At 70.4% G+C, this 48883-nt stretch carries 44 protein-coding genes and 2 pseudogenes (1 of these 46 only partly in view); 30 read left to right on the top strand and 16 right to left on the bottom strand.

What is annotated here, in order from left to right:
• The 20 genes and pseudogenes from rho to GA0115233_RS12400 form a co-directional block, all read left to right on the top strand.
• A partial coding sequence (gene rho, locus GA0115233_RS12495) for a transcription termination factor Rho (RefSeq protein WP_093720258.1) occupies window positions 1–1490 on the top strand: 1490 nt, incomplete at its 5' end.
• A 125-nt stretch (window positions 1491–1615) separates the two neighbouring features.
• Window positions 1616–3378: pseudogene (locus GA0115233_RS12490) on the top strand (trypsin-like serine protease).
• A gap of 206 nt (window positions 3379–3584) precedes the next feature.
• Window positions 3585–4724, top strand: a complete 1140-nt coding sequence (locus GA0115233_RS12485; RefSeq protein WP_093720257.1) for an LCP family protein — start codon at window positions 3585–3587, stop codon at window positions 4722–4724.
• A gap of 138 nt (window positions 4725–4862) precedes the next feature.
• Complete coding sequence (gene rpmE / locus GA0115233_RS12480) at window positions 4863–5084, top strand: 50S ribosomal protein L31 (RefSeq protein ID WP_093720256.1); 222 nt, start codon at window positions 4863–4865, stop codon at window positions 5082–5084.
• A gap of 110 nt (window positions 5085–5194) precedes the next feature.
• The gene (gene prfA / locus GA0115233_RS12475) at window positions 5195–6262 is read left to right on the top strand and encodes a peptide chain release factor 1 (RefSeq protein ID WP_093720255.1); all 1068 of its coding nucleotides are present in this window, start codon (window positions 5195–5197) and stop codon (window positions 6260–6262) included.
• 75 nt (window positions 6263–6337) lie between these two features.
• Window positions 6338–7177: a peptide chain release factor N(5)-glutamine methyltransferase gene (prmC, locus tag GA0115233_RS12470; protein WP_093720254.1), complete on the top strand. Its 840-nt coding sequence runs from the start codon at window positions 6338–6340 to the stop codon at window positions 7175–7177.
• Between the two features lie 49 nt (window positions 7178–7226).
• Complete coding sequence (locus GA0115233_RS12465; RefSeq protein ID WP_093720253.1) at window positions 7227–7874, top strand: L-threonylcarbamoyladenylate synthase; 648 nt, start codon at window positions 7227–7229, stop codon at window positions 7872–7874.
• Window positions 7871–8551: an arsenate reductase/protein-tyrosine-phosphatase family protein gene (locus GA0115233_RS12460; protein WP_093720252.1), complete on the top strand. Its 681-nt coding sequence runs from the start codon at window positions 7871–7873 to the stop codon at window positions 8549–8551. The genes GA0115233_RS12465 and GA0115233_RS12460 overlap by 4 nt, the downstream gene beginning before the upstream one ends.
• A 66-nt stretch (window positions 8552–8617) precedes the next feature.
• Entirely contained in the window at window positions 8618–9856 is a 1239-nt protein-coding gene (gene glyA, locus GA0115233_RS12455) for a serine hydroxymethyltransferase (RefSeq protein ID WP_093720251.1), read from the top strand.
• Between the two features lie 129 nt (window positions 9857–9985).
• Window positions 9986–11305, top strand: a complete 1320-nt coding sequence (locus tag GA0115233_RS12450; protein WP_093720250.1) for an MraY family glycosyltransferase — start codon at window positions 9986–9988, stop codon at window positions 11303–11305.
• A 297-nt stretch (window positions 11306–11602) separates the two neighbouring features.
• Complete coding sequence (locus GA0115233_RS12445; protein ID WP_093720249.1) at window positions 11603–12040, top strand: hypothetical protein; 438 nt, start codon at window positions 11603–11605, stop codon at window positions 12038–12040.
• A 273-nt stretch (window positions 12041–12313) separates the two neighbouring features.
• Window positions 12314–13084 (top strand): F0F1 ATP synthase subunit A, encoded by a 771-nt coding sequence (gene atpB, locus GA0115233_RS12440; protein WP_093720248.1) that lies wholly within the window; start codon window positions 12314–12316, stop codon window positions 13082–13084.
• Between the two features lie 71 nt (window positions 13085–13155).
• Window positions 13156–13392, top strand: a complete 237-nt coding sequence (locus GA0115233_RS12435) for a hypothetical protein (protein WP_015657805.1) — start codon at window positions 13156–13158, stop codon at window positions 13390–13392.
• A 38-nt stretch (window positions 13393–13430) separates the two neighbouring features.
• Complete coding sequence (locus GA0115233_RS12430; protein WP_093720247.1) at window positions 13431–13982, top strand: F0F1 ATP synthase subunit B; 552 nt, start codon at window positions 13431–13433, stop codon at window positions 13980–13982.
• Complete coding sequence (locus GA0115233_RS12425) at window positions 13979–14794, top strand: F0F1 ATP synthase subunit delta (RefSeq protein WP_093720246.1); 816 nt, start codon at window positions 13979–13981, stop codon at window positions 14792–14794. Before GA0115233_RS12430 ends, GA0115233_RS12425 begins: the two co-directional genes overlap by 4 nt.
• A gap of 120 nt (window positions 14795–14914) precedes the next feature.
• Window positions 14915–16507 carry a F0F1 ATP synthase subunit alpha gene (gene atpA, locus GA0115233_RS12420; protein WP_093720245.1) on the top strand — a complete coding sequence of 531 codons (1593 nt, stop codon included), beginning with the start codon at window positions 14915–14917 and terminating at the stop codon, window positions 16505–16507.
• Between the two features lie 21 nt (window positions 16508–16528).
• Entirely contained in the window at window positions 16529–17446 is a 918-nt protein-coding gene (locus GA0115233_RS12415) for a F0F1 ATP synthase subunit gamma (RefSeq protein ID WP_093720244.1), read from the top strand.
• The gene (atpD, locus tag GA0115233_RS12410; protein ID WP_093720243.1) at window positions 17447–18883 is read left to right on the top strand and encodes a F0F1 ATP synthase subunit beta; all 1437 of its coding nucleotides are present in this window, start codon (window positions 17447–17449) and stop codon (window positions 18881–18883) included.
• Window positions 18884–18994: 111 nt separating this feature from the next.
• Window positions 18995–19369 (top strand): F0F1 ATP synthase subunit epsilon, encoded by a 375-nt coding sequence (locus GA0115233_RS12405; RefSeq protein ID WP_093720242.1) that lies wholly within the window; start codon window positions 18995–18997, stop codon window positions 19367–19369.
• Window positions 19370–19518: 149 nt separating this feature from the next.
• Entirely contained in the window at window positions 19519–19965 is a 447-nt protein-coding gene (locus tag GA0115233_RS12400; RefSeq protein WP_093720241.1) for a DUF2550 domain-containing protein, read from the top strand.
• 67 nt (window positions 19966–20032) lie between these two features.
• Here GA0115233_RS12400 and GA0115233_RS12395 read toward each other — a convergent pair whose 3' ends face one another.
• From GA0115233_RS12395 to GA0115233_RS12385, 3 genes are all read right to left on the bottom strand, one after another.
• Window positions 20033–21859: a glycoside hydrolase family 18 chitinase gene (locus GA0115233_RS12395; RefSeq protein ID WP_093720240.1), complete on the bottom strand. Its 1827-nt coding sequence runs from the start codon at window positions 21857–21859 to the stop codon at window positions 20033–20035.
• Between the two features lie 126 nt (window positions 21860–21985).
• Window positions 21986–22627 carry a response regulator gene (locus GA0115233_RS12390; RefSeq protein ID WP_093720239.1) on the bottom strand — a complete coding sequence of 214 codons (642 nt, stop codon included), beginning with the start codon at window positions 22625–22627 and terminating at the stop codon, window positions 21986–21988.
• On the bottom strand, window positions 22624–23817 hold the full coding sequence (locus GA0115233_RS12385) for a sensor histidine kinase (RefSeq protein ID WP_093720238.1): 1194 nt from the start codon (window positions 23815–23817) through the stop codon (window positions 22624–22626). Before GA0115233_RS12385 ends, GA0115233_RS12390 begins: the two co-directional genes overlap by 4 nt.
• Window positions 23818–23969: 152 nt before the next feature.
• Here GA0115233_RS12385 and GA0115233_RS12380 point away from each other — a divergent pair, with 152 nt between their 5' ends.
• Entirely contained in the window at window positions 23970–24593 is a 624-nt protein-coding gene (locus GA0115233_RS12380; protein WP_093720237.1) for a hypothetical protein, read from the top strand.
• Here the strand turns inward: GA0115233_RS12380 and GA0115233_RS12375 are convergent.
• Window positions 24510–25082, bottom strand: a complete 573-nt coding sequence (locus GA0115233_RS12375) for a cob(I)yrinic acid a,c-diamide adenosyltransferase (RefSeq protein WP_093720236.1) — start codon at window positions 25080–25082, stop codon at window positions 24510–24512. The genes GA0115233_RS12380 and GA0115233_RS12375 overlap by 84 nt on opposite strands.
• 213 nt (window positions 25083–25295) lie before the next feature.
• On the opposite strand from GA0115233_RS12375, the gene GA0115233_RS12370 reads away from it, so the two are divergent.
• From GA0115233_RS12370 to GA0115233_RS12360, 3 genes are all read left to right on the top strand, one after another.
• Window positions 25296–26144: a 3-hydroxyacyl-CoA dehydrogenase family protein gene (locus tag GA0115233_RS12370; protein WP_093720235.1), complete on the top strand. Its 849-nt coding sequence runs from the start codon at window positions 25296–25298 to the stop codon at window positions 26142–26144.
• A 158-nt stretch (window positions 26145–26302) separates the two neighbouring features.
• Entirely contained in the window at window positions 26303–26626 is a 324-nt protein-coding gene (locus GA0115233_RS12365) for an STAS domain-containing protein (protein ID WP_093720234.1), read from the top strand.
• Between the two features lie 253 nt (window positions 26627–26879).
• Window positions 26880–29402, top strand: a complete 2523-nt coding sequence (locus tag GA0115233_RS12360) for an AAA family ATPase (RefSeq protein ID WP_093720233.1) — start codon at window positions 26880–26882, stop codon at window positions 29400–29402.
• A gap of 94 nt (window positions 29403–29496) precedes the next feature.
• Here GA0115233_RS12360 and nucS read toward each other — a convergent pair whose 3' ends face one another.
• The gene (nucS, locus tag GA0115233_RS12355; RefSeq protein WP_093720232.1) at window positions 29497–30168 is read right to left on the bottom strand and encodes an endonuclease NucS; all 672 of its coding nucleotides are present in this window, start codon (window positions 30166–30168) and stop codon (window positions 29497–29499) included.
• 299 nt (window positions 30169–30467) lie between these two features.
• Here nucS and GA0115233_RS12350 point away from each other — a divergent pair, with 299 nt between their 5' ends.
• A complete protein-coding gene (locus tag GA0115233_RS12350; RefSeq protein WP_093720231.1) occupies window positions 30468–30860 on the top strand; it encodes an SCO5389 family protein in 393 nt (130 codons plus the stop codon).
• Window positions 30861–30944: 84 nt separating this feature from the next.
• Here GA0115233_RS12350 and GA0115233_RS12345 read toward each other — a convergent pair whose 3' ends face one another.
• Complete coding sequence (locus GA0115233_RS12345) at window positions 30945–31973, bottom strand: LLM class flavin-dependent oxidoreductase (RefSeq protein ID WP_093720230.1); 1029 nt, start codon at window positions 31971–31973, stop codon at window positions 30945–30947.
• A gap of 224 nt (window positions 31974–32197) precedes the next feature.
• On the opposite strand from GA0115233_RS12345, the gene GA0115233_RS12340 reads away from it, so the two are divergent.
• The gene (locus tag GA0115233_RS12340; RefSeq protein WP_093720229.1) at window positions 32198–32539 is read left to right on the top strand and encodes an ATP/GTP-binding protein; all 342 of its coding nucleotides are present in this window, start codon (window positions 32198–32200) and stop codon (window positions 32537–32539) included.
• A gap of 189 nt (window positions 32540–32728) precedes the next feature.
• Here GA0115233_RS12340 and GA0115233_RS12335 read toward each other — a convergent pair whose 3' ends face one another.
• The 7 genes and pseudogenes from GA0115233_RS12335 to mce all read right to left on the bottom strand — a co-directional run bounded on the left by GA0115233_RS12335 (window position 32729) and on the right by mce (window position 42404).
• Window positions 32729–33601 (bottom strand): ABC transporter permease subunit, encoded by an 873-nt coding sequence (locus GA0115233_RS12335; protein ID WP_093720228.1) that lies wholly within the window; start codon window positions 33599–33601, stop codon window positions 32729–32731.
• Window positions 33598–34836: an ABC transporter ATP-binding protein gene (locus tag GA0115233_RS12330; protein WP_093720227.1), complete on the bottom strand. Its 1239-nt coding sequence runs from the start codon at window positions 34834–34836 to the stop codon at window positions 33598–33600. The genes GA0115233_RS12335 and GA0115233_RS12330 overlap by 4 nt, the downstream gene beginning before the upstream one ends.
• A gap of 111 nt (window positions 34837–34947) precedes the next feature.
• Window positions 34948–35719 (bottom strand): annotated as a pseudogene (locus GA0115233_RS12325) (ABC transporter permease).
• Between the two features lie 3 nt (window positions 35720–35722).
• The gene (locus tag GA0115233_RS12320) at window positions 35723–36685 is read right to left on the bottom strand and encodes an ABC transporter ATP-binding protein (protein ID WP_093720226.1); all 963 of its coding nucleotides are present in this window, start codon (window positions 36683–36685) and stop codon (window positions 35723–35725) included.
• A gap of 99 nt (window positions 36686–36784) precedes the next feature.
• Complete coding sequence (locus GA0115233_RS12315) at window positions 36785–37720, bottom strand: cellulose-binding protein (RefSeq protein ID WP_093720225.1); 936 nt, start codon at window positions 37718–37720, stop codon at window positions 36785–36787.
• Window positions 37721–37903: 183 nt separating this feature from the next.
• Window positions 37904–41752 (bottom strand): polarized growth protein Scy, encoded by a 3849-nt coding sequence (scy, locus tag GA0115233_RS12310; RefSeq protein WP_093720224.1) that lies wholly within the window; start codon window positions 41750–41752, stop codon window positions 37904–37906.
• Between the two features lie 211 nt (window positions 41753–41963).
• Window positions 41964–42404, bottom strand: coding sequence for a methylmalonyl-CoA epimerase (gene mce / locus GA0115233_RS12305; RefSeq protein ID WP_086563263.1), 441 nt, complete (start codon window positions 42402–42404; stop codon window positions 41964–41966).
• A gap of 148 nt (window positions 42405–42552) precedes the next feature.
• Here mce and GA0115233_RS12300 point away from each other — a divergent pair, with 148 nt between their 5' ends.
• Both GA0115233_RS12300 and meaB read left to right on the top strand, forming a co-directional pair.
• Window positions 42553–43755, top strand: a complete 1203-nt coding sequence (locus GA0115233_RS12300; protein ID WP_093720223.1) for an acetyl-CoA C-acetyltransferase — start codon at window positions 42553–42555, stop codon at window positions 43753–43755.
• Between the two features lie 30 nt (window positions 43756–43785).
• Window positions 43786–44742 (top strand): methylmalonyl Co-A mutase-associated GTPase MeaB, encoded by a 957-nt coding sequence (gene meaB, locus GA0115233_RS12295; RefSeq protein WP_093720222.1) that lies wholly within the window; start codon window positions 43786–43788, stop codon window positions 44740–44742.
• A gap of 306 nt (window positions 44743–45048) precedes the next feature.
• On the opposite strand, the gene GA0115233_RS12290 is transcribed toward meaB, so the two are convergent.
• On the bottom strand, window positions 45049–45666 hold the full coding sequence (locus GA0115233_RS12290) for a PepSY domain-containing protein (RefSeq protein ID WP_093720221.1): 618 nt from the start codon (window positions 45664–45666) through the stop codon (window positions 45049–45051).
• A gap of 114 nt (window positions 45667–45780) precedes the next feature.
• On the opposite strand from GA0115233_RS12290, the gene GA0115233_RS12285 reads away from it, so the two are divergent.
• Window positions 45781–46443 carry a response regulator transcription factor gene (locus GA0115233_RS12285; protein ID WP_093720220.1) on the top strand — a complete coding sequence of 221 codons (663 nt, stop codon included), beginning with the start codon at window positions 45781–45783 and terminating at the stop codon, window positions 46441–46443.
• Window positions 46440–47870 (top strand): sensor histidine kinase, encoded by a 1431-nt coding sequence (locus GA0115233_RS12280; protein ID WP_093720219.1) that lies wholly within the window; start codon window positions 46440–46442, stop codon window positions 47868–47870. The genes GA0115233_RS12285 and GA0115233_RS12280 overlap by 4 nt, the downstream gene beginning before the upstream one ends.
• A 25-nt stretch (window positions 47871–47895) precedes the next feature.
• Here the strand turns inward: GA0115233_RS12280 and GA0115233_RS12275 are convergent, their stop codons facing one another.
• Together GA0115233_RS12275 and GA0115233_RS12270 are read right to left on the bottom strand one after the other, a co-directional pair.
• A complete protein-coding gene (locus tag GA0115233_RS12275; RefSeq protein ID WP_093720218.1) occupies window positions 47896–48372 on the bottom strand; it encodes a MarR family winged helix-turn-helix transcriptional regulator in 477 nt (158 codons plus the stop codon).
• A 95-nt stretch (window positions 48373–48467) separates the two neighbouring features.
• Window positions 48468–48883, bottom strand: partial view of an AIM24 family protein gene (locus GA0115233_RS12270; protein ID WP_093720217.1) — the 3' portion only. The gene runs 379 nt beyond the window's last position; only the last 416 of its 795 coding nucleotides appear in the window; its start codon lies off the right edge, out of view; its stop codon occupies window positions 48468–48470.

Genomic DNA, 48883 nt, shown 5'->3' with positions numbered 1-48883 from the left:
CGATCGTCGCCGAGGCCAGGACCGAGACGAAGACCGAGGCGCCCGCGCAGCAGCAGGGCGAGGCCAAGGGCGACGCCGGTGACGGCGAGGGCCGCCGCCGCGACCGGCGTGAGCGCGGCCGGGACCGCGACCGCGGTGACCGCGGCGACCGTCGCAAGGGCGACGACCAGCAGGGCGGCCAGCGCGGCCAGCAGCAGAACCAGCAGCAGGGCGGCGGCCGTCAGGACCGCGGCCAGCAGCAGGACGACGACGACTTCGAGGGCGGCCGCCGTGGCCGTCGCGGCCGCTACCGCGACCGCCGGGGCCGTCGTGGCCGCGACGACGTGCAGGAGCCGCAGATCGCCGAGGACGACGTCCTGATCCCGGTCGCGGGCATCCTGGACATCCTCGACAACTACGCCTTCATCCGGACCTCCGGCTACCTGCCGGGCCCGAACGACGTGTACGTCTCCCTCGCCCAGGTCCGCAAGAACGGCCTGCGCAAGGGCGACCACATCACCGGCGCCGTCCGCCAGCCGAAGGAAGGCGAGCGGCGCGAGAAGTTCAACGCGCTGGTGCGCCTGGACTCGGTCAACGGCATGGCGCCCGAACACGGCCGCGGCCGCCCGGAGTTCAACAAGCTCACCCCGCTCTACCCGCAGGACCGCCTCCGCCTGGAGACGGACCCGGGCGTGCTCACCACCCGCATCATCGACCTCGTGTCGCCGATCGGTAAGGGCCAGCGCGGTCTGATCGTGGCCCCGCCGAAGACCGGCAAGACCATGATCATGCAGGCGATCGCCAACGCGATCACGCACAACAACCCCGAGTGCCACCTGATGGTCGTCCTGGTCGACGAGCGTCCGGAAGAGGTCACCGACATGCAGCGGTCGGTCAAGGGCGAGGTCATCTCCTCGACCTTCGACCGCCCGGCCGAGGACCACACCACGGTCGCCGAGCTCGCCATCGAGCGCGCCAAGCGCCTGGTGGAGCTGGGCCACGACGTGGTCGTGCTGCTCGACTCGATCACGCGTCTGGGCCGTGCGTACAACCTCGCCGCCCCGGCCTCCGGCCGCATCCTGTCCGGTGGTGTCGACTCGACCGCCCTGTACCCGCCGAAGCGCTTCTTCGGTGCGGCCCGCAACATCGAGGACGGCGGTTCGCTGACCATCCTCGCCACCGCCCTGGTGGACACCGGGTCCCGCATGGACGAGGTGATCTTCGAGGAGTTCAAGGGCACCGGCAACATGGAGCTCAAGCTCGACCGGAAGCTCGCCGACAAGCGCATCTTCCCGGCGGTGGACGTCGACGCGTCCGGCACCCGCAAGGAAGAGATCCTGCTCGGCAACGAGGAACTGGCCGTCGTCTGGAAGCTGCGCCGGGTGCTGCACGCGCTCGACCAGCAGCAGGCGATCGAGCTGCTGCTCGACAAGATGAAGCAGACGAAGTCGAACGTCGAGTTCCTGATGCAGATCCAGAAGACGACGCCCACGCCCGGCAACGGCGACTGAGCGAAGTCGTGGACAGAGGGCCGCTCCTGGTTCAGGGGCGGCCCTCCGTCGTTGTCGGACCCACGGGGTACGATCACGGCTCTTCGAACTCGTGATCCCGAGGGGGGACATTCGTGGGTACAGCCATGTCCGGGGGCGGGCGCCACAGACGTCGGATACGGATCGCCCTGCCCGTCGCCGCAGCGGGCGTCGCGGCCGCTGTCGCCGCCGCGGTGCTGACCTCGTCGGCCGGCGCCGCCTCCGCGCAGCCGAACCCGCCGTCGATGGAGCGCGCGGGCGCGCCCACGCTCGCGGAGCTGGAGAAGCGCGTCCTGGGCGCCGCCGCCCATGAGGACACGCTCGCCGCCGAGGCGACCGACAAGTCGTCGCTGAGCAGCTCCTCCAAGGTCGACGCCAAGATCATCGGCGGCACCACCACGACCGTCGCCAACGCGCCCTGGATGGCGCAGCTCTGGTACCAGGACGAGACGAACGGCGTCTACTTCTTCTGCGGCGGCGCGGTCGTCGCCCCGACGAAGATCCTCACCGCCGCGCACTGCGTCAAGGGCTACGACTGGGCCACCAACGGCGCGGTCGTCACCGGTGCCACCGAGCTGCCCGACGACGACCTCAACGGCGGCACCGCCACCGGCGTCCTGCGCCAGTGGAGCCACCCGTCCTACAGCGCGCGGACGATCGACAACGACATCGCGGTCATCACGCTGAACAACCCGGTCAAGGCGACGCCGATCAGGATGACGACGTCCACCGAGACCGCCGCCTACGCGGCCGGCACCAGCGCCAAGGTCTACGGCTGGGGCCGTACCACCTCCACCAGCGAGGAGATCTCCCCGACGCTGAAGACGGCCACCCTGCCGATCCAGTCCGACACCACCTGCGCGGGCTACTACGGCGCCGACTTCGTCAAGGGGCACATGGTCTGCGCGGGCAAGCCCGCCACCGGCAGCGACAGCGGCACCACCTCCGCCTGCAACGGCGACTCCGGCGGCCCGCTGGTCGTCAACAACCGCATCGTGGGCGTGGTCTCCTGGGGCGTCACGGACTGCGTCGCCAAGGGCGCCTACAGCGTCTTCACGAAGGTGAAGACGTACGTCGGCGCGACCTGGCCGCGCATCGACGACACCAACCTGAGCTTCGACGACAAGGCCGACCTGTGGGTGCGCAACGCCTCCACCAAGACCGGCTACGAGAAGGACTCCAAGGGCACCTCCTTCGGCGCCCGCCAGTCCTGGGGCTACTGGCCCCACAACGCCATCCTGCAGAGCGACCTCAACCGCGACGGCTTCCAGGACATCATCGTCCGGCGCAGCTCCGACGGTGATGTGTTCTGGAAGCACTGGGTGCCCTCCAGCGGCTCCTGGGCGACGTCCAAGCTGCGCGACGGCTGGGGCAGCCGGTACCGGATCGTCGCCCCCGGTGACGTCACCGGCGACTACCTGCCGGACCTGCTGTCCGTGGACTCCAGCGGCAAGCTGTGGGTCTACAAGGGCAACGGCAAGGGTGGCTTCCTCTCCGGCCGGGTCCAGGTCGGCGGCACGGGCTGGAAGCAGTACGACCAGCTCGTCGGCCACGGCGACTTCAACGGCGACGGCAGGAACGACCTGATCGCCCGCAACCGCAGCAACGGCAGCCTCTACCTGTACAAGGGCACCGGCTCGGCCTCCACGCCGTTCGGGGCGCGGACCAAGGTGCGTACCTGGAGCACCTCCACGTACAACAAGCTCGCCGCGATCGGCGACGTCAACGGTGACGGCAAGGCCGACCTGCTGGCCCGTACCCCGGCGGCACGCTCTACCTGTACAAGGGCACCGGCAAGGCCACGAGCGAGATCTTCGCCACAAGGATCTCGGTCGGCACCGATTTCAAGCAGTACGACATCTTCGCCTGAAATCGCTGGTGATCCGGCGTCCGAGCGGACGATTCCGGTACGCGCTGTGGCCACTCCTTCACAGGGTGGTCACAGCGCGCTGTGCAACCCTTTGCCGAGTTTCGCCGTCTGACCAGGCGGAGTGACGATGGTGCGGTAAGGGATATTTCCACCGCGCCTGACCCTGAAAGCAGGGGGTAACCGACCGGACGAGAACCGAGGAGCGCATGTCCGCCGACAGCATGCCGGAGTCCGGCATACCCGAGGGCACCGGCACCAACGGCCCGCGCCGCCGCGCCAAGGGCCACCGCCGCAAGCCCCGTGAGAAGCACGGCAAGGGCCTGCGGATCGCGGCGTGGACCGCCGCGGGCATCGTCGTCCTGGCCGGTGGCGGCGCGGGTTTCCTGTACTTCAAGTTCAACGGCAACATCGACAGCGTCGACATCGACCAGGCCCTCGGCACCGACCGCCCGAAGAAGGTCGACAACGGCTCGGAGAACATCCTCGTCCTCGGCTCCGACACCCGCTCCGGCAGCAACAAGGAGCTCGGCGGCGGCGCCGACGACGGCAGCGCCCGCTCCGACACCGCGATGATCGTGCACGTCTACAAGGGCCACAAGAAGGCCAGCGTGGTCTCCATCCCGCGCGACACCCTCATCGACCGTCCCGAGTGCACCGACGCCGACGGCAACACCCACGCCGCTGCGAACGGCGTGATGTTCAACTCCGCCTACTCCACCGGCGGGGCGGCCTGTGCGGTCAAGACCGTCGAGTCGATCACCGATCTGCGTATGGACCACTACCTGGAGGTCGACTTCCAGGGCTTCCAGAAGCTGGTCGACGACCTCGGCGGCGTCAAGATCACCACCACCGAGGACATCAACGACCCCGACAGCCACCTGAACCTCAAGGCCGGCACCCACCGGCTCGACGGCGAGCAGGCGCTCGGCCTGGTCCGCACCCGGCACGGCGTCGGCGACGGCTCCGACCTCGGCCGCATCCAGCTCCAGCAGGCCTTCATCAAGGCGCTGATCGCCCAGGTCAAGGACGTCGGCCTGTTCACCAACCCGAAGAAGCTCTACGACCTCGCCGACACCGCGACCAAGACCGTCACCACCGACTCCGACCTCGGCTCGGTCAACAAGCTGATGTCGTTCGCCAACGGCCTCAGGGGCATCAGCCCCGACAACATGACCATGATCACGATGCCGGTCCAGTACGACCCCGCGGACCTCAACCGCGTCCTGATCGAGGAGAAGAAGGCCGACAGGGTCTGGAAGGCCCTGAAGGACGACCGCCCGATCCCGAAGTCGGCCACCGAGGGAACGGCCACGGGCCAGGCCAAGGACGTCGTCACCGCCGACTAGCCACCCCGGGGAATACCTCGCCCCCACCCCCCGTTTTGGGGGATGGCCCCAGTCCTGGCAGACTGGTACGTCGGCCCCGGTTCACGCCCCCGCATCCCGCGTCGGCGACCCGGTGCCCTCCCGAAACTAGGAGACACCTTGAAGCGCGACATCCACCCCGAGTACGTCGAGACGCAGGTCAGCTGCACCTGTGGCGCGTCGTTCACCACCCGCAGCACGATCTCCAGCGGCACCATCCGCGCCGAGGTCTGCTCCGAGTGCCACCCGTTCTACACGGGCAAGCAGAAGATCCTCGACACCGGTGGCCGTGTGGCCCGCTTCGAGGCCCGCTTCGGCAAGGCTGCCGGCTCCAAGAAGTAGCGAGCCCCAATCCGCCGGTCCACGGCCGCACCCCCGCCCGGGTGCGTCCGGGACCGGCGTTTTTGGTCGCCCGCCACTTCCCTTCCCGTACGCATTTCAGGAGCCCCAAGATGTTCGAGGCCGTCGAGGAACTCGTCGCCGAGCACGCCGATCTGGAGAAGCGACTCGCCGACCCGTCGGTCTTCGCCGACCAGGCGAACGCGCGCAAGCTCAACAAGCGCTACGCCGAGCTCACCCCGATCGTCGCCACCTACCGTTCCTGGAAGCAGACGGGCGACGACATCGAGACCGCGCGCGAACTGGCCGCCGACGACCCGGACTTCGCCGCCGAGGTCAAGGAGCTGGACAAGCAGCGCGAGGAGCTGACCGAGAAGCTGCGCCTGTTGCTGGTCCCGCGCGACCCCAGCGACGACAAGGACGTCATCCTGGAGATCAAGGCGGGCGCCGGCGGCGACGAGTCCGCCCTCTTCGCGGGCGACCTGCTGCGCATGTACCTGCGCTACGCCGAGCGCGTCGGCTGGAAGACCGAGATCATCGACGCCACCGAGTCCGAGCTGGGCGGCTACAAGGACGTCCAGGTCGCCGTGAAGTCCCGCGGCGCCACCGAGCCCGGCCAGGGCGTCTGGGCCCGGCTGAAGTACGAGGGCGGCGTGCACCGCGTGCAGCGCGTCCCGGCCACCGAGTCCCAGGGCCGTATCCACACCTCCGCCGCCGGTGTGCTGGTCACCCCGGAGGCCGAGGAGGTCGACGTGGAGATCAACCCCAACGACCTCCGGATCGACGTCTACCGCTCCTCCGGCCCCGGCGGGCAGTCCGTCAACACCACGGACTCCGCCGTGCGCATCACGCACATCCCCACCGGAGTGGTCGCTTCCTGCCAGAACGAGAAGAGCCAGCTGCAGAACAAGGAGCAGGCACTGCGTATCCTGCGCTCCAGGCTGCTCGCCGCGGCGCAGGAGGAGGCGGAGCGGGAAGCCGCCGACGCCCGCCGCAGCCAGGTCCGTACCGTCGACCGCTCCGAGAAGATCCGTACGTACAACTTCCCGGAGAATCGCATCTCGGACCACCGCGTCGGATTCAAGGCGTACAACCTGGACCAGGTCCTGGACGGCGACCTCGACGCGGTGATCCAGGCCTGCGTCGACGCGGACTCGGCCGCCAAGCTCGCGGCCGCGTGAAGGCACGGAGACGGAAGTAACCGGAGGACGAGCGTGCAGCAAGATTTTGGGGGGCGGCCCCCGAACCCCCGCAGCGTGCTGCTCGCGGAGGTGGCCCAGGCCACCCAGCGGCTGGCCGACGCCGGAGTGCCCTCGCCGCGCAACGACGCGGAGGAGCTCGCCGCGTTCGTGCACGGCGTGAAGCGGGGCCAGCTGCACACCGTGAAGGACTCCGACTTCGACGCCCGGTACTGGGAGGTCGTCGCCCGGCGCGAGCAGCGCGAGCCGCTCCAGCACATCACCGGCCGCGCCTTCTTCCGGTACCTGGAGCTCCAGGTCGGCCCCGGCGTCTTCGTGCCCCGCCCGGAGACCGAGTCGGTCGTCGGCTGGGCCATAGACGCCGTACGCGCCATGGACGTCGTCGAGCCGCTCATCGTCGACCTGTGCACCGGCTCCGGCGCCATCGCGCTCGCCCTCGCCCAGGAGGTGCCGCGCTCCCGCGTGCACGCCGTGGAGCTGTCCGAGGACGCGCTGCGGTGGACCCGGAAGAACATGGAGGGGTCCAGGGTCGACCTCCGTCAGGGTGACGCCCTGACGGCCTTCCCGGACCTCGACGGCCAGGTCGACCTGGTCATCTCCAACCCGCCCTACATCCCGCTCACCGAGTGGGAGTACGTGGCGCCCGAGGCCCGCGACTACGATCCCGAACTCGCCCTGTTCTCCGGCGAGGACGGTCTCGATCTCATCCGCGGCCTGGAGCGCACCGCGCACCGGCTGCTGCGCCCCGGCGGGGTCGTGGTCGTCGAGCACGCGGACACCCAGGGCGGCCAGGTGCCGTGGATCTTCACCGAGGAGCGGGGCTGGGCCGACGCGGCCGACCACCCCGACCTCAACAACCGCCCCCGGTTCGCCACGGCCCGCAAGGCCCTGCCGTGAGCACCCCCCAGACCTTTCCGAAGCACGTGTACGAGGAGGCCCGCTAGACATGGCACGGCGATACGACACCAACGACGCGACCGACCGCGCGACCGGTCTGCGCGAGGCCGCGTCCGCCGTCCGCCGGGGCGAGCTCGTGGTGCTTCCGACGGACACCGTGTACGGCGTCGGCGCCGACGCCTTCTCCAAGGAGGCCGTGGGCGACCTGCTGGAGGCCAAGGGCCGCGGCCGCTCCATGCCCACGCCCGTCCTCATCGGCTCCCCGAACACCCTGCACGGCCTGGTCACCGACTTCTCCGAGCTGGCCTGGGAACTGGTCGACGCCTTCTGGCCGGGCGCGCTCACCCTGGTCGCCCGGCACCAGCCGTCCCTCCAGTGGGACCTGGGCGACACCCGCGGCACGGTCGCCGTGCGGATGCCGCTGCACCCGGTGGCCATCGAGCTGCTGACCGACTTCGGCCCGATGGCGGTCTCCTCGGCGAACCTGACCGGTCACCCGGCGCCGGAGGACTGCGACGCGGCCCAGGCGATGCTCGGCGACTCCGTCTCCGTGTACCTGGACGGCGGCCCGACCCCGGGCATCGTGCCGTCATCGATCGTCGACGTCACGCGTGAGATCCCGGTGCTGCTGCGCCAGGGCGCGATCTCGGCGGAGGAGCTCCGCAAGGTCGTACCCGACCTTGAGGTGGCGAATTGACAGCCCCTGACGCGGGGCGTGGCATAGGCAACGGGGAACGAGCCGCGGAGATCACGACCACCTTCGTAGGGCTCCCGCGCGACACCTTCCGGATCCTCCACGTCAGCACCGGCAATGTGTGCCGCTCGCCGATCACCGAGCGGCTGACCCGGCACTTCGTCGCGCAGCGGCTCGGCATCCTCGGCGGTGCGCTGGTCGTGGAGAGCGCGGGCACCTGGGGCCACGAGGGCGCGCCCATGGAGTCCCACGCGGAGACGGTGCTGGCCGAGTTCGGTGCGGACACCTCCGGCTTCGTGGGCCGCGAACTGCTGGACGAGCACGTGATCCGCGCCGACCTGGTGCTGACCGCGACCCGGGACCACCGCGCGCAGGTCATCTCGATGGGCCACTCGGCGGGCCTGCGCACCTTCACCCTGAAGGAGTTCACCCGCCTGGTGCGGGCCATCGACCCGGCGACCCTGCCGCCGCTGGAGGATGGCATCGTCGAGCGCGCCCGTGCCCTGGTGCGCGCCGCCGCGGCCCTGCGCGGCTGGCTGCTGGCCCCCACGGCGGACGCGGACGAGGTCTACGACCCCTACGGTGCCCCCCTCACCTTCTTCCGCTCCATCGGCGACGAGATACACCAGGCCCTGGACCCGGTGGTCACCGCCCTGACCGGCGTACCGGCGCGCGCATAGCCGAGCGGGGCAGGGCCGCCGGGCCTACATTGGGTGCTACGTCACCGTCGACGCCCGGAGCCCACCATGTCGGTCACCCCTGTTCTTGAGGCCGATGTCCTGCGTCGGCAGGACCCCGAGCTGGCGGAGATCCTGCTCGGGGAACGGGAGCGGCAGGCGAGCACGCTGCAGCTGATCGCCGCCGAGAACTTCGTCTCCCCGGCGGTGCTGGCCGCGCTCGGCTCCTCGCTCGCCAACAAGTACGCCGAGGGCTACCCCGGCGCCCGGCACCACGGCGGCTGCGAGATCGTCGACGTCGCCGAACGGATCGCCGTGCAGCGCGCCATGGCGCTGTTCGGCGCCGAGCACGCCAATGTGCAGGCGCACTCCGGCTCCTCCGCCGTCCTCGCCGCCTACGCGGCCCTGCTGCGCCCCGGCGACACCGTCCTCGCCCTCGGCCTGCCCTACGGCGGCCATCTCACCCACGGCTCGCCCGCCAACTTCTCCGGCCGCTGGTTCGACTTCGTGCCCTACGGCGTCGACGCGGAGACCGGGCTCCTGGACCACGACCAGGTCCGCACGCTGGCCCGCACCCACCGGCCCAAGGCCATCGTGTGCGGGTCCATCGCCTACCCCCGCCACATCGACTACGCCTTCTTCCGCGAGGTCGCCGACGAGGTGGGCGCCTACCTGATCGCCGACGCCGCGCACCCCATCGGGCTGGTCGCCGGGGGAGCGGCGCCCAACCCGGTGCCGTACGCGGACATCGTGTGCGCCACCACCCACAAGGTGCTGCGCGGACCGCGCGGCGGAATGATCCTGTGCGGCGCGGAGCTGGCCGAGCGGGTGGACCGGGCGGTCTTCCCCTTCACCCAGGGCGGCGCGCAGATGCACACCATCGCCGCCAAGGCCGTCGCGTTCGGCGAGGCGGCAACACCGGCGTTCACCGCGTACGCCCATCAGGTGGTCGCCAACGCCCGCGTGCTCGCCGCCTGCCTCGCCGAGGAAGGGCTCGTCGTCACCACCGGCGGCACCGACACCCACCTGATCACCGCCGACCCGGCGCCCCTCGGCGTCGACGGACGCACCGGCCGCGGACTGCTGGCCGCCGCCGGGATCGTCCTGGACTGCTGCGCCCTGCCGCACGGCGACGCCCGCGGGCTGCGCCTGGGCACGGCCGCGCTGACCACGCAGGGCATGGGGGAGCGGGAGATGCGGCGGGTCGCCGGCCTGATCGCACGGGTGCTGCGGGGCGAGGCCGAGGCGGGTGCGGTGCGTGAAGAAGTGCGGGAGCTGGCCGGGGGATTTCCGCCGTATCAGCGCTGAGCCGGGGTAGGCGCACCCGTGTGCACAGCCACACGTGCAACCATCGTCGCTACCCGGAAGTCCTCAACCATATGCGTGGATCGCTAGGGTGTGGGGCTGAGATGGCCAGCGAGACCTGTGGGGAAGCCCGTGCGTGAATACCTGCTGACGCTCTGCATCACGGCCGCGGTGACGTACCTGCTCACGGGGCCGGTGCGGAAGTTCGCGATCGTGGCCGGGGCGATGCCGGAGATCCGGGCGCGTGACGTGCACCGGGAGCCCACTCCGCGCCTCGGCGGTATCGCCATGTTCTTCGGTCTGTGCGCGGGTCTGCTGGTCGCGGGCCACCTGACGAACCTCAGCGCTGTCTTCGAGAACTCCAACGAGCCGCGCGCCCTGCTCTCCGGGGCCGCGCTGATCTGGCTGATCGGTGTCCTGGACGACAAGTTCGAGATCGACGCCCTGCTCAAGCTGGGCGGCCAGATGATCGCCGCAGGCGTCATGGTGATGCAGGGCCTGACGATCCTGTGGCTGCCCATTCCGAAGGTCGGCACGGTCGCGCTGACCCAGTGGCAGGGCACGCTGCTGACGGTCGCCCTGGTTGTCATCACCATCAACGCGGTCAACTTCGTGGACGGCCTCGACGGCCTCGCGGCCGGCATGGTGTGCATCGCGGCGGCGGCGTTCTTCATGTACGCCTACCGCATCTGGTACTCGTACGGCATCGAGGCGGCTGCTCCGGCGACCCTCTTCTCCGCCATCCTGATGGGCATGTGCCTGGGGTTCCTGCCGCACAACATGCACCCGGCGCGGATCTTCATGGGTGACTCGGGCTCGATGCTCATCGGGCTGGTACTGGCGGCGGGCGCCATCTCGGTCACGGGGCAGGTCGACCCGGACAACCTCTTCGGTGGCTCCGAGCGGAGCACGGTGCACCAGATGGTGCCCCTGTACATCCCGCTGCTGATGCCGCTGACCATCATCGCGATCCCGGCGGCCGACCTGGTGCTGGCGATCGTCCGGCGCACCTGGCGGGGCCAGTCCCCGTTCGCGGCGGACCGGGGCCATCTCCACCACCGCCTGCTGGAGATCGGCCACTCGCACAGCCGGGCCGTGCTCATCATGTACTTCTGGTCCGCCCTGATCGCCTTCGGCGCCCTGGCCTACTCGGTCAACTCGGCGTCCATGTGGATCGTCCTGGGCGTGGTCTTCCTCAGCGCCATCGGCTTGATCCTCCTCCTGATGCCCCGCTTCCGCCCCCGCGCCCCGCGCTGGGCCCAGTCCTTCGTACCCCCGCGCTACCGCCGCCGCGCGCCCGTAGCGGAACCGGCGGCGGCGACGCCGCAGACGGCGGACGAGGAGGAACCGCGCACGCCGGTGGCGGCGGGGGTGTCGGGGGTCAACGGAGCCACCGCGCTGGGCGCCCGTTCGCGCCTCCTGGACCGGCGGAAAGCCGAGTCGTCGCGCTGACGGCAAGGTAAGAATCTGACTAGAGCATTGCCAAATCGTGGGGGAACGAAGCGGTGCAATATCAGACATAGGGGCGCTGATTCTGCACATACGCGCGCTGTCACTCTCATGTGTGACTCCGGGCACACCTCGCAGGTAAAGACCTCATCAAATAGTTTGTGATACCGTTCACGAGAACCCCGGATAGAGCCGAAGGACCCGTAGTGCGACGGTCCATCGGAGTGAGGTTCTCTCTCAGCCCGGGACTACGCTCGTCCATGACGACACCCTGCCCCCTGTGAAAGCGGAGTTGCCGCCATGCCGTCCAATGACGCCCGGAACCTCTTGCAGTGCGCTGTGCCCACAGCCGCTGCCGGCGCGATTGTCGTCGCCGTCAGCGCCGCGGTCGCCGGCGGCAAGGGTGCGCTCGGTGCAGCGGTCGGCACACTGCTCGCGATTCTGTTCATGGGAATCGGCCTGTACGTACTGCAGTGGACGGCAAAAACGCTCCCGCAGCTGTTTCAGGCCATGGGGCTGATGCTTTATGTCGCCCAGCTTCTGCTTCTCCTGATCTTCGTCGCCCTCTTCAAGGACACCTCTCTCTTCAATGCGAAGGCGTTCGCGGTCGCGCTCGTCGTCGCAACCGTCGTGTGGATGGCCGCGCAAGCCCGTGCGTATATGAAGGCCAAGATCTTCTACGTCGACCCGGACTCCGCGAAGAGTGAGAAGACCGAGAAGACAGGGCCGTCGTCGTGAGAGGTAGGGCCGGGATAAAGGCCGGGGGGAACTCCTGCTATCGTCCGGTGCCAACTGCGGCATCGCGGGCGCGGGCATCCGAGCTGACGCCTGCTCGATCGCGAGGCTTGATGCCCCAGAGCCGCCCTCACATCCGTAACACCAGTCCGGTGCCGACCCGCGGCTGCGCGCCGCGCCGACACAACGAGGTTGCCGTACCCATGCGTCACGCCGAAGGAGCCCGCGGTGAGTGCTGACCAGACCCAGCTCGCCTTTGACTGGAGCTGTCGGATCATGTCCGACAACGGGTGTGGTTTTCCGGCTCCGGGCCTGCACTCGTTCCTGTTCGAGCCGATCGCCACGGTAGGCGGGTTCGAGTTCAACAAGGTGATGCTGCTCGCGCTCATCACCACCCTGCTCGTCATCACGTTCTTCTGGGCCGCGTTCGGCAAGGCCAAGGTCGTTCCGGGCAAGCTGCAGATGGTCGGCGAGGCCGGTTACGACTTCGTGCGCCGCGGCATCGTCTACGAGACCCTCGGCAAGAAGGAGGGCGAGAAGTACGTCCCCCTGATGGTCTCGCTGTTCTTCTTCATCTGGATCATGAACGTCTGGTCCGTGATCCCGCTGGCCCAGTTCCCGGTGTCGTCGATCATCGCGTACCCGATCGTGCTGGCCGCGGTCGTCTACATCGTGTGGATGTCGCTGACCTTCAAGAAGCATGGATTCGTCGGTGGCTTCAAGAACCTCACCGGCTACGACAAGTCGCTCGGCGCGGTCCTGCCGCTCGTCGTCGTCATCGAGTTCTTCTCCAACGTCCTGGTCCGCCCGTTCACGCACGCGGTGCGACTGTTCGCGAACATGTTCGCCGGTCACTTGATGCTGGTCATGTTCACCGTCGCCTCCTGGTACCTGCTGAACAGCTGGATGATCCCGGCGGCCGGCGTCTCCTTCGTGATGACCATCATCATGATCCTCTTCGAGCTTTTCGTGCAGGCGGTCCAGGCGTACGTCTTCGTGCTCCTTGCCTGCTCGTACATTCAGGGCGCTCTCGCCGAGCACCACTGAGCCCCGCCCAACACCCCCTGATCGTCCGGTGACCAACCCCCACCGGTCCGTAAAGAGAAGGAAGAATCAGCATGGCTGCCACTGAGACCCTCGCCGCCGTCTCCGGTTCGCTCGGTTCCATCGGCTACGGCCTCGCCGCCATCGGCCCCGGCGTCGGCGTCGGCATCATCTTCGGTAACGGCACCCAGGCCCTGGCCCGTCAGCCCGAGGCCGCTGGTCTCATCCGTGCCAACCAGATCCTGGGCTTCGCCTTCTGTGAGGCGCTCGCCCTCATCGGCATCGTTATGCCGTTCGTGTTCGGTAAGTGATCACCCCTTACTGACACGCATCGACGAAAGGCACTGATGTGATCGCCAACCTGGTACAGCTGGCGTCCGAGGGCGAGGAGCAGAACCCGCTCATCCCTCCGGGCCCCGAGCTGCTCGTCGGCACCATCGCCTTCGCCATCGTCTTCTTCGTCTTCTGGAAGAAGCTTCTCCCGAACATCAACAAGGTTCTGGAAGAGCGCCGCGCGGCGATCGAAGGCGGTATCGAAGAGGCCGAGGCCATGAAGGTCGAGGCCCAGAGCGTCCTTGAGCAGTACAAGGCACAGCTCGCCGAGGCCCGGCACGAGGCCGCGCGTCTGCGCCAGGAGGCGCAGGAGCAGGGTGCCGCGCTCATCGCCGAGATGCGTGCGGAAGGCCAGCGGCAGCGCGAGGAGATCGTCGCCGCCGGTCACTCCCAGATCGAGGCCGACCGCAAGGCCGCGTCCTCCGCGCTGCGGCAGGACGTCGGCAAGCTCGCCACCGAGCTGGCCGGCAAGCTCGTGGGTGAGTCCCTGGAGGACCACGCCCGTCAGAGCCGGGTCATCGACCGCTTCCTCGACGAGCTTGAGGAGAAGGCCGAGGCCACGCGATGAACGGAGCGAGCCGCGAGGCCCTGGCAGCCGCACGTGAGCGTCTCGACGCGCTGACGGACTCCACGTCCGTGGACGCGGCGCGGCTCGCCGACGAGCTGGCGGCCGTCACCGCGCTGCTCGACCGCGAGGTGTCGCTGCGTCGGGTCCTCACCGACCCGGCGCAGGCCGGTGAGGCCAAGGCCGAGCTGGCCCAGCGCCTGCTCGGCGGCCAGGTCAGCGGTGAGACCGTCGACCTGCTGGCCGGCATGGTGCGCTCCCGCTGGTCGCAGCCGCGCGACCTGGTGGACGCGCTGGAGCAGCTGGCCGACACCGCCGACCTCACCGCCGCCCAGCGCGCGGGCAAGCTCGACAGCGTCGAGGACGAGCTGTTCCGGTTCGGCCGGATCGTCTCCGGCAGCACCGAGCTGCGGGCCGCGCTGACCGACCGTGCCGCCGGCAAGTCCGCCAAGAGCGAGCTGCTGCGCAGCCTGCTGGGCGGTCGCGCCGATGCCACCACCGAGCGCCTGGTGACGCGTCTTGTTACCGCGCCGCGTGGACGTAGCCTGGAGTCGGGACTGGAGTCCCTGTCCAAGCTCGCCGCCGAGCGCCGGGACCGGATGGTCGCCGTGGTCACCTCGGCGGTGCCGCTGAGCGACGGCCAGAAGCAGCGCCTCGGCGCCGCGCTGGCGAAGCTCTACGGGCGTCAGATGCACCTCAACCTGGACGTGGACCCCGAGGTCCTCGGCGGGATCCGGGTGCAGGTCGGGGACGAGGTCATCAACGGCTCGATCGCCGACCGCATCGAGGACGCCGGCCGCCGTCTGGCGGGCTGACCAGCAACTCAATACGCAGTACGTACTTACGGCCCAGTTGGGCCGTGCAGAGGATTCCTGGGGGTCGCCCCCAGACCCCCAAAGAAACTTCGGGCCCAACAAGGAGAGCAGGGAACCCAGATGGCGGAGCTCACGATCCGGCCGGAGGAGATCCGGGACGCACTGGAGACCTTCGTCCAGTCGTACAAGCCGGACGCGGCCTCGCGCGAGGAGGTCGGTACGGTCACCCTTGCCGGCGACGGCATCGCGAAGGTCGAGGGTCTTCCCTCGGCCATGGCCAACGAACTGCTGAAGTTCGAGGACGGCACCCTCGGCCTCGCGCTCAACCTGGAAGAGCGCGAGATCGGCGCCATCGTCCTCGGTGAGTTCAGCGGCATCGAGGAGGGGCAGCCGGTGCAGCGCACCGGTGAGGTCCTCTCCGTGGCCGTCGGCGAGGGCTACCTCGGCCGCGTTGTCGACCCGCTCGGCAACCCGATCGACGGCCTCGGCGAGATCGAGACCAGCGGGCGTCGCGCCCTTGAGCTGCAGGCCCCCACGGTCATGCAGCGCAAGTCGGTGCACGAGCCGATGGAGACCGGCTACAAGGCCGTCGACGCGATGACCCCGATCGGCCGTGGTCAGCGTCAGCTGATCATCGGTGACCGCCAGACCGGCAAGACCGCCCTGGCCGTCGACACGATCATCAACCAGCGCGACAACTGGCGCTCGGGCGACCCGAACAAGCAGGTGCGCTGCATCTACGTCGCCATCGGCCAGAAGGGCTCGACCATCGCGTCGGTCCGCCGCGCGCTGGAGGAGAACGGCGCGCTGGAGTACACGACCATCGTCGCCGCCCCGGCGTCCGACCCGGCCGGCTTCAAGTACCTGGCGCCGTACACCGGTTCGGCCATCGGTCAGCACTGGATGTACGAGGGCAAGCACGTCCTCATCATCTTCGACGACCTGTCGAAGCAGGCGGACGCCTACCGCGCCGTGTCGCTGCTGCTGCGCCGCCCGCCGGGCCGTGAGGCCTACCCCGGTGACGTCTTCTACCTGCACTCCCGTCTGCTGGAGCGCTGCGCGAAGCTCTCCGACGACATGGGCGCCGGCTCGATGACCGGTCTGCCGATCGTCGAGACCAAGGCCAACGACGTCTCGGCGTTCATCCCGACCAACGTCATCTCCATCACCGACGGCCAGTGCTTCCTGGAGTCGGACCTGTTCAACGCCGGTCAGCGCCCCGCGCTGAACGTCGGTATCTCCGTCTCCCGAGTCGGTGGTTCCGCGCAGCACAAGGCGATGAAGCAGGTCTCCGGCCGTCTGCGCGTGGACCTGGCCCAGTTCCGTGAGCTGGAGGCGTTCGCCGCCTTCGGTTCCGACCTGGACGCCGCGTCGAAGGCGCAGCTGGAGCGCGGTCAGCGCATGGTCGAGCTGCTGAAGCAGGCGCAGTACCAGCCGATGTCCACCGAGGACCAGGTCGTCTCCGTGTGGGCCGGTACCACCGGCAAGATGGACGACGTGCCGGTCGCGGACATCCGCCGCTTCGAGAAGGAGCTGCTGGAGTACCTGCACCGCAAGGAGCAGGGCCTCATGACCTCCATCAAGGAGGGCGGCAAGATGTCCGACGACACGCTGACGGCCGTGGCCGACGCGATCGCGGACTTCAAGAAGCAGTTCGAGACCTCCGACGGCAAGCTGCTCGGCGAGGACACTCCGGCCGCTGCCGCCAAGTGACGTAAGGAAGGGACCTGACTCATGGGAGCCCAGCTCCGGGTCTACAAGCGTCGCATCCGATCCGTCACCGCGACCAAGAAGATCACGAAGGCGATGGAGATGATCGCCGCCTCGCGCGTCGTCAAGGCGCAGCGCAAGGTGGCGGCCTCCACGCCGTACGCGCAGGAACTGACCCGCGCGGTCACGGCGGTCGGTACCGGCTCGAACACCAAGCACCCGCTGACCACGCAGGCCGAGACGGTCACGCGGTCCGCGGTGCTGCTCCTGACGAGCGACCGTGGTCTCGCCGGTGCCTTCAACTCCAACGCCATCAAGGCGGCGGAGCTGCTGACCGAGCGCCTGGAGCGCGAGGGCAAGCAGGTCGACACGTACATCGTCGGCCGGCGTGGTCTGGCGCACTACAACTTCCGTGAGCGCAAGGTCTCGGAGTCGTGGACCGGGTTCACCGACGAGCCGACGTACGCGGATGCCAAGAAGGTCGCGGCACCGCTCATCGAGGCCATCGAGAAGGACGCGGCCGACGGCGGCGTGGACGAGCTGCACATCGTCTTCACCGAGTTCGTCTCGATGATGACGCAGACGGCGCTCGACCAGCGGCTGCTGCCGCTCAGCCTCGAAGAGGTGGCGAAGGAGGCGGCCCCGAAGGGCGAGATCCTTCCGCTGTACGACTTCGAGCCCTCGGCGGAGGACGTCCTCGACGCCCTGCTGCCGCGCTATGTGGAGAGCCGTATCTACAACGCGCTGCTCCAGTCGGCCGCCTCCAAGCACGCCGCCACGCGGCGCGCGATGAAGTCGGCCACCGACAACGCCGGAGAGCTCATCGAGACGCTCTCGCGGCTTGCCAACGCGGCCCGCCAGGCCGAAATCACCCAGGAAATCAGCGAGATCGTCGGTGGCTCCGCAGCCCTGGCCGACGCGAGCGCGGGGAGTGACAGGTAAATGACGACGACAGTTGAGACGGCCGCTGCCACGGGCCGCGTCGCCCGGGTCATCGGCCCGGTCGTCGACGTGGAGTTCCCCGTCGACGCGATGCCCGACATCTACAACGCCCTTCACGTCGAGGTGGCCGACCCGGCCAACGCCGGCGAGAAGAAGACGCTGACCCTGGAGGTCGCCCAGCACCTGGGTGACGGCCTGGTCCGCACCATCTCCATGCAGCCCACCGACGGTCTGGTCCGCCAGGCCCCGGTGACCGACACCGGCACGGGCATCACCGTTCCGGTCGGCGACTTCACCAAGGGCAAGGTGTTCAACACCCTCGGTGAGGTGCTGAACGTCGACGAGTCCTACGAGGGCGAGCGCTGGTCCATCCACCGCAAGGCGCCGAACTTCGACGAGCTTGAGTCGAAGACCGAGATGTTCGAGACCGGCGTCAAGGTCATCGACCTTCTCACCCCGTACGTCAAGGGTGGAAAGATCGGTCTGTTCGGTGGTGCCGGCGTCGGCAAGACGGTGCTCATCCAGGAGATGATCTACCGCGTCGCCAACAACCACGACGGTGTGTCGGTGTTCGCCGGTGTCGGTGAGCGCACCCGTGAGGGCAACGACCTGATCGAGGAGATGTCGGACTCCGGCGTCATCGACAAGACCGCGCTGGTCTTCGGTCAGATGGACGAGCCCCCGGGCACCCGTCTGCGCGTGGCCCTGGCCGGTCTGACCATGGCGGAGTACTTCCGCGATGTGCAGAAGCAGGACGTGCTGTTCTTCATCGACAACATCTTCCGCTTCACCCAGGCCGGTTCCGAGGTGTCGACCCTGCTCGGCCGTATGCCCTCCGCGGTGGGCTACCAGCCGAACCTGGCCGACGAGATGGGTCTCCTCCAGGAGCGCATCACCTCGACCCGTGGTCACTCGATCACCTCGATGCAGGCGATCTACGTCCCCGCGGACGACCTGACCGACCCGGCCCCGGCCACCACCTTCGCCCACCTCGACGCGACGACGGTTCTGTCCCGTCCGATCTCCGAGAAGGGCATCTACCCGGCCGTGGACCCGCTGGACTCCACGTCCCGGATCCTGGACCCGCGCTACATCGCGCAGGACCACTACGACGCCGCCATGCGCGTCAAGACGATCCTGCAGAAGTACAAGGACCTCCAGGACATCATCGCGATCCTCGGTATCGACGAGCTGGGCGAGGAGGACAAGCTCGTCGTCCACCGTGCCCGTCGCGTGGAGCGCTTCCTGTCCCAGAACACCCACGTCGCCAAGCAGTTCACCGGCGTGGACGGTTCGGACGTGCCGCTGGACGAGTCGATCGCCGCGTTCAACGCGATCTGCGACGGCGAGTACGACCACTTCCCGGAGCAGGCGTTCTTCATGTGCGGTGGTCTTGAGGACCTGAAGAAGAACGCGAAGGAGCTGGGCGTCTCCTGAGCCTCGCGCTCTTGAAGAGGGGGCGGGTGCGTCCCGCCCCCTCTTTCACGCCTACTAGACTTGTAACCAACACCCGGCACAACCGCCGGGTGGTGACCCGAGGAGCCACCCTTGGCTGCTGAGCTGCACGTCGCGCTGGTCGCGGCCGACCGAGAGGTCTGGTCCGGTCAGGCCACCCTGGTCGTCGCGCGCACCACGTCCGGCGACATCGGCGTCATGCCCGGTCACCAGCCGCTGCTCGGTGTGCTGGAGTCGGGCCCGGTGACCATCCGTACGAGTGAAGGTGGGACGGTCGTCGCCGCGGTGCACGGCGGTTTCATCTCGTTCGCGGACAACAAGCTGTCGCTGCTGGCCGAGATCGCCGAGCTGTCGGACGAGATCGATATCCAGCGTGCGGAGCGGGCGCTGGAGCGCGCGAAGTCGGAGGCCGACGCCTCCGCCGAGCGTCGCGCCGATGTCCGGCTGCGTGCCGCGGCGGCCCGCTGACTCAGCGCGGTCGCGTCACGCGATGATGTCACTCAGCCGCGGCTGGGACCGGAGTGATCCGGTGCCGGCCGCGGCTGAGGCAGATATGGATGTTTTTCCGTTCCGTTACCTGATTCGAAGGTACAGAGGAGACGAGGAGGTCGGTGTCGATGGTCCTCGCTCTGACTGTGAGCGGAATCGTCGTAGCCCTCGTGGTGCTGGGACTGTTCGTCTTCGGGCTGCGCCGCAGACTCATCCAGCGTTCCGGCGGCACCTTCGACTGTTCGCTGCGCTGGAACACCCCGGAGAAGCCGGACACCAGCGGCAAGGGCTGGTCCTACGGTGTCGCCCGCTACAACGGCGACCGCATCGAGTGGTACCGGGTCTTCTCCTACGCCTATCGCCCGCGCCGCATTCTGGAGCGCGCCGCGATCGAGGTGGCCGGGCGCCGGCTTCCGGAGGGCGAGGAGGAGCTGGCGCTGCTCTCCGACCATGTGGTGCTGACCTGCCTGCACCGGGGCACGCGGCTTGAGCTCGCGATGAGCGAAGACGCGCTGACCGGTTTCCTCGCGTGGCTTGAGGCGGCCCCGCCCGGACAGCGGGTGAACGTGGCGTAGCCGCGCTCACCCTCCCCCTGCACGAAGGCCGGGGGAGGGCGAACGCGGCTCAGGCGTCCTTGGTGTTCTACTTCAGCCCGTTGCTGATGGCGCTCACCAGCTCACCATTGCTGGTGTCGCCGCTGAACTCCCAGAAGAAGGCACCGCCCAGGCCCTGGTTCTTGGCCCAGCTCATCTTTCCGGCGATGGTCGCCGGGGTGTCGTACGACCACCAGTTGTTGCCGCAGTAGGCGTACGCGGTGCCCGCGATGGTGCCGGTGGCGGGGCAGCTGTTCTTGAGGATCTTGTAGTCCTCGATGCCCGCCTCGTAGGTGCCGGGGGCGGCACCCGTGGCCGAGCCGCCGGGGGCGGCCTGGGTCACGCCGGTCCAGCCGCGGCCGTAGAAGCCGATGCCGAGCAGCAGCTTGCCGGCGGGCACGCCCTTGGCCTTGAGCTTGGCGATCGCGGCGGCGGAGTTGAAGCCCTCCTGCGGGATGCCGTTGTACGAGGTCAGCGGCGAGTGCGGGGCGGTGGGACCGGTCTTGTTGAACGAGCCGAAGTAGTCGTACGTCATCACGTTGTACCAGTCGAGGTACTGCGAGGCGCCGCCGTAGTCGGCCGCGTCGATCTTGCCGCCGTTGGAGCCGTCGGCCGTGATCGCGGCGGTGACCAGGTAGTCCTTGCCGAACTCGGCACGCAGCGCCTGGGCGAGGTTCTTGAACGCCGCCGGGCCGCTGGTGTCACAGGTCAGACCGCAGGCGTTCGGGTACTCCCAGTCGATGTCGATGCCGTCGAAGACATCGGCCCAGCGCGGGTCCTCCACGACGGCCTTGCAGGACTTGGCGAACGCGGCCGCGTTCTGCGCCGCCTGGCCGAAGCCGCCGGAGTAGGTCCAGCCGCCGAAGGAGTAGAGCACCTTGATGTGCGGGTACTTGGCCTTCAGCTGACGCAGCTGGTTGAAGTTGCCGCGCAGCGGCTGGTCCCAGGTGTCGGCCTGGCCGCTGACGGACTGGTCGGCCGTGTAGGCCTTGTCGTAGGCGGCGTAGGTGTCGTCGACGGTGCACTGACCGTTCTTGACGTTGCCGAACGCGTAGTTGATGTGGGTGATCTTGGACGCGGAGCCCGAGGTCACCAGGTTCTTGACGTGGTAGTTGCGGCCGTAGACGCCCCACTCGGTGAAGTAGCCGAGGTTGACCTTGTCGCCCGGGTCCGGGTCGCCGTCGTCGTCTCCGCCGGTGGTGCGCACCGCGACGGCGCCGCTGACCGGTCCGGTCTGGTCGGCGGTGTCCCGGGCCTGCACGGCGTAGGAGTAGTCCGTGCCGGCGGTCAGGCCGCTGTCGGTGTAGCTGGTGCCGGTGACGGTGGCCACCTTGGCGCCGTCGCGCAGGACGTCGTAGTTCTTGATGCCGTTGTCGTCGGTGGCCGCGCTCCAGGTGAGCTTCACCGAGGTGTCGGTGATGTTGGAGGCGGTCGGGGTGCCCGGCGCGGACGGTGCCTCGTCGCCTGGGACCGTGCCGCCGTCACAACTGCCGCCGTTGAGCTTGCAGTTGGACGGGGAGCCGGAGCCGCTGCCGTTGAAGCCGAAGGAGACGGAGGCGCCCGGGGCGAGCGTGCCGTTCCAGGACTTGTTCTTGGCGGTCCAGTGGTTGCCGGAGGAGCTGAAGTCGGCGTCCCAGCCGGAGGTGACGGAGGTGCCGGAGGGGAAGTCCCACTCCACCTTCCAGGAGGTGATGGTGGTCGTGCCGGTGTTCTTCACCGTCCACTTGCCCTCGAAACCGGAGCCCCAGTCCTGCGTCTTGGCGTAGGTAGCGGTGGCTTCGGTGGCCGCCTGGGCGGGGCTGGCGAGACCCACCATGCCGGCGAAGGGGAGCAACAGGGTCGCGAACCCTGCCGCGGCTCTGTGTCTGAAGCGCATGCTGCGCCTCCCTGTCTGGGTAAGAGGGTGAGAGGGCGTGCTGAGCCTCCACGCCCACGGTGCCGCGAGAATAGAAAGGTCTGGACCACAGGTCAATAGGTCCAGACCAGTCCGTGACAGTGGGTGCTAAAGACCCAACTCCTGCGCCAGCACCGCCGCTTGCACCCGGCTGCGCAGCTCCAGCTTCCCCAGCAGCCTGCTGACGTGTGTCTTCACCGTCGCCTCCGCCATGTCGAGCCGTAGCGCGATGTCCGCGTTGGACATCCCCTCGCCCAGACAGGCCAGTACCTCGCGCTCACGCCGGGTGAGCGCCTCCAGCACCCGGGGATCGGCCTTCGGCTCCCGCGCGGACCCGGCGGCGAACTCGGCGATCAGACGCCGGGTGACCGCCGGGGCGATCAGCCCCTCGCCGCGCGCCACCGTCCGTACCGCGTCCAGGAGTTGGCGGGCCTCGGTGTTCTTCAGCAGGAACCCCGACGCGCCCGCCCTGAGCGCCCCGAACACGTACTCGTCGAGGTCGAAGGTGGTCAGCACCAGGACGTCCGCGAGCCGCTCCGCCACCACCTGCCGCGTCGCCGACACCCCGTCAAGCCGTGGCATCTGCACGTCCATCAGCACCAGGTCGGGCCGCAGCTCCCGGGCCAGCGCCACCGCCTGCTCGCCGTCCGCCGCCTCGCCGACCACCTCGATGTCGGGCGCGCTGCGCAGGATGAGGACCAGCCCGGCGCGGACGGCGGACTGGTCCTCGGCGACGAGGACGCGGATCATTCGTTCTCTCCCTGGGAGTTGTCGGTGACGGGAAGCGTGGCGCGTACCGCCCACACCTTGCCCTGCGGGCCGCTCTCGGGCGCCGCCTCGAAGCTGCCGCCCAGCAGCGCCGCCCGCTCCCGCATCCCCACCAGACCGGCTCCGGAGCCGGGGGCGCGAGGGCCGTCGCGGTCGCCGTAGGGGCTGGTCACGCGGATGTCGAGGACACCGTCGCGCTGGGCCAGGCCGACCGTGACCCGGCCCGGGGCCGCGTGCTTGAGGGCGTTGGTGAGGGACTCCTGGACGATGCGGTAGGCGGCCAGTTCGACCGGGGCGGGCAGTTTGCCGTGCTCGGCGCACAGGCCGACGTCGAGGCCGTTGGTGCGGGCGCCCTCCACGAGGGCGGCGAGCCCGTCCAGCGTGGGCGCCGCCGCCGGTTCCAGATCGCCGCTGCTGTCGCGCAGGATGCCGATCAGCCGGCGCATCTCGGCGAGCCCCTGGACGCTGTTCTCCCGGATGACCTCCATCGCGTCGCGGGAGGTCTGCTCGTCGTCGAGGGAGAGCGCGGCGGTGGAGTGGATGGCGATGGCGGAGAGATGGTTGGCGACCATGTCGTGCAGTTCCCGGGCCATCCGGGCGCGTTCGGCGGAGACCGCCTGCGCGCGGTCCATCTCGGCGAGCAGCGCGGTCTGCTCGGCGTGCAGCCGGGCCGCCTCGGCGGCGTCGCGGTGGTTGCGCACGATCCAGCCGGTGGCCGCGGGCGTGAACGTCACGAGACCGACGACCATACCGATCAGCAGCGCCTCCGGAACCTGCCAGACCGCGATCGGCACCACCGTGCCGAGCACCGTCAGCAGACCGGTGATCCAGGGCACCCGGCGGGCCGTGGCGGGCGGGCCGTACAGCACGGCCGCGTAGATGAGGTCGGTGAACATCACGACCGTCACCAGGTTGCCCTGGGTGAGGACGTCCCCGGCGATCGCGACGGAGCCGACGGCCAGACCGAGCCGGGGGCGGGTGCGGCGCAGCAGCTCGCACGCGGCCATCACGAACAGCGGCACCAGGACCGGCCAGCGGCCGTCCCAGAGCACGACCGGGTCGTCGGAGGCGCGGTTGCCGAGCCCGACGCCCCAGATGAGCAGTCCGCCGAGCAGGCCCGCCAGCGCGATCCGCGCGTCGTCGCGGTGCGGGCGGGGGAGCGGTACGGCCATGACTCCATCCAACACGGCACCCGGTCCCGGTGCCTGATGCCCGGGAAGGGTCCCGCGCTGCATCTTTCGATGTACCCCGGGTTCATCGGCGACGACGACGAAACCGGCTCTTCGTGCCGGGAGCCTGGAAGGGTGACCGAGAGGAGCGAGCCGTGATCGTCGCGCTGATCATCATCTGTGAGGTCGGCTTCTGGGTACTGCTGGCCACCGGACTGGCCTTCCGCTACCTGCTGCGGATGCCCCGCACCGGGATGGCCCTGCTGCTGTGCGAGCCGCTGCTGGAGGTCGTGCTGCTCGTCGCCACCGCGGTCGACCTGAGGAACGGCGCCGACCCGAGCTGGAAGCACGGCCTTGCCGCCCTCTACATCGGCTACACCGTCGGCCACGGCCACCGCACCGTGAAGTGGCTCGACGGCCACGCCGCCCACCGCCTCGGCGGCGCCCCGCCGCCGGTCGGCCCGCCCCGCTACGGCATGGCCCGCGCCCGCCACGAGGGAAAGGTCTGGCTCGGCACGGTCACCGCCGCCGCGACCGCGAGCGTCCTGCTGCTGATCGCCATGCGGTACGTCGACGATCCGAGCCGCACCGAGTCCCTGGAGAGCTGGATGTACGTCGCCTGGCGGGCGGCCGGCGTCCACGGCCTGATCGCGCTGACCTACGCGATCTGGCCGAAGAAGGCGCCGGCCGGGACCTCAGCGCTCCCCGCCCGGGACCCAGAGCACGTCCCCGACCGCCTTGTTGGCCGTACGGGCAAGGATGAACAGCAGGTCCGATAGCCGGTTGAGGTAGGTCGCGGTGAGCGGGTTCATGGTCTCCCCGTGCACCTCCAGCGCGGCCCACGTCGAGCGCTCGGCCCGGCGCACCACCGTGCACGCCTGGTGCAGCAGGGCCGCGCCCGGTGTGCCGCCCGGCAGGATGAAGGACCGCAGCTTCTCCAGTTCCTCGTTGAAGCGGTCGCAGTCCGCCTCCAGCTTGTCGATGTAGAACTGCTCGACCCGCAGCGGCGGGTACTCCGGGTTCTCCACGACCGGCGTGCACAGGTCGGCGCCCACGTCGAACAGGTCGTTCTGGACGCGGGTGAGGACCGCGACGACCTCCTCGTCCAGACCGCCGAGCGCGATCGCCGTACCGATCACGGCGTTCGCCTCGTTGGCGTCCGCGTAGGCGGAGATCCGCAGATCGGTCTTGGCGACCCGGCTCATGTCGCCGAGGGCCGTGGTGCCCTTGTCGCCGGTCCTGGTGTAGATACGCGTCAGATTGACCATGGGGTCAGCGTAGTAACCACCCCTCAACTACGCCGTCCGGGGCGTCCTGTGAGCCGCCCCGGTGTGATGTCCGTCAGATGAGACGTGACTCGCGTTACTAACCGATCACACAGCGCCTCACTGCCGCTAGGGTCCGGCCGAGAGGCCCCCTTTCGCTCGTATGCGCTCGCGCGGGGCCGACACCGTAAACAGCGTGTATTGGGGAGTCGCACAGTGGCACGGAAGCTTGCCGTCATCGGCGCCGGCTTGATGGGTTCCGGGATCGCCCAGGTCTCCGCACAGGCGGGCTGGGACGTCGTTCTGCGCGACGTCACCGACGAGGCCCTCAAGCGGGGCACCGACGGCATCAAGTCCTCGTACGACAGGTTCGTCAGCAAGGGCAAGCTGGAGGCGAAGGACGCCGAGGCCGCCCTGGCCCGGATCACCGCCACCACCGACCTGGACGCCGCCGCCGACGCCGACATCGTCGTCGAGGCCGTCTTCGAGAAGCTGGAGGTCAAGCACGAGATCTTCCGGACGCTCGACAGGATCGTACGCCCGGAGACCGTCCTCGCCTCCAACACCTCCGCCATCCCGATCACCAAGATCGCGGCGGCCACCGAGCACCCCGAGCGCGTGGTCGGCGTGCACTTCTTCTCGCCGGTGCCGATGATGCAGCTCGTCGAGCTGGTCCGCGGCTACAAGACCAGCGACGAAACCCTCGCCACCGCGCGCGGGTTCGCCGAGTCGGTCGGCAAGACCTGCATCGTCGTCAACCGCGACGTGGCCGGCTTCGTCACCACCCGGCTGATCTCGGCGCTCGTCGTCGAGGCCACCAAGCTCTACGAGTCGGGCGTCGCCACCGCCGAGGACATCGACCTCGCCTGCAAGCTGGGCTTCGGTCACGCCATGGGCCCGCTGGCCACGGCGGACCTCACCGGCGTCGACATCCTGCTGCACGCCACCAGCAACATCTACACCGAGTCGCAGGACGAGAAGTTCGCTCCGCCGGAGCTGATGCGCCGGATGGTTGACGCCGGTGACATCGGCCGCAAGAGCGGGCAGGGCTTTTACACGTACTGAGCCCCGAAAACCGCACACACCCCAGGAGCATCACTCGCTGGGGTGAATTCGGTATCGGTTCGCTTACAGACGGCAACCTCTGACTGCTTTGGGCCGTCAGAGGTTGCATCACCGGAACACACATCGCGGAGCACACAACGCACGCCTAGGGGAGCGCTATGCACATCAGGGGCGACCACGCCGAGCTGGTCGTCGGGGGCCGCCTCGACGTCCGCAGCGCGGCGGACGCCCGTACGGTCCTGCACTCGGCCGTCGACGACGGAGTCGGCGATCTCGTGCTGGACCTGTCCGAGCTGGAGTTCTGGGACGCCACCGGACTCGGGGTGATCATGGGGGCGCACCGGCGGGCCGGCCGAGCGGGCAGGCGCCTGGTGCTGCGCGCGGTGCCGCCGCAGATGCAGCGCCTGCTGGTGGCCACCCGGCTGCACCGGATCCTCGCCATCGAGGGCGGAATCGGCGTGGAGTCGCTGCCGCGCGTGTGACCCCTCGGAGCGGGTGGGACGAGGGACCGGACGTTCCGGTTGCGAAGGGCATCACGCAGGCAATCCTCATGAACCTGTGATGTCTCGGACGGCGCGGTACCCCGGCCTGTCGTAGATACTGTGCGAAGGTTTAGGGTTCGGTCGCCCGCTGCGTGACAACCCTTCGAGCGGGCCCGGACCAGAAGCGACAGCGCGGTGTGCACAACGGCCGGGAGGGGCTTCGGCACACGACGCTTTTGGGGGGCTTGAACCTATGGACCCGAACAACCGGGGACCCGAGGAGTACGGCCAGGAGGACGGTGCGACAGCGCCGCGCCCGCGCCCGCCCAGGGACCCCCTCACACCCGACTTCGGACAGCACGCGCCCGCACTGGCCCGTACCGTGCAGCTCGTTTCCGGCGACTTCCTGCTCACCGTCAACCCGGTGGACGGCAGCGAGATCGAGCCCTGCCCGCCCGGCGAGCGCCCGACCCGTCCCGCGAAGCTCAGCCCGGCCGCCCGTGCCGAGGCCGACCGCGCGGCCCGCCCGCAGACCCCGCCGGGACCGCCCCAGCCGGAGCTGCTCCTGCTGGCCCGCCAGGACGAGCGCGAAGAGCTCGTGCGCTTCCTCGCGCGCGGCCGCTCGGTCCGCCTGACCGGCCCCGCCGGATCGGGCCGCACCAGCCTCCTCGACGTGGTCGCCGAGGACTGCTCGGACCTCGCCCCCGACGGCGTGGTCCGCCTCAACGGCTACCGCCGCACGGTCGACGACCTGCTGCACGACCTGCTCTACGCCGTCTACGACGCGCCCCTGCACCGCCCGGAACGGGACGAACTGCTCGCCTGCGTCCGCGAGATCGGCGCGGTCGTCGTCCTCGACGACGCCGAGATCGGCGGCGCCGCCCTCGACGAACTGCTCGACGCCACCCCCGAGTGCGCCTTCCTGATCGCGGCCACGCCCGACGTGCCCGCGCCGACCGCCGAGTCCGGGGTCGAGGAGGTCCTCCTCGGCGGCCTGGACCGCGCCGCGGGCCTGGACCTGCTGGAGCGGGCCGTCGGCCGGGCGCTGACCGAGGACGAGGCCAACTGGGCCGGCGACCTCTGGTTCGAGTCCGAGGGGCTGCCGCTGCGGTTCGTCCAGGCGGGCGCCCTGCTGCGCCAGCGCGACCAGCTGCGGGCCGGGGTCGGCGCCGTCGACGAGTACGGCGTCTTCGAGGACTCCCTGCCGGTCGACCCCGACGAGCCCTTCGACGTCGACGACAGCGTGGAGATCCCGCTGCCCGCCCTCGGCGAGGCCGCCGCGCCCGCCCCGCTGCTCGCCTCCCGGCTCAGCACCTCCGCCCGCGCCACCCTGCGCATCGCGGTCGCGCTCGGCGGCGAGGTGCCGGACCAGGCCCACCTGCCCGCCCTCGTCGACGACACCCACGCCGACGCGGCCCTGGGCGAACTGGTCGCCTGCGGACTGGTCTCGCCGGTCGGCGCCACCTACCGGCTCGCCGCGGGTGTGCGCACCCAGCTGGTGGCCGCCGGATTTGCCGAGGGCGCCGACGAGCACGCGCTGGCCGCGGCCAAGCACTACGCCTGGTGGGCCGCGCACCCCTCGGTCACCCCGGAGCGGGTGTGCGCGCAGGCGGACGCCCTGCTCGCCGCCCTCACCGCGCTGGTGCCGGACACCACCCCGCCCGCCGAGGACGAGGAGAGCCCCGCCGTTCTGCTCGCCCGGACCGCGGCGCCCGCCTTCGCGGCCGGACTGCACTGGAGCGCCTGGGAGCGCGCGCTGCGCTCCGGTGCCGAGGCCGCCCGGCTCGCCGGGGACGTCGGGGAACAGGCCTACTTCCACCACGAGTTGGGCGTACTCGCGCTCTGCGGCGGCCAGTACGACCGGGCCCGCGCCGAGCTGGAGTCCTCCATCGGGCTGCGCGGCGCCCTCGCCGACAAGCGGGGCACCGTGGCGGGCCGCCGCGCCCTGGCGCTGGTCGCCGACCGCACCGGGGACACCCCGGGCGTCGGCATCCCGGCCGGGAGCGGCGCCACGGCGGCGGAGGAGGTACCGGACGCCCGGCACGAGGAGTCGCAGTCGCCGCCCGGCGGCGTCCCGGCGTTCCCGCCGCTCCGGCCCGCCCCGAGCGACCCGGACCTCGTCAGCATCCACCGCACCTCGGCCATGGGCGCCCCGTCCAAGGCCGGTGGCGGCCTGAAGGGGCTCGCCAAGCGCAACCTCGTCGCCGCGGGCGCGGGCGCGCTCCTGGCGGCGGTGCTGGGCACCGTGGTGACGCTCGGCGCCACCTCGGACGGCGAGGCGGGCGCGCCCTCCGACCAGGTGGGCGTCAACCCCTCGGCCAGCCAGGGCATCGGGGACGACAGCCTCGGCGCGGACAAGGCGGACGAGGGCGAGGACAAGGGCGACACCGGTACGGCGACCAGCCGTCCGACCGACCCCGGTCCCGACGGCACGCTCGGCACCTCCGACGACCCGACGCCCACCGAGACGACGGGCCCGTCGAGCAGGCCGAGCGACAGCGAACGCCCGGACGGCGACCCGTCGGACGACCCGACGAAGCCGCCGACCAAGACGGCCAGGCCGCCGTCCTCCACGAAGCCGCCGACGACGCCGACGACGCCCACCGAGTCGCCGGAGCCGTCGACGAGCACGTCCTCGACCGGCACCGGGTCCCCGGCGCCGACGGACTCCGAGACGGGGTCCCCGGACACCTCGGACACGGCGAGCGGGCCGGCGGAGATCAGCACCACGGCCGGCGCGCCGGACAGCCCGAGCACGTCGGCCGACGTGATCTGAGGCCGCGTAGGCAGTAGACGTGATCTGAGGCCGCGTAGGCAGTAAAGGGGCCGGGTCCGTCAAGGACCCGGCCCTCGCGTCGTGTGAGGCGTGGTCAGAACAGCCGCAGCTTGTCGTCCTCGATGCCGCGCAGCGCGTCGTAGTCCAGCACCTGGCAGCCGATCCCGCGGTCCGTGGCGAGCACGCGGGCCTGGGGCTTGATCTCCTGGGCCGCGAAGATGCCGCGGACCGGGGCCAGATGGGGGTCGCGGTTGAGGAGTTCCAGATACCGCGTCAGCTGTTCCACGCCGTCGATCTCACCGCGGCGCTTGATCTCCACGGCGACGGTCTGTCCCTCGGCGTCGCGGCAGAGGATGTCGACGGGCCCGATGGCCGTCATGTACTCGCGCCGGATCAGGGTGTAGCCCTCGCCGAGGGTTTCGATGCGGTCGGCGAGCAGCTCCTGAAGGTGTGCTTCCACGCCGTCCTTGATCAGGCCCGGGTCGACGCCGAGTTCGTGCGTAGAGTCGTGGAGGACCTCCTCCATCGTGATGATGAGCTTCTCGCCCGCTTTGTTGACGACGGTCCAGACGCCTTCCTCGTCGCCGGTGCCCTCCTTCAGAGTGCACGGCGGGGACATCCAGTTCAGGGGCTTGTAGGCCCGGTCGTCCGCGTGGATGGACACACTGCCGTCCGCCTTCACCAGGATGAGACGGGGTGCGGACGGGAGATGGGCGGTGAGCCGGCCCGCGTAGTCGACGGAGCATCGGGCAATGACGAGACGCATGGTCGGCAACGCTACTCGACGGGCGCCCGTGCACGCGATTCGCCCGCCGGTCCCCTCGTCCACCGCCCGCAACGGCGTCCTGCCGGGCACCCCTTTTGAACTGGAAGAGCCCTGTTCACAGGTGGCCGATTGTGTTCCTACGGGGACTTGTCCATGTGCGCATTCTTCTGGTGCCGCCCCGAGCCGTTGCCTACCGTAGTAAACGGGAGGTCGCGAGGCGTGCACGCAGAGTGTTCGAGGCGTGAACTCCCGTCCCTGTCCGGCAACCCCTGTTGTTCGGGGGTGCGAGAGGAGAACTCATGTCGCTCGACGTCTCACCGGCCCTATTGGAACAGGCCGAGCGAGGCGAGGTCGACGAAGCCGCCTTCGTCGACTGCGTCCGGACCTCCCTGCCCTACGCATGGGAGATGGTCAGCTCCCTGGTGGCTCAGCTGAAGGTCGACGGCGGAGAGTTCGCCGACAACCAGACGCCCCCGCCGGACGAGCAGGCGCGTGGTCAGCTGCTGCGTGCGCTTGCGAGTGACGCGATACGCGGTGCGCTGCAACGGCACTTCGGTGTGCGGCTGGCCTTCCAGAACTGCCACCGGGTGGCGGTGTTCCCGTTGGACTCCTCGGTCGACGAGACGCTCGCCCGTTTCACCTCGGTGCGCAGCCAACTGTTGAACCAGTCGCCGGAGCTGCGGGACTGCTGATCCGGTGAGCCGCTTGCTTGCCGCTCCGTACGCGGGAGGTGCATGGAGTACCGGGGCGGCAAGCGTCCGGTCGGGCAGGTGCGTTCAGCCGAGGTGCGGGAGCACCTCGGCACCCAGCCGCCGTACGTTCTCCTCGGTGGCCGCGAGATCGCCCGAGCCCTCGACGAGCAGGGCGAAGCGGGAGATGCCGGTCCGTTCGCTGGTCGCCGCCAGCCGGTCCGCGCACAGCCGCGGGGTGCCCACCGGGTGCAGCCCGCAGAGCAGTTCGGTGTACGCCAGGGGGTCCCGCATCACCCGATGGCGGCCGTCCACCGTCATATGGGCCTCCAGGCCCTGCTTCAGAAAGCCCGGCATCGCCTTCAGCAGGGTCTCCGCCGCGTCGGTGCGCCGGTCGGCGATCTGGCAGACGCCGGCGGAGACATGGCCCGCGGCGCGGATCTCCTCCGGGGACCGGCCCGAGGCGCGCGCCTGCTCCCGCCACAGGGCGACCATCTCCGCCTTCTCCTCGTCGCCCACATGCATGCCGAGCAGCATCGGCAGGCCCCGCTCGGCGGCGAGCCGGACGCTTTTGGGCGAGGTGCAGGCGACGACGACCTCGGGTCCGGGGCCGCCCGAGAGGGCCTCGCTGGGGCGCGGGACGACCGGGACCTCACGGAAGCGGTAGCGTTCGCCGTCGGCTCCGACGGAGGGTTCGCGCAGCCAGCGCACCAGCAGATCGAGTGATTCCGGGAACCCCTTCTCGTAGGCCGCGAGCCCCGCGCCGAAGACCTCCAGGTCCACCCAGGGGCCGCCGCGGCCGACGCCCAGGGAGAAGCGGCCGCCGCTCGTCAGATGCAGCAGCGCGGCCTGTTCGCCGACGGCGACGGGGTGGGCCGTGGGCAGTACGGTGACGGCGGTGCCGATCCTGATCCGCCGGGTGCGGCCCAGCAACAGGGCGGCCAGGGTGAGGGCGGACGGGCAGGTGCCGTACGGGACGAAGTGATGCTCGGCCAGCCAGACCGAGTCCAGACCCGCCTCCTCCGCGACCTCGGCCGAGCGGACCGCGCGGTGCAGCGCCTCCCCCTCGCCCTGTCCCGGGAACTGGGCCGCCAACACGAAACTTCCAACGCGCATTGCTCTTTTCCTGCTTCCTTGGCTCCGACGCGGAGCTCCCCCGACCGGCATAACCGTCTGACACGTGCCGAGGACACGGCTTGACGGAGGGATTTGCGGATTGTCTGCAGAATGAGCTTCGGCGGCGGGGGACTTGTGGGGATTGGTGGCCTACGCCTACCCCTGCCCGCGCCGCGTAGGCTGGACGCGGCCCGTGCTTCCTGTATAGCCCCGTGAGGTGTCCTGTGTCCCCGCGTCGCAACCGTCCCAAGGCCGGCGGTGCGTCGGCCGCGTCCGGCCGGAGTGCCGAGGACGACCGTCGCGGCCGCTACGGCGGCTGGCAGTCCTCGGAGGAGTGGCAGGGCGAGGCCTGGAACGTCCGGCACGTGGCGGGCGCCAGCGCCCAGGGCAAGTCCTACCGCTGCCCCGGCTGCGACCAGCTGATCCCCGACGGCGTCCCGCACGTGGTCGCCTGGCCCGACCACGCCGGCGTCGACGACCGCCGCCACTGGCACAAGTCCTGCTGGAACGCGAAGGACCGCCGCACCACAAAGGTGCAGCGGTCCAGGAACGCGCCGAGGTTCTAGTCATCGCCGTCCCCAACGCCCGGGTGTCACACCGAACGGGCACGGCCCGCGCCCGCGCGTGCTCCCGGCGGCGCGCCGTCCCCGCCGGGCGGTCGGTGGCCGCGAGGGGCCCCGCGGGATCACCCCGCCCCGGGCCGGTCGCGGACCACCGTGCTCACGGCCGGTCCGGTCGCCGCGGCGGGCGCAGCCCTACACGTCCCGCTTCTCCAGCAGGGCGTACGCGCCGGCGAAGGCGGCCGCGGTGACGACGAGCATGATCCACAGGGGGTCCCAGCCGGAGGGGCCGGTGTCGGTGAGGGACTGGGAGTAGAAGGCGCTCAGCTGGTTCGGGATGGAGTACTCGAACAGGGCCTGGCGCAGGTCCTCCAGCGACTCCGAGAACATGAACAGCGCGATCACCAGCGGCGCCAGCAGCACGCCGATCATGATGGTGATGGCGCCCGCGGAGTGCCGGATGATCGAGCCGACGAGCAGCGACAACAGGCCGAGCAGCGCGATGAACAGCGAGACGCCGACCGTGCCCTTCAGCCACTCCTCGCCGGACGGCTCCCGCGCGGCGCTCAGGATGGAGACGTCCGCGAGCGCGACGACGAACGCCGAGACCAGGGTGACGGTGAAGGCGACCGCGAAGAACACGATCCCCTTGGCCAGCAGCACCCGCCCACGGGACGGGCAGGCCGTCATGGTGGTGCGGATCATGCCGGTGCCGTACTCGGAGGCCGTGGTCAGCACGCCGAGCGTCATGATGCACATGATGCCGAGCAGCAGCCCGAAGAACCCGAAGGAGAGCGGGTTCTCGCCCGCCAGGTCGCTGTCCGGGGCGTTGGCCGCGACCAGCGCCGCGGTGGCCAGGCCGATGCCGACGACCAGCACGATGAACACGCCGAGCGTCCACATCGTGGAGCGCACCGAGCGGATCTTCGTCCACTCCGAGGCGAGCGCGTGCCCGAGGTGGGTGCGCTTGACCGGGATCGGCGAGGTGTAGACGGGGTACGGAGCGCCGGGCGCCGCCTGCCAGTTCGGTGCGGCGGTCTGCGGCATCGGGGGCTGCGGGGTGCTCATCGGGCGTCCTCGGACTTGGTCGTGTCGACGGCGGGGGCAGGGGCGGCGGGCGCCGCGGGCGCGGGCTGCGCGTACGGGTTCGGGGTCTCGCCCTGGGCGGCCGGGGGCGCGGTGGGCGCCGCCGGGGCGGCATAGGGGCCCTGCGGGGCCTGCGGCGGCTGCGCGGGCTGGCCGGGCTGTCCCTGGGGCATCGTGAACGGCTGACCGCCCTGCTGGGGCGGCGGCGGGGCGTACCAGCCCGGCTGGCCCTGCCCGGGCACCGGCATCGGCGGCTCGGCGCCGGGCGGCAGCGGCTGCTGGAGGCCGGCCTTCTGGTCGATCGTGGAGCGGTAGTCGACGGCGCCCTGCGTCATCCGCATGTACGCCTCCTCCAGCGACGCCTGGTGCGGCGACAGCTCCCACAGCCGTACGTCCGACTCGTGCGCGATGTCGCTGATGCGGGGCAGCTCAAGCCCTGTCACCCGCAGCGCCCCGTCCTGCTCGGGCAGCACATGGCCGCCCGCCTCGGTCAGCGCGGTGGACAGCTTCTCGCGCAGCTGCGGCTCGGTGTCGGGGGTGCGCACCCGGGCGAAGCCCGCGGAGTTCGCCGCGATGAAGTCCTGCACGCTCATGTCGGCGAGGAGCTGTCCGCGCCCGATCACGATGAGGTGGTCGGCGGTCAGCGCCATCTCGCTCATCAGGTGCGAGGAGACGAAGACCGTACGGCCCTCGGCGGCCAGCGCCTTCATCAGGTTGCGCACCCAGAGGATGCCCTCGGGGTCGAGACCGTTGACCGGCTCGTCGAAGAGCAGCACCTGGGGGTCGCCGAGCAGCGCCGCGGCGATTCCGAGCCGCTGGCCCATACCGAGGGAGAAGCCCTTGGAGCGCTTGCGTGCCACGTCCTGCAGGCCCACCACGCCGAGCACCTCGTCGACCCGGCGCGCCGGGATGCCGGAGAGCTGGGCCAGGCTCAGCAGATGGGTGCGGGCGGTCCGGCCGCCGTGCACCGCCTTGGCGTCCAGCAGCGCGCCGACCTGCCGGGGGGCGTTGGGCAGCTTGCGGTACGGGTAGCCGCCGATCGTCACCTGCCCCGACGTGGGGTTGTCCAGGCCGAGGATCATCCGCATCGTCGTCGACTTGCCCGAGCCGTTGGGGCCCAGGAAGCCGGTGACGGCACCGGGCCGCACCTGGAAGGAAAGGTTGTACACAGCGGTCTTGTCGCCGTAGCGCTTGGTCAGGCCGACTGCCTCGATCATGCTCCGCACCCATCGAAAGGTTCAGGACAGCGGGGCACACGCCCCCGTAAGGGTTAGGAGGATATCCGGGCGCTGACGGTTTCCTTCATGAGCGGGCAAAATCCGCGGCGCTCACGCGTCCCGCTTCTTCAGCAGGACGAAACCGCCCACCAGGGCGGCAATCACCCACAGCACCATGATCCCGAGCCCGCCCCAGGGGCCGTAGGGGGTGTCGTTGTCCACCGGGGTGACCACCTGCATGATCTTGCTGCCGGCCTGGTCGGGCAGATAGCGGCCGACCTTCTTGGTGGCGGGGACGTTGCCGAGGATGGGGGGAGACCAGGAAGAGGAACGGCATCAGGATGCCCAGCGACAGCATCGGCGAGCGCAGCATCGCGGCGACGCCCATGGAGAGCAGCGCGATCAGCGCCATGTAGAGCCCGCCGCCGATGACCGCCCTGAGCACTCCCTCGTCACCGAGGTGTGCCTTGTACTCGCCGAGCATCGCCTGCCCCAGGAAGAAGGCGATGAAGCTGGTGACGAGGCCGACCAGCAGGGCGAGTCCGGTCGCCACCGCGATCTTGCCGCCCAGGAAGGTGGCGCGCTGCGGCACCGCGGCCAGCGAGGTGCGGATCATGCCGGTGCTGTACTCGTTCGACACCACCAGCACCCCGAACACGATCATCGCCAGCTGCCCCAGGCTCATCCCGGCGAAGCTGATGAAGGTCGGGTCGAAGGAGAGCCGGTCGTCGCGGTCGAGGTTGTCGTACTCGTGCCTGGACAGCAGCGAGATCAGCACGCCGAGGGCCACGGTGACCACCACGGCGAGCGACAGCGTCCACACCGTCGACGCCACCGACCGGATCTTGGTCCACTCCGAGCGCAGGACCTGGGTCGTCGCCATCGCTCAGCCCTCCTTCCGCCAGCTCTGTCCCCACCCCTGCGGCGGCTGTTCGGGCGGTGCCTCGGAATGCGCGTGGTACTCCACCGACTCCGCCGTCAGCTGCATGAACGCCTCCTCCAGGGACGCCTGCTGCGGGCTCAGCTCGTGCAGGACGACCTCGTGCCGCGCGGCCAGCTCCCCGATCCGCTCCGACTTCCCGCCGTCCACCTCCAGCGTTCCGCTCCCGTTGTGCACGACCGTCATCCCGTTCTGCCGCAGCACCTCGGCCAGCCGGTCCTCCTGCGGGGTGCGGATACGGACGTAGGAGCGCGAGTTCTGCGCGATGAAGTCGGCCATGGAGGTGTCGGCGAGCAGCCGTCCCTGGCCGATGACGACGAGATGGTCGGCGGTCAGCGCCATCTCGCTCATCAGGTGCGAGGAGACGAAGACCGTACGGCCCTGCGCGGCCAGCGATTTCATCAGATTGCGGATCCAGTGGATGCCCTCCGGGTCGAGCCCGTTGACCGGCTCGTCGAACATCAGGATCTGCGGATCGCCCAGCAGCGCCCCCGCGATACCGAGCCGCTGACCCATGCCGAGGGAGAAACCCTTGGCCTTCTTCCGGGCCACCGCCGTCAGGCCCACCGTGTCCAGCACCTCGTGCACCCGCGCCCGCGGGATGCCGTTGCTCTGCGCGAGGCACAGCAGATGGTTGAAGGCGCTGCGCCCGCCGTGCACGGCCTTCGCGTCCAGCAGCGCCCCGATGTACTTCAGCGGGTCCCGCAACTGGTCGTAGTGCCTGCCGTCGATACGGACGTCACCGGCCGTCGGACGGTCCAGACCGAGCATCATGCGCATCGTGGTGGACTTGCCCGCGCCGTTGGGGCCGAGGAACCCGGTGACAATTCCGGGCCGGACGGTGAAGGTGAGGTTGTTGACCGCCACCTTGTCGCCGTACCGCTTGGTCAGCCCCGCGAGTTCGATCATGCGCACACGCTAAAACGGGACAAAGCCCCCTGCCACCGGAGTGACAGGGGGCTTCGTCCCGTTAGCGACAGTGGTGGGCGACCGTGCGCCGGACCGCTGTTACCGGGTCTGCTGCGCGGGAACCCCACGGGAGATCGGCTCGTCCTCGGCCGGGGTGCCGGCCGCGGCCACCGCGGCACCGGTGAGGGTCGCCAGCATCTCGCGCACGTTCGTCAGCTGGGCGTTGATCGAGTCGCGGCGGTTGGTCAGCGCGGCCAGCTCACGCTCGGATTCCGAACGGATGCGGTCGGCCTTGGCGTTGGCGTCGGCCACGATGTCCTCGGCCTGGCGCTGGGCGGTCTCGACCGTCTGGCGGGCGCGGCGCTCGGCGTCCGTGCGCAGCTTCTCCGCCTCCAGGCGGAGCTGCTCGGCGCGGTGCTCGATCTCCGCGAGACGCTTCTCGGCCTTCTGCTGACGCGAGGCCAGGTCGCGCTCGGACTGCTCGCGGCGCTTGGCGAGGTTGGTCTCGAAGTCGGCGGCGGCCTGGGCGGCCTTGGCGCGGGTCTCCTCGAAGAGGGCGTCCGCCTCCTCGCGCTTGGACTGCGCGTCCTTCTGCGCCTCGGCGCGCAGCTGGGCGGCGTCGCTCTTGGCCTTCTCGACGATCCGGACGCCCTCGTCCTCGGCCTTGGCCTTGCGTTCCGCCGCGAACGATTCCGCGTCGTTGCGGACCTGCTGGGCCGCCGACTCCGCCAGCTCGCGGTGCTGCTCCGCGGCGCGCCGGGCCTCTTCGCGCAGATCCTTGGCCTCTTCCTCGGCGAGACGCAGGATCTTCTCGACGCGGGCGCCGAGCCCGGCGTACGACGGTTCGGCGTCGGTCACCTGGGCCTGGGCGTTCTGCGTTTCGAGGTGGAGTTCCTCGATGCGCTTTTCCAGAGCGGTGATGCGGGCGAGAGCGCTGTCACGGTCGGAGACGAGCTTGGAGATTCGTTCGTCCACCTGAGCGCGGTCGTATCCACGCCGCACAAGCTCGAAGCCGTAGGGGGAAGTGTCGCTCATGGGGTTCCTGTCGAATGAGACCGGTGAGGTGATAGGTGGAATCCTAGGGGCCGAAGCGGTGTGTCATCGAGCGGATACGTGTTTGATCTGGAGAATGACACCCCTTTTGAGTGGCTAACCGTCGGACGGCTTGCCAAAAAGTAGGTCAAAGGCCCCAGCCGACACCCGAATCGCATCGCTTGGCTAGCTCTCCGACGACTTGCCACCCGATCGAGGGGCGCCGACCGTCGCACCGGCCTTGACGCCGCCGTCCTTGCCGCCGCCCGGCGCCTCGAAGGACTCCAGCGCCTCCAGCACGTCCTGGACCCGGGAGATCTCGGCGTTGATGTCCTCCCGGCGGCGCACCAGCACCTCCAGCTCGCGCTTGCCCTCCTCGACCGTCCGCTTCGCCTCGCGGATCGCCTCGGCGCGCAGCTCCTCGGCCTCCTTGATGAGCGAGGCCTTCTTCTGCTCGGCCTCCTTCAGCAGGCCCTCGGCCTTCTTCACCGCGGCGATCCGGACCTTGCCCGCCTCGGAGTTGGCCTCCGAGACCAGCTCCTTCGCCTTCGCCTGGGCCTTGGCCAGCTGCTCCTCGGCGGCCTTGATGAGCGCGTCGCAGCGGTCGCCGGTCGACTTCATGGTCTCCGCGGCCTCGCGCCGGGCCCGCTCGTGCAGCTCCTCGATCTCGCTGGTGATGCGGTCGCGCAGCTCCTCCGCGCGCTCCCTTATGGCGGTGGCGTCCCGGCGCGCCCCGACCAGCAGCTCGTCGGCGTCCGTACGCGCCTTCTCCACCAGCGAGTTGCCCTCGACCGTCGCCTCCGCGACCAGCCGCTCGGCCTCCTTGCGGGCGGCGCCCACCATGGTGTCGGCCTGGCCCTCGGCGTCCGCGGTCGTCTTCAGCGCCTGCGTCTGCGCCTCGGTGAGCAGCTTGTCGGCCTCGGCGGTGGTCTCCGTGATGAGCTTGTCGACCTGCTCCGCGGCCTCCGAACGCCGCTTGTTGGCGTCCTTGCGGGCCTCGTCCAGCAGCCGCTCGGCCTCCTCGCGGGCGGCGGCGGTGACCCGCTCGGCCTCCGCCAGCGCCTCCGCCCTCACCCGCTCCGACTCGGTGCGGACCCGCTCCGCGTGCTGCTGCGCGGAACCCACCGTCTCGGCGGCGTCGGCGCGCAGCCGCTCCGCGTCCCCGGTGGCCTCCGAGAGCAGCCGCTCGGCGTTGGCGACCGCCTCGGCACGGACCCGCTCGGCCTCCTCGGCCGTCTCGGTGGTGAGCCGCTCGGCCTCCTTGCGCGCCTCGGTGATCAGGGTGTCGGCCTGCGCCGCCGCGTCCGAGCGGATGCGGTTGGCGTCCTCGCGGGCGTCGGCCCGGGTGCGCGCCGCCGCCTGGTCGGCCTCGGCGAGGGCGTCCGAGGCCTCGGTACGGACCCGCTGGGCGTGCTCGGCGGCGTCCGAACGCAGCCGGTCCGCCTCCGCGATCGCCTCCGACACGGTGCGCTCGGCCAGCGCCTTGGCGGCCTCCGACTCCTCGGACGCCTCGCGCCGGATCCGGCCCGCGTCCTGAGAGGCCCGCTCCCGCTCGGCGTAGGCGTCGGCGCGGACCCGGTCCGCCTCCTCCTCGGCCTCCCGCCGGGTGCGCTCGGCGACGTGCTCGGCGGCGCTGCGCAGCCCCTGGATCTCGTCCTGGGCCTGCTCGTGCAGCCCGGCCACCGAGTCGCGCACCTGCTGGGCGTGCTGCTCGGCGGCGGAGACCATCTCGGTGGCGCGCCGGTCGGCCTCCTCGACCAGCCGGACCGCCTCGGCCTGCGCCTCCTCCACCCGGTTGCGGGCGGAGGCCAGCAGCTCCTCGCTCTGCTCGCGGGCCCGCTCGCGCTCCTGGTCGGCCTCCTGGCGCGCGGAACCGAGCGTCTCCTCGGCCTCACGGCGGCGCCTGACGGCCTCCTCCTGGGCGGCGGCCAGCGTCTCGGACGCCTCGGTCGCCAGCCGCTCGGCGGCGGCCTGCGCCTCGGCCCGTACCCGGTCGGCGCTGTCCTGCGCCTCCGACTTCAGCCGCTCCGCCTCGGCCGCGGCCTCCGAACGCAGGCGTACGGCGACGGCCTCGCCCTCCGCGCGGGAGGCGGAGGCGTCCGAGGCGGCCTCGTTGCGCAGCCGCTCCGCCTCCTCCTCGGCCTGCTGGAGCAGGGTGCGGATGCGGTCCGCGGACTCCGAGCGCAGCCGCTCGGTCTCCTCGGCGGCCTCGCGGCGGATCCGCGCGGCCTCCTCCCGGGCCTCGGTCAGCGCCTGCTCGGCGGCCGTCAGCCGCTGCTCGGCCTCCGACTGGAGCCGGGTCAGTTCCTCGGCGGCCTCCACCCGGCGGGCCTCTATGGCCTGCTCGGTCTCCTCGCGCAGCTCGCGCGCGGCCCGCTCGGCCTCCGCCCGGATGCCCTCGGCCTGCTCGACCGCCTCCTCGCGGTTGCGCTCGGCCTCCTTGCGGGTGCGCTCCAGGACTTCCTCGGCCTGCCGGCGCAGCGTGGTGGCGCGCTCGATGGCCTCGGTGCGGACCTTCTCGCTGTCGGTGGTGGCGGTCTGGCGCAGTTCGTCGGCGTCCGCCTTGGCCTTGGACAGCAGCTCCTCGGCGGTCTTGGCCGCCTCCTCGATCTGCTGGACGGCCTCCTTGCGGGCCTCCGCGCGGATCTTCTCGCCCTCGGCGACCGCGTCGGCGCGCAACTGCTCGGCCTCGCCGCGCAGCCGCCGCGCCTCCTCCTGGAGCTCGACCGTCTTGGCCCGGTACTCCTTGGTGTCGTCCTTCGCGGCGCCCTTGAGCTGCTCGGCGATGTCGTGCGCCTCGGCGCGCAGCCGGTCCGCCTCGGCCTCCGCCTCGCGGCGGATCCGCTCGGCCTCCTCGGCGGCGGCCTTGGTGGTCTTCTGCGCGTCCTCCTGCGCCTTGTTCAGGACGTCCTCGGCGGTCTTGGCCGCCTTCGACAGCTGGGTCGCGCTCTCCTCGGCGGTGAGCGTACGGGCCTTCTCGGCGGCCTCCGCCAGGACCTTCTCGGCCTCCGCGCGGGCGTCCGCGACGATCTGCTCGGCCTCCGCCTTGGTGGCCTCGGCCTCCTTGGTGGCCTCGCTGACCAGCCGGGCGACCTGCTCCTTGGCGGTACGGGTGCGCTGCTCATTGGCGGACTCGGTGCTGCTGAGCGCCTTGGCCGCTGCCTCCTTGGCCTCGGCGAGGACCTTCTCCGCCTCCGACTGCGCCTTGCGCAGCGCCTCCTCGGCCTCCGTCATCCGCTGCTCGGCGGCGCGGCTGAGCTCACTGGCCTGGCGGCGGGCCGCGTCCGACTCGCTGACGGTGGAGTTGCGCAGCTGCTCGGCGTGGTCGGTGGCCTCCTGGGCCTGGGTGGAGGCGGCGTTCAGCAGTCGCTCGGCGTCCGCGCGGGCGCGGCGCAGCAACTGCTCGGCCTCCGCGCGGGCCGCCTCCGCCTCGCTCTGCAGGCGCTGGCGGGCCTCGGTGGTGAGCCGCTCGGCCTCCGCGCGGGCCGCCGCCATGGCCTGCTCGGCCTCGGCGCGGGACTCCTCCAGCAGACGGCGGGCCTGGGACTCGCTGCGGGCGCGCAGCTGCTCGGCCCAGGCGACGTTCTCGTTGACGTGCGACTCGACGGTCTGGCGGCGCTCGGCGAGCTCCTGGTCGAGCTGCTGGCGGCGGGTGACCGCCTCCTGGTGCAGCTCCGCCTGGAGGCGCGCGGCCTGCTCGGCGTGCTCCTGGAGGATGCGCTGGGTCTGCGCCCGGGCCTGGCTCAGCTCGCGCTCGGCGTCCTGGCGCAGCTGGTCGGCCTGCATCTGGGCGTTCCGCAGCAGCTGCTCGGCCTGGTAGCCGATGTCACCGCCGCCGAAATCGGGACGGGACATGATGGTGCGCCGCGCCTCGTGCAGCTTGGCGCGCAGCACCTCGACCTGGTAGCCGAGGTCCTCGGCGTGCTGGATCGCCTTTTCCCGCTCGGTCTTCAGCCGATCCATCTCGGCCTCGAACCGAGAGAGGTGGTCGACGTCAGCCGCCGGCTCTCGCTCCTGGCGTTCGTAGCCCCGCACTGCGCGGTCCCATCCGTCCCCTGGTCGCAAGTCTCTCCATACGAGCTCCGTCCATCCGCCGAACGGGGCCCCCGGGGAATGGTGTCAGATCAACGACGGAGCATGGGCTGCTGCCCCGACGCTCGTCCCCCGAAACCTGGACCCCGGCCCGCGATCGAACGCCGAAGAGGCGACGACCGACCCCAACCCTACCGGCCCATATGTACGAGGGTCAGTGCTCAGGTGACTCAACGGGCGCCGAAGTGACCAGTTCTGTGAGTACGCCGTGGCAATCCTTGGGGTGCAGGAAGGTGATCCGTGACCCCATGGAGCCGCGTCGCGGCTCTTCGTACAGGACCCGCACGCCCTTGTCCTTGATGTCGGCGGCGTCCGCGTCGACGTCGGCGGTGCCGAAGGCGATGTGGTGGACGCCCTCGCCGTTCTTGGCGAGCCACTTGGCGACGGTGGAGTCCTCCCGGGTCGGCTCCAGGAGCTGCAGGTACGACGCCCCGCCGTCGGACGTATCGTTGATCTTGAGCATGGCCTCACGGACCCCCTGCTCTTCGTTGACCTCGGAGTGGAACACCTCGAAGCCGTAGGTGGCCCGGTAGAACTCGACGGTCTTGTCGAGGTCGAAGCAGGCGATCCCGATGTGGTCGATTCGCGTCAGCATGGATTCAGTGCAGCGCTCCCGCGGTGGTAACGCAACGTGCCAGCGATCACACCGACTGCCCGGTGACGGCACGGAGTGCCACTCAGTACATTCGAAGTAAACCCTCGTTCACTCCTCGGCTGTGCAAGCTGGAAGGGGATCGCACCTCATGTCTGGAACGAACGGCACTACCTCGGTGATCGTCGCGGGCGCCCGTACGCCCATGGGACGGTTGCTGGGCTCGCTGAAGTCCTTCTCCGGAGCCGACCTCGGCGGCTTCGCGATCAAGGCCGCCCTCGACCGTGCGGGGATCGGGGGCGACCAGGTGCAGTACGTGATCATGGGGCAGGTCCTCCAGGCCGGCGCCGGTCAGATCCCGGCCCGTCAGGCCGCGGTCAAGGCCGGCATCCCGATGAACGTCCCCGCGCTGACCATCAACAAGGTCTGTCTGTCGGGCCTCGACGCCATCGCGCTGGCCGACCAGCTGATCCGCGCCGGCGAGTTCGACGTGATCGTCGCCGGTGGTCAGGAGTCCATGACCAACGCGCCCCACCTGCTGCCGAAGTCCCGTGAGGGCTTCAAGTACGGTGCGATCGAGATGCTCGACGCGATGGCCCACGACGGCCTCACCGACTCCTTCGAGGGCATCGCCATGGGCGAGTCCACCGAGAAGCACAACACGCGCCTGGGCATCGCCCGTCCGGAGCAGGACGAGATCGCCGCGCTCTCCCACCAGCGGGCCGCCGCCGCGCAGAAGAACGGCGTCTTCGAGGCCGAGATCACCCCGGTCGAGATCCCGCAGCGCAAGGGCGACCCGATCCTGTTCAGCAAGGACGAGGGCATCCGCGCGGAGACCACGGTGGAGTCGCTGGGCAAGCTGCGCCCGGCGTTCGCCAAGGACGGCACGATCACGGCCGGCACCTCCTCGCAGATCTCCGACGGCGCCGCGGCGGTCGTGGTGATGAGCAAGGCCAAGGCGCAGGAGCTGGGCCTGGAGTGGATCGCCGAGATCGGCGCCCACGGCAATGTGGCGGGCCCGGACAACTCGCTGCAGTCCCAGCCGTCGAACGCCATCCTGCACGCCCTGAAGAAGGAGGGCCTGGAGGCTTCCGACCTCGACCTGATCGAGATCAACGAGGCGTTCGCGGCCGTCGCGGTCCAGTCAATGAAGGACCTCGGGGTGTCCACGGAAAAGGTGAACGTCAACGGCGGTGCCATCGCGCTGGGCCACCCCATCGGCATGTCCGGCGCCCGGCTCGTGCTGCACCTGGCGCTGGAGCTGAAGCGGCGGGGCGGCGGGGTCGGCGCGGCCGCGCTGTGCGGTGGCGGCGGTCAGGGTGACGCGCTGATCGTGCGGGTCCCCAAGGCCTGAACTGTCTTTCCTTGAGTGAACGGAGCTGTGATGCAGGACGTCTCCACGCTGGTGGCCCAGGCCAGGGAGGGCAGGCCCCGGGCCGTGGCCCGGCTGATCTCCCTGGTGGAGGGGGCGTCCCCGCAGCTCAGGGAGGTCATGACGGCGCTCGCGCCGCTGACCGGCGGGGCGTATGTGGTGGGTCTGACGGGCTCGCCGGGGGTGGGCAAGTCGACCTCCACGTCCGCCCTGGTCACCGCGTACCGCAAACAGGGCAAACGGGTGGGTGTGCTGGCCGTGGACCCCTCCTCGCCGTTCTCCGGCGGCGCGCTGCTCGGTGACCGGGTGCGGATGTCGGACCACGCCTCCGACCCCGGTGTCTACATCCGCTCGATGGCGACCCGGGGGCATCTCGGGGGGCTGGCGTGGGCGGCGCCGCAGGCGATCCGGGTGCTGGACGCGGCCGGGTGCGACGTGATCCTCGTCGAGACGGTGGGCGTCGGGCAGTCGGAGGTGGAGATCGCCTCGCAGGCGGACACGTCCGTGGTGCTGCTCGCCCCCGGGATGGGGGACGGGATCCAGGCGGCCAAGGCCGGGATCCTGGAGATCGGGGACGTGTACGTCGTCAACAAGGCCGACCGGGACGGGGCCGACGCGACCGCGCGCGAGCTGAACCACATGCTCGGGCTGGGGGAGTCCCGGGGGCCGGGGGACTGGCGGCCGCCGATCGTGAAGACGGTCGCGGCGCGGTCGGAGGGCGTCGACGAGGTCGTGGAGGCGCTGGAGAAGCACCGGGCGTGGATGGAGGAGCGGGGGGTGCTCGCCGAGCGGCGTCGGGCGCGGGCGGCGCGGGAGGTCGAGACGATCGCGGTGACCGCGCTGCGGGAGCGGATCGGGGACCTGCACGGGGATCGTCGCCTCAGTGCGCTGGCGGAGCGGATCGTGGCGGGCGAACTGGACCCGTACCGCGCGGCGGACGAACTGGTGGAGGGCCTGACGCGGTCGTAGGGTGTGTTCCCTTTTTCGCCCCCGCCGCCCCTACCCGTCCCGTACCTGGGGGCTCCGCCCCCAGACCCCCGCTTCGGCCCTGGACGGGCCTCGTCCCCAAACGCCGGACGGGCTGAAATCAGCCCCTGCCCCTTACCCGTACTTGGGGGCTCCGCCCCCAGACCCCCTATCGGCCCTGGACGGGCCTCGTCCTCAAACGCCGGACGGGCTGAAATCAGCCCCTCCGGCGTTTGAGGAGCGGGGGTCCAGGGGGCAGAGCCCCCTGGAGGACGGGAATGGGCAGGGGCGGCGGGGGCGATCTCCAGGTCAGTCGTCGTCCCGCTCCTGCGTCACCGTCGACGTCTTCGCGTCCACCGTCCACTCGCCCTGCGTCGTCTCCACCGACCACACCGCCGGCCCGTCGTCGTCGAGGTCGACCTCGACCACCGTGCCCTTGGCGGCGGCCGCGCGCGCCGCCTCCTCGGCCGTCACCGTGGTCCCCCGCAGCGCGGCCAGTTCGTCGCGCCCGTCGCTGTCGTCGTCGCGCTGGGCGCCGAGGGCCTTGCCGGTGTCCGGCGCCACCCGGACGGTGTACTCGGTGCCGTCCGACTTCACCACCTCCACCTCCCAGTGGTCGGCGCCGTCGTCCTCCAGGTCGACGGAGACCGCCGTACCGGACGTGTGCTTCAGGGCCGCCGCCACGGCATCCGCGGCCGTGACGTCCGCCGTAGCGGCACGGGGGGTGTCGTCCCGGCTGTCGTCGTCCCGGTCGTCGTCCCGCCTGTTGTCGTCCCGGAAGTCGTCCCGGTCGTCCGCGACCGTCTGCACGTTCGTCTTCCCCCGCACCGGCGCGCTGTCGTCGTCACCGGAGGCGGAGGCCGCGAAGGCACCGCCTCCGATGAGTGCCGCGGCGGCGACGGTGGCGATGACGATGTTGCGCTTCATGGTGGTTCCTCCCGAGTCGTTCGGTTCGACGTGAACAACTGTCACCCGCCGACGCTGAGGAGAACCTGAAGGACCCTGAAGGAGTCTTCAGGTTCGCTTTGCGACGCTGTACGCATGCGCCTGTTGATCGTGGAGGACGAGAAGCGGCTGGCCCTGTCGCTCGCCAAGGGACTGACGGCCGAGGGATACGCCGTGGACGTCGTGCACGACGGCCTCGAAGGACTGCACCGGGCCACCGAGACGCCGTACGACCTGGTGGTCCTGGACATCATGCTGCCGGGCATGAACGGCTACCGCGTCTGCGCCGCCCTGCGCGCCGCCGGCCACGACGTGCCGATCCTGATGCTCACCGCGAAGGACGGCGAGTACGACGAGGCCGAGGGGCTGGACACCGGCGCCGACGACTACCTGACCAAGCCGTTCTCGTACGTGGTCCTGGTGGCGCGGGTGAAGGCGCTGCTCCGGCGGCGCGGTCCCGGTCCCTCCCCGGTGCTGGTGCACGGGGACCTGAAGGTCGACACCGCCGCCCGCCGCGTCCACCTCGGTGAGGACGAGGTCGCGCTCACCGCCAAGGAGTTCGCCGTACTGGAGCAGCTCGTCACCCGGCCCGGCGAGGTCGTCTCCAAGGCGCGGATCCTGGAGCACGTCTGGGACTTCGCCTACGACGGCGACCCCAACATCGTCGAGGTCTACATCAGCGCCCTGCGCCGCAAGCTCCGCCCCGGCCTCATCCGTACCGTCCGGGGCGCCGGATACCGGCTGGAGGCGGGCCGATGAGACGCCTGTTCGGCTCGGTACGGGCGCGGGCGGCGCTGGGCGCCACGCTCGTCGTCGCGGTGGCCCTGCTGGCGGCGGGCGCGGCCGTCCTGCTGTCGCTGCGGTCCAACCTCGTCGAGCAGGCGGGGACCGAGGCGGAGCGCGTGGCGCGGACCGTCGCCGCCGAACTCGCCGGCGGACGGGCGTACGGCGATCTGGACCTGGACGACGAGACGCCGGTCCAGGTCGTCGACAAGGACGGGACGCTGGTCGCGGCCAGCGAGGGGCTGGAGCGGATCAGCGGTACCGGGACAAACGCCGTCACGCCCCGGCCGGCGCCCAGCCCCGGCCGCACCGACGGCCACGGCGGCGACGACCGCGACGATGACGACGACCGGGACGACGAGGCGTCCCTGGAGCCGGGGGAGATCGGCAGGGAAACCGACTTCACCGAAGGCTCCGCCACCGTCGACGGCCACACCGAGGACTACCGGTTCGCCGCGGTGGAGGTCGACGCCGACGAACGGGGCCGGTTCACCGTCATCGCCGGAGGCTCACTGGACGCCGAGCAGAGCGCGGTGGACAGCGCGACCACCGCCATGCTGGTCGGCTTCCCCCTGCTGATCGGGGTCGTCGCGGGGGTGACCTGGCTGGTCACCCGGCGCGCGCTGCGCCCGGTGGAGGGCATCCGGCGCGAGATGGCGGAGATCACCGCCTCCGAGGACCTCACCCGGCGGGTCCCCGAGCCCGCCACTCACGACGAGGTGGCCCGGCTGGCCCGTACGACCAATGAGACGCTGGCGGCGCTGGAGTCCTCGGTGGAACGTCAGCGGCGCTTCGTCGCCGACGCCTCCCACGAGCTGCGCAGCCCGATCGCCTCCCTGCGCACCCAGCTGGAAGTGGCCGCCGCCCACCCCGAGCTGCTGGACCTGGACGGGGCGGTGGAGGACACCGTACGGCTCCAGCACCTGGCCGCCGACCTGCTGCTGCTCGCCCGGCTGGACGCGGGGGAGCGGCCCGCCGACGGGCGGGTGGACCTGGCGGCGCTCGCGGCGGAGGAGGCCGCGGGGCGGGCCGGGGTGCGCGTGGACATGGACGGGCCGCTGGAAGTGGCCGGATCGCGGGGGCAGTTGGCGAGAGTGCTCGCCAATCTGCTGGACAACGCGGCCCGGCACGCCCGCTCGGCCGTCGTGGTGACGACCCGGCGGGAGGGGGGCTCGGCCGTCCTCCAGGTCTCCGACGACGGGGACGGGGTGCCCGTGGCGGACCGGGAGCGGATCTTCGAGCGGTTCGTACGGCTGGACGAGGCCCGCAGCCGGGACGACGGCGGTGCCGGGCTGGGCCTGGCCATCGCCCGGGATGTCGCCGAACGGCACGGCGGCAGCCTCACCGTGGGCGACGGTCCGGCGGGCGGAGCCCTGTTCGAACTCCGTCTGCCGACCGTCTGAGGGGCGGGAGGACCCGGAGAAAGGGTCAGGGGCGCCCGCGCTGCCCGCGCAGGTGCTCCGCGATGGGCTTGAGCGCCTTGTCCAGCTCCACCAGCGCCTCCGGCGACAGCAGGTCGATGAAGTGCCGGCGCACCGAGGCCACATGGTGCGGGGCGACCTTCTTCATCGTCTCCATGCCGTGCTCGGTGAGGACGGCATAGAGGCCGCGGCGGTCCGACTCGCAGTTCTCGCGACGGACCAGGTTCGCGTTCTCCATCCGGGTGATCTGGTGGGAGAGGCGGCTCTTGGACTGCAAGGTGGCGGAGGCGAGATCACTCATCCGCATCCGCACGTCGTCCGACTCGGAGAGGTTCACCAGGATCTCGTAGTCGTTCATGGTCAGGCCGAACGGCTGGAGGTCCCTTTCGAGCTGGTACGTCAACAGCCTGTTGACCTCCAGGTGGGTGCGCCAGGCGCACTGCTCCGCATCGGTCAGCCAGCGCGTGGCCGTCTCGGTCTCCATAAATGAAGTCTACCTAAAATGTTGAAAAGCGAACTAGTGTGGGCGGTGTGACACTGCGCACGCGTTCGAAGTCGTCACACTCCGCAGACTACCGCTCACAGCCCGAAGCGACGCTGGAGGTCTCCCAGCTGTCCGGGAAGGCGCGGTGCGCCACCTTGCTGTGAGCCACCTGTGGAGGCTCCACTTCCGGGCACTCCCGCCTGGTGCGGGACACCCCCGGTCGGCTGCTCGGCCATGAGGGCTTCCGAGGACTGCAGGAGCACCGTTCCGGCTCCCACGAACTCGAACTGGTGCTCCTCCCCGGAGGCCCCGCCGAGGCCCGTCATCGCACGTAGACCGCCCATCAGGCCGGTCATATAACCGTAGTCGTAGTGATGACACGGGGAGGGGCAGTCGGCCCAGCCGACGAGTGCCTGCGGATCCACCCGGATCGGGGGTTCCATGAACACCACCGGACCGTTAGATGCGGCCACGAACTTCCCGGTTCCGATGAGGGTCAGGAAACCCGGCA

The sequence above is a fragment of the Streptomyces sp. DI166 genome, assembly GCF_900091315.1.
Classification (GTDB): Bacteria; Actinomycetota; Actinomycetes; order Streptomycetales; family Streptomycetaceae; genus Streptomyces; species Streptomyces fuscus.
This window is presented reverse-complemented; position numbering and strand designations above follow the sequence as displayed.

Bases quoted from the DNA above. Each gene is read 5' to 3' on its own strand.
- GA0115233_RS12300 (WP_093720223.1), top strand. From the start codon at position 42,553: ATGTCTGGAACGAACGGCACTACCTCGGTGATCGTCGCGGGCGCCCGT.
- mce (WP_086563263.1), bottom strand. From the start codon at position 42,404: ATGCTGACGCGAATCGACCACATCGGGATCGCCTGCTTCGACCTCGAC.
- glyA (WP_093720251.1), top strand. From the start codon at position 8,618: ATGTCGGTCACCCCTGTTCTTGAGGCCGATGTCCTGCGTCGGCAGGAC.
- atpB (WP_093720248.1), top strand. From the start codon at position 12,314: ATGTCCGACAACGGGTGTGGTTTTCCGGCTCCGGGCCTGCACTCGTTC.
- GA0115233_RS12485 (WP_093720257.1), top strand. From the start codon at position 3,585: ATGTCCGCCGACAGCATGCCGGAGTCCGGCATACCCGAGGGCACCGGC.
- GA0115233_RS12435 (WP_015657805.1), top strand. From the start codon at position 13,156: ATGGCTGCCACTGAGACCCTCGCCGCCGTCTCCGGTTCGCTCGGTTCC.
- GA0115233_RS12415 (WP_093720244.1), top strand. From the start codon at position 16,529: ATGGGAGCCCAGCTCCGGGTCTACAAGCGTCGCATCCGATCCGTCACC.
- GA0115233_RS12315 (WP_093720225.1), bottom strand. From the start codon at position 37,720: ATGAGCGACACTTCCCCCTACGGCTTCGAGCTTGTGCGGCGTGGATAC.
- atpD (WP_093720243.1), top strand. From the start codon at position 17,447: ATGACGACGACAGTTGAGACGGCCGCTGCCACGGGCCGCGTCGCCCGG.
- GA0115233_RS12320 (WP_093720226.1), bottom strand. From the start codon at position 36,685: ATGATCGAACTCGCGGGGCTGACCAAGCGGTACGGCGACAAGGTGGCG.
- GA0115233_RS12425 (WP_093720246.1), top strand. From the start codon at position 13,979: ATGAACGGAGCGAGCCGCGAGGCCCTGGCAGCCGCACGTGAGCGTCTC.
- GA0115233_RS12465 (WP_093720253.1), top strand. From the start codon at position 7,227: ATGGCACGGCGATACGACACCAACGACGCGACCGACCGCGCGACCGGT.
- prfA (WP_093720255.1), top strand. From the start codon at position 5,195: ATGTTCGAGGCCGTCGAGGAACTCGTCGCCGAGCACGCCGATCTGGAG.
- GA0115233_RS12350 (WP_093720231.1), top strand. From the start codon at position 30,468: ATGTCGCTCGACGTCTCACCGGCCCTATTGGAACAGGCCGAGCGAGGC.
- GA0115233_RS12290 (WP_093720221.1), bottom strand. From the start codon at position 45,666: ATGAAGCGCAACATCGTCATCGCCACCGTCGCCGCCGCGGCACTCATC.
- GA0115233_RS12330 (WP_093720227.1), bottom strand. From the start codon at position 34,836: ATGATCGAGGCAGTCGGCCTGACCAAGCGCTACGGCGACAAGACCGCT.
- GA0115233_RS12385 (WP_093720238.1), bottom strand. From the start codon at position 23,817: ATGGCCGTACCGCTCCCCCGCCCGCACCGCGACGACGCGCGGATCGCG.
- GA0115233_RS12275 (WP_093720218.1), bottom strand. From the start codon at position 48,372: ATGGAGACCGAGACGGCCACGCGCTGGCTGACCGATGCGGAGCAGTGC.
- atpA (WP_093720245.1), top strand. From the start codon at position 14,915: ATGGCGGAGCTCACGATCCGGCCGGAGGAGATCCGGGACGCACTGGAG.
- nucS (WP_093720232.1), bottom strand. From the start codon at position 30,168: ATGCGTCTCGTCATTGCCCGATGCTCCGTCGACTACGCGGGCCGGCTC.
- GA0115233_RS12400 (WP_093720241.1), top strand. From the start codon at position 19,519: ATGGTCCTCGCTCTGACTGTGAGCGGAATCGTCGTAGCCCTCGTGGTG.
- GA0115233_RS12335 (WP_093720228.1), bottom strand. From the start codon at position 33,601: ATGAGCACCCCGCAGCCCCCGATGCCGCAGACCGCCGCACCGAACTGG.
- GA0115233_RS12365 (WP_093720234.1), top strand. From the start codon at position 26,303: ATGCACATCAGGGGCGACCACGCCGAGCTGGTCGTCGGGGGCCGCCTC.
- meaB (WP_093720222.1), top strand. From the start codon at position 43,786: ATGCAGGACGTCTCCACGCTGGTGGCCCAGGCCAGGGAGGGCAGGCCC.
- GA0115233_RS12285 (WP_093720220.1), top strand. From the start codon at position 45,781: ATGCGCCTGTTGATCGTGGAGGACGAGAAGCGGCTGGCCCTGTCGCTC.
- GA0115233_RS12345 (WP_093720230.1), bottom strand. From the start codon at position 31,973: ATGCGCGTTGGAAGTTTCGTGTTGGCGGCCCAGTTCCCGGGACAGGGC.
- GA0115233_RS12390 (WP_093720239.1), bottom strand. From the start codon at position 22,627: ATGATCCGCGTCCTCGTCGCCGAGGACCAGTCCGCCGTCCGCGCCGGG.
- GA0115233_RS12395 (WP_093720240.1), bottom strand. From the start codon at position 21,859: ATGCGCTTCAGACACAGAGCCGCGGCAGGGTTCGCGACCCTGTTGCTC.
- GA0115233_RS12445 (WP_093720249.1), top strand. From the start codon at position 11,603: ATGCCGTCCAATGACGCCCGGAACCTCTTGCAGTGCGCTGTGCCCACA.
- GA0115233_RS12360 (WP_093720233.1), top strand. From the start codon at position 26,880: ATGGACCCGAACAACCGGGGACCCGAGGAGTACGGCCAGGAGGACGGT.
- GA0115233_RS12375 (WP_093720236.1), bottom strand. From the start codon at position 25,082: ATGGTCAATCTGACGCGTATCTACACCAGGACCGGCGACAAGGGCACC.
- GA0115233_RS12280 (WP_093720219.1), top strand. From the start codon at position 46,440: ATGAGACGCCTGTTCGGCTCGGTACGGGCGCGGGCGGCGCTGGGCGCC.